The organism is Yoonia sp., from assembly GCF_017854565.1.
Lineage (GTDB): Bacteria > Pseudomonadota > Alphaproteobacteria > Rhodobacterales > Rhodobacteraceae > Yoonia.
The window spans coordinates 22,188-67,263 of the sequence record NZ_JAFMHJ010000016.1; the positions used below are offsets into that span (position 1 = coordinate 22,188).

At 60.9% G+C, this 45,076-nt stretch carries 37 protein-coding genes; 17 read left to right on the top strand and 20 right to left on the bottom strand.

Annotated features, from left to right (window positions below; translation table 11 throughout):
• Window positions 1-2,240: HYR domain-containing protein (locus QZ196_RS08660; protein ID WP_296425521.1), on the top strand; the 2,240-nt coding region annotated here is incomplete at its 5' end.
• A 95-nt stretch (window positions 2,241-2,335) separates the two neighbouring features.
• Here QZ196_RS08660 and QZ196_RS08665 read toward each other — a convergent pair.
• Entirely contained in the window at window positions 2,336-3,973 is a 1,638-nt protein-coding gene (locus QZ196_RS08665) for an AMP-binding protein (RefSeq protein ID WP_296425523.1), read from the bottom strand.
• Window positions 3,974-4,693: 720 nt separating this feature from the next.
• Between QZ196_RS08665 and QZ196_RS08670 the strand changes: the two genes are divergently transcribed.
• Genes QZ196_RS08670 through QZ196_RS08680 form a run of 3 tightly spaced genes read left to right on the top strand, consistent with a single transcriptional unit; the run spans window position 4,694 to window position 7,263 of the window.
• On the top strand, window positions 4,694-5,215 hold the full coding sequence (locus QZ196_RS08670) for a hypothetical protein (RefSeq protein ID WP_296425524.1): 522 nt from the start codon (window positions 4,694-4,696) through the stop codon (window positions 5,213-5,215).
• Between the two features lie 51 nt (window positions 5,216-5,266).
• On the top strand, window positions 5,267-5,929 hold the full coding sequence (locus QZ196_RS08675) for a response regulator transcription factor (RefSeq protein WP_296425526.1): 663 nt from the start codon (window positions 5,267-5,269) through the stop codon (window positions 5,927-5,929).
• Window positions 5,926-7,263: a HAMP domain-containing sensor histidine kinase gene (locus QZ196_RS08680; RefSeq protein WP_296425529.1), complete on the top strand. Its 1,338-nt coding sequence runs from the start codon at window positions 5,926-5,928 to the stop codon at window positions 7,261-7,263. Before QZ196_RS08675 ends, QZ196_RS08680 begins: the two co-directional genes overlap by 4 nt.
• Here the strand turns inward: QZ196_RS08680 and QZ196_RS08685 are convergent, their stop codons facing one another.
• From QZ196_RS08685 to QZ196_RS08710, 6 genes are read right to left on the bottom strand one after another with little or no spacing between them, the layout of a single operon-like run.
• A complete protein-coding gene (locus tag QZ196_RS08685) occupies window positions 7,264-8,232 on the bottom strand; it encodes a dipeptide ABC transporter ATP-binding protein (protein ID WP_296425531.1) in 969 nt (322 codons plus the stop codon).
• Window positions 8,229-9,200, bottom strand: coding sequence for an ABC transporter ATP-binding protein (locus QZ196_RS08690; RefSeq protein ID WP_296425533.1), 972 nt, complete (start codon window positions 9,198-9,200; stop codon window positions 8,229-8,231). The genes QZ196_RS08685 and QZ196_RS08690 overlap by 4 nt, the downstream gene beginning before the upstream one ends.
• Before the next feature lies 1 nt (window position 9,201).
• A complete protein-coding gene (locus QZ196_RS08695) occupies window positions 9,202-10,092 on the bottom strand; it encodes an ABC transporter permease subunit (RefSeq protein ID WP_296425535.1) in 891 nt (296 codons plus the stop codon).
• Entirely contained in the window at window positions 10,092-11,099 is a 1,008-nt protein-coding gene (locus tag QZ196_RS08700; RefSeq protein WP_296425537.1) for an ABC transporter permease subunit, read from the bottom strand. The genes QZ196_RS08695 and QZ196_RS08700 overlap by 1 nt, the downstream gene beginning before the upstream one ends.
• Window positions 11,099-12,199, bottom strand: coding sequence for a Xaa-Pro peptidase family protein (locus QZ196_RS08705; protein WP_296425538.1), 1,101 nt, complete (start codon window positions 12,197-12,199; stop codon window positions 11,099-11,101). Before QZ196_RS08705 ends, QZ196_RS08700 begins: the two co-directional genes overlap by 1 nt.
• Window positions 12,200-12,255: 56 nt before the next feature.
• Window positions 12,256-13,848 carry an ABC transporter substrate-binding protein gene (locus QZ196_RS08710; protein WP_296425539.1) on the bottom strand — a complete coding sequence of 531 codons (1,593 nt, stop codon included), beginning with the start codon at window positions 13,846-13,848 and terminating at the stop codon, window positions 12,256-12,258.
• Window positions 13,849-14,247: 399 nt separating this feature from the next.
• Between QZ196_RS08710 and QZ196_RS08715 the strand changes: the two genes are divergently transcribed.
• On the top strand, window positions 14,248-15,240 hold the full coding sequence (locus QZ196_RS08715) for a DUF2125 domain-containing protein (protein ID WP_296425540.1): 993 nt from the start codon (window positions 14,248-14,250) through the stop codon (window positions 15,238-15,240).
• Between the two features lie 71 nt (window positions 15,241-15,311).
• On the opposite strand, the gene QZ196_RS08720 is transcribed toward QZ196_RS08715, so the two are convergent.
• Together QZ196_RS08720 and QZ196_RS08725 are read right to left on the bottom strand one after the other, a co-directional pair.
• Entirely contained in the window at window positions 15,312-16,301 is a 990-nt protein-coding gene (locus QZ196_RS08720; protein ID WP_296425542.1) for a TIGR01620 family protein, read from the bottom strand.
• Window positions 16,298-17,710 (bottom strand): YcjX family protein, encoded by a 1,413-nt coding sequence (locus tag QZ196_RS08725; RefSeq protein ID WP_296425543.1) that lies wholly within the window; start codon window positions 17,708-17,710, stop codon window positions 16,298-16,300. Before QZ196_RS08725 ends, QZ196_RS08720 begins: the two co-directional genes overlap by 4 nt.
• 94 nt (window positions 17,711-17,804) lie before the next feature.
• On the opposite strand from QZ196_RS08725, the gene truA reads away from it, so the two are divergent.
• From truA to QZ196_RS08740, 3 genes are all read left to right on the top strand, one after another.
• Window positions 17,805-18,572, top strand: a complete 768-nt coding sequence (gene truA, locus QZ196_RS08730; RefSeq protein WP_296425545.1) for a tRNA pseudouridine(38-40) synthase TruA — start codon at window positions 17,805-17,807, stop codon at window positions 18,570-18,572.
• Between the two features lie 382 nt (window positions 18,573-18,954).
• The gene (locus tag QZ196_RS08735) at window positions 18,955-20,733 is read left to right on the top strand and encodes a BamA/TamA family outer membrane protein (protein WP_296425546.1); all 1,779 of its coding nucleotides are present in this window, start codon (window positions 18,955-18,957) and stop codon (window positions 20,731-20,733) included.
• Window positions 20,730-24,992 carry a translocation/assembly module TamB domain-containing protein gene (locus QZ196_RS08740; RefSeq protein ID WP_296425548.1) on the top strand — a complete coding sequence of 1,421 codons (4,263 nt, stop codon included), beginning with the start codon at window positions 20,730-20,732 and terminating at the stop codon, window positions 24,990-24,992. Before QZ196_RS08735 ends, QZ196_RS08740 begins: the two co-directional genes overlap by 4 nt.
• Before the next feature lie 57 nt (window positions 24,993-25,049).
• On the opposite strand, the gene QZ196_RS08745 is transcribed toward QZ196_RS08740, so the two are convergent.
• The 8 genes from QZ196_RS08745 to dapB all read right to left on the bottom strand — a co-directional run bounded on the left by QZ196_RS08745 (window position 25,050) and on the right by dapB (window position 33,750).
• Window positions 25,050-26,612: a phosphate ABC transporter substrate-binding/OmpA family protein gene (locus QZ196_RS08745; RefSeq protein ID WP_296425550.1), complete on the bottom strand. Its 1,563-nt coding sequence runs from the start codon at window positions 26,610-26,612 to the stop codon at window positions 25,050-25,052.
• Window positions 26,613-26,741: 129 nt separating this feature from the next.
• Window positions 26,742-27,749 (bottom strand): oligopeptide/dipeptide ABC transporter ATP-binding protein, encoded by a 1,008-nt coding sequence (locus tag QZ196_RS08750; protein WP_296425551.1) that lies wholly within the window; start codon window positions 27,747-27,749, stop codon window positions 26,742-26,744.
• Window positions 27,749-28,714: an oligopeptide/dipeptide ABC transporter ATP-binding protein gene (locus tag QZ196_RS08755; protein WP_296425552.1), complete on the bottom strand. Its 966-nt coding sequence runs from the start codon at window positions 28,712-28,714 to the stop codon at window positions 27,749-27,751. Before QZ196_RS08755 ends, QZ196_RS08750 begins: the two co-directional genes overlap by 1 nt.
• Window positions 28,715-28,716: 2 nt before the next feature.
• Complete coding sequence (locus tag QZ196_RS08760) at window positions 28,717-29,643, bottom strand: ABC transporter permease subunit (RefSeq protein WP_296425553.1); 927 nt, start codon at window positions 29,641-29,643, stop codon at window positions 28,717-28,719.
• A gap of 12 nt (window positions 29,644-29,655) precedes the next feature.
• Window positions 29,656-30,579, bottom strand: coding sequence for an oligopeptide ABC transporter permease OppB (oppB, locus tag QZ196_RS08765; RefSeq protein WP_296425554.1), 924 nt, complete (start codon window positions 30,577-30,579; stop codon window positions 29,656-29,658).
• An 89-nt stretch (window positions 30,580-30,668) separates the two neighbouring features.
• Window positions 30,669-32,303: a peptide ABC transporter substrate-binding protein gene (locus tag QZ196_RS08770; RefSeq protein WP_296425555.1), complete on the bottom strand. Its 1,635-nt coding sequence runs from the start codon at window positions 32,301-32,303 to the stop codon at window positions 30,669-30,671.
• Window positions 32,304-32,513: 210 nt separating this feature from the next.
• The gene (locus QZ196_RS08775; protein WP_296425556.1) at window positions 32,514-32,870 is read right to left on the bottom strand and encodes a dihydrodipicolinate reductase; all 357 of its coding nucleotides are present in this window, start codon (window positions 32,868-32,870) and stop codon (window positions 32,514-32,516) included.
• A 70-nt stretch (window positions 32,871-32,940) separates the two neighbouring features.
• Window positions 32,941-33,750 carry a 4-hydroxy-tetrahydrodipicolinate reductase gene (gene dapB, locus QZ196_RS08780; protein ID WP_296425558.1) on the bottom strand — a complete coding sequence of 270 codons (810 nt, stop codon included), beginning with the start codon at window positions 33,748-33,750 and terminating at the stop codon, window positions 32,941-32,943.
• 98 nt (window positions 33,751-33,848) lie between these two features.
• On the opposite strand from dapB, the gene rbfA reads away from it, so the two are divergent.
• Together rbfA and QZ196_RS08790 are read left to right on the top strand one after the other, a co-directional pair.
• A complete protein-coding gene (gene rbfA, locus QZ196_RS08785; RefSeq protein WP_296425559.1) occupies window positions 33,849-34,244 on the top strand; it encodes a 30S ribosome-binding factor RbfA in 396 nt (131 codons plus the stop codon).
• Window positions 34,244-34,960 carry a phosphodiester glycosidase family protein gene (locus QZ196_RS08790; RefSeq protein WP_296425561.1) on the top strand — a complete coding sequence of 239 codons (717 nt, stop codon included), beginning with the start codon at window positions 34,244-34,246 and terminating at the stop codon, window positions 34,958-34,960. Before rbfA ends, QZ196_RS08790 begins: the two co-directional genes overlap by 1 nt.
• Before the next feature lie 24 nt (window positions 34,961-34,984).
• Here the strand turns inward: QZ196_RS08790 and QZ196_RS08795 are convergent, their stop codons facing one another.
• Together QZ196_RS08795 and QZ196_RS08800 are read right to left on the bottom strand one after the other, a co-directional pair.
• On the bottom strand, window positions 34,985-35,386 hold the full coding sequence (locus tag QZ196_RS08795; protein ID WP_296425563.1) for an NUDIX hydrolase: 402 nt from the start codon (window positions 35,384-35,386) through the stop codon (window positions 34,985-34,987).
• Entirely contained in the window at window positions 35,386-36,024 is a 639-nt protein-coding gene (locus QZ196_RS08800) for an SGNH/GDSL hydrolase family protein (RefSeq protein ID WP_296425565.1), read from the bottom strand. Before QZ196_RS08800 ends, QZ196_RS08795 begins: the two co-directional genes overlap by 1 nt.
• Window positions 36,025-36,131: 107 nt before the next feature.
• Here QZ196_RS08800 and QZ196_RS08805 point away from each other — a divergent pair, with 107 nt between their 5' ends.
• The 4 genes from QZ196_RS08805 to QZ196_RS08820 all read left to right on the top strand — a co-directional run bounded on the left by QZ196_RS08805 (window position 36,132) and on the right by QZ196_RS08820 (window position 39,152).
• Window positions 36,132-37,043, top strand: a complete 912-nt coding sequence (locus QZ196_RS08805; protein ID WP_296425568.1) for a co-chaperone YbbN — start codon at window positions 36,132-36,134, stop codon at window positions 37,041-37,043.
• Window positions 37,044-37,070: 27 nt separating this feature from the next.
• Complete coding sequence (locus QZ196_RS08810; RefSeq protein ID WP_296425569.1) at window positions 37,071-37,712, top strand: LON peptidase substrate-binding domain-containing protein; 642 nt, start codon at window positions 37,071-37,073, stop codon at window positions 37,710-37,712.
• A complete protein-coding gene (locus QZ196_RS08815; RefSeq protein ID WP_296425572.1) occupies window positions 37,709-37,888 on the top strand; it encodes a Trm112 family protein in 180 nt (59 codons plus the stop codon). The genes QZ196_RS08810 and QZ196_RS08815 overlap by 4 nt, the downstream gene beginning before the upstream one ends.
• A 166-nt stretch (window positions 37,889-38,054) precedes the next feature.
• Window positions 38,055-39,152 (top strand): Hint domain-containing protein, encoded by a 1,098-nt coding sequence (locus QZ196_RS08820; protein ID WP_296425573.1) that lies wholly within the window; start codon window positions 38,055-38,057, stop codon window positions 39,150-39,152.
• 11 nt (window positions 39,153-39,163) lie between these two features.
• Here QZ196_RS08820 and QZ196_RS08825 read toward each other — a convergent pair whose 3' ends face one another.
• Window positions 39,164-40,411, bottom strand: a complete 1,248-nt coding sequence (locus QZ196_RS08825; protein WP_296425575.1) for a UbiH/UbiF/VisC/COQ6 family ubiquinone biosynthesis hydroxylase — start codon at window positions 40,409-40,411, stop codon at window positions 39,164-39,166.
• Between the two features lie 43 nt (window positions 40,412-40,454).
• On the opposite strand from QZ196_RS08825, the gene QZ196_RS08830 reads away from it, so the two are divergent.
• The 3 genes from QZ196_RS08830 to QZ196_RS08840 all read left to right on the top strand — a co-directional run.
• The gene (locus tag QZ196_RS08830) at window positions 40,455-41,783 is read left to right on the top strand and encodes an amidase family protein (RefSeq protein WP_296425578.1); all 1,329 of its coding nucleotides are present in this window, start codon (window positions 40,455-40,457) and stop codon (window positions 41,781-41,783) included.
• Between the two features lie 106 nt (window positions 41,784-41,889).
• The gene (locus QZ196_RS08835; protein WP_296425584.1) at window positions 41,890-43,068 is read left to right on the top strand and encodes an aminotransferase class I/II-fold pyridoxal phosphate-dependent enzyme; all 1,179 of its coding nucleotides are present in this window, start codon (window positions 41,890-41,892) and stop codon (window positions 43,066-43,068) included.
• Window positions 43,069-43,079: 11 nt separating this feature from the next.
• Window positions 43,080-45,076: DNA translocase FtsK 4TM domain-containing protein (locus QZ196_RS08840; RefSeq protein WP_296425580.1), on the top strand; the 1,997-nt coding region annotated here is incomplete at its 3' end.

Below are 45,076 nucleotides of genomic sequence, written 5' to 3' on the forward strand. Positions count from 1 at the left end.
GTAATACCGGCAGCGCCAGCTTTACCGTGACGGTCACCGATGGTGAAAACCCGGTCGTGACAGTCCCGGATGATATCAGCGTGTTTGCGGATGCGGGTCTGTCCTCTGCCACCGTGACCTATGCCGCACCAACTGCGACTGACAATGTCGGCGTGACCTCCGGGCCGTCGCTGACGGCTGGGCTTGCCTCTGGCGGGGCGTTCCCGATGGGCATAACCACAGTGACCTATCAGGCGCTGGACGCGGAAAACAACACCGGCAGCGCCAGCTTTACGGTCACCGTGACCGATGGCGAAGCGCCGGTCGTGACGGTGCCTGCGGATATCATCGTTTCGACCGATCCCGGATTGGCGACGGCTGTTGTCACCTATCCCGCCGTCACGGCGACCGACAACGTCGCTGTTACCGCCGGGCCTGATCTGACGGTCGGTCTACTATCTGGTGCGACCTTCCCGCTGGGCACGACCGTCGTGACCTATCAGGCGACAGACGGCGACACCAACATCGGCACCGCCAGCTTTAACGTCACCGTCGAGGATAACGAAGCACCGGTGATCCGTCCGATTGGCGCTGTTTCGTTCGAGGCGGACCCAAGTGGCACGCGGGAGATCACGTTCAGCGCGATCGTCGATGACAACGTCGATACGGGGATTGCGCCTGTCTTCCGGCTGGATGGCAATGTGATCACCCCCCCCTATGATTTCCCGGTCGGGCTGAACGCCATCACGATCAACGCAACCGATACAGAAGGCAATGCGGCGGTCGAAGTGATCTTCAATCTGACAATCGTCGCGGGTCAGGCCCCGGATGTGCCTGACATCACGACGTCGGTCATCAACGCCGACCGGTCCATGACTATTGGCGGCACGGCTGAAACCGACTCGACCGTGCGTGTCACCTTCCCGGACACGACTTTCCAAGAGGTCACGGCGACAGGTGGTGCGTTCATCGTCACTTCCGCGGCGCTCATGACCGGCGGTACAGTCACGGTCACGTCCACCGACGATCGCGGCTACACATCGCTGGCGGCAACGGTTGACCTGTTCCCTGACTACGACCAGCCGACAGTCGCAATCACCGGCGCACCTACGCGCGTTATTGATGAATCGCCGTTTACCGTGACGATCACCTTCTCGGAAAATGTGACCGGCTTTGTGTTGGGCGATATTGGTGTGACGGGGGCAAATGTGGCTGCCTTTGCGGGCACCGGCGCTGTCTACACCGCTGAGATCACGCCAATTGCAGGCGAGGCCGTCGTGCTGAGCGTTGCGGGCGGTGTGGCGCAGGATGACTTTGCCAACCTGAACGTAGCGTCCGATGTGATCAGTATAGAAAACGCTGCATTGACCGAAACCGAAGAGATGATCACCCAGGTCATGCAGTCGCGCAACGCCGCATTGATCGCGACACAGCCGCGCATCGGCAGGTTCTTGTTGGGTGGCCAGTTTGGTTCGTTCAATCTGAATGTCACGCAGGGCGTTGGCAACTTTGACCTCACCACCTCGTCCGAGCGGCCAGTCTGGCTTGCCGGTCAGGGCCGCTGGTCTACCGAAGGGGCGCTGGAAACATCGTACTTCAACCTGGCCGTCGGTGGGCATATCGCCATGACCGAGAATGTGTTGCTGGGTGCCATGGCACAGTTTGACAGCACTGTCAGCGATGAGGCGGTGATGACATTCGAAAGCACGGGTTGGCTGGTTGGTCCTTATGCCGTGCTGCGGATGGCGGATCAGCCGCTGGTGTTCTCTGCGTCCTATCTGATGGGTCAGACGACGAACACCTTGTCGCCCTTTGGGACCTACGAGGACGAATTCAGCAGTGATCGCAGCATTCTGACCCTAGGTGTCACCGGCAAGATGGAACTGACGTCGGTCACGCTGATCCCTCGGCTGGATCTGGCGCATGTCACCGACGAAAGCGAAGCCTATACCGATGGCGACAGCAATCTGGTGCGGGCGCAGACCGTGACGATGACGGATGCGACGATCGGTCTGGACTTTGTCATGCCGATTGACGTGGCCAATGGCGCGCTGGAGCTGATCGGCGGGATCGGCGCGACCTCGTCGCGGTTCGACAACGGCGTGGAAGAAACCGACGACACGCGCGGCCAGACCGAACTTGGCTTCCGGTACACGATGGAAAGCGGCGGTCTGGTAACGGCACGCGCAACCTATGACGGTCTGGGTCAGGACGACTACGAGGCGGTCGGTGCAGAGGTGTCGTTCGAAATCAGCTTCTGATCCACACACGACAAAGACAGGACCGACGTTGCAGTGATATGCAGCGTCGGTCTTTTTGTATCCGCAGCGCCGATGATCGGGCCATGCTGGCTGTGTTAATCGCTGGGGTCCGCAGCGGCGCGGCGGCGCAGGTCGGCGCGGATGATCTTGCCGGTTGTGGTCATCGGCATCGCGTCGATAAAGCGCACGACCCGCGGGTATTCATAGGCAGCGAGCCGGGTTTTGACGTGGTGCGCAATGTCGCGGGCCAGCGTATCCGAGGGCGCGTAGCCGCTGGCCAGCTGGATATAGGCGGCCACCACGGCACCCCGGATCGGATCAGGTTTGCCCACGACACCCGCCAGTTGCACAGCCGGATGACTGAGCAGGCAATCCTCTATCTCGGCGGGGCCGATACGGTAGCCGCCAGAGCTGATGATATCGTCATCGCGCCCGACGAATTGCAAACGTCCCGTCGGCGTTTCGCGGCCCTTGTCCCCGGTCAGCAGCCATTTTTCACCGTCTATGGCGATGAATTTGGCAGCGGTCGCCGCAGGGTCTTGCCAGTATTCAAGAAACATCACGGGGTCGGGCGCGCGCACGGCGATGCTGCCCTCGGTTCCGGTCGGGCAAAGCTGACCTGTGTCTTCGTTGATCAGGCCGACCACATGGCCGGGCACGGCAAAGCCCATGACGCCCGGCTCTGCCGGTTCCAGCGCGGCGCAGGAGGACACGATCATATTGCATTCGGTCTGGCCGTAGAATTCGTTGATCGTGGTGCCGAAAACCTGCCGGCCCCATGCGATCAGTTCCTTGCCCAGTGTCTCGCCCCCGCTGGCGACAGAGCGCATGGGCACGGCAATGTCAGGCGTATGAAGGCGCATCAGTTTCAGCGCGGTCGGCGGCAGAAATGCGTTGCGGATGTCGTGCGTGCGGATCAGGTCAAAGGCCGCCTGCGCGGTGAACTTGCGAAACCGGCAGGCCACCACCGGCACACCGTGGTGCAGCGCGGGCATCAGCACATCCAGCAGGCCGCCGATCCAGGCCCAGTCGGCGGGGGTCCATATCCGGTCGCCGGGTTGGGGAAAGAAATCATGGCTCATCTCTACGCCCGGCAGATGGCCCAACAGCACGCGGTGCGCGTGCAGCGCCCCCTTTGGCGCGCCCGTGGTCCCCGAGGTGTAGATCAGGATCGCGGGGTCATCGGCGCCGGTCTTGGCGGCGGTGAATGTGGTCGGCTGATCGGCGCGCAGGGCATGCAGGTCGCGGGCGTCTGCGCCGGGGCCGTCGATGCTGTAGATCATCTGCAAGTCAGGCAGGCCGTCTTGCAGGGTCGCCAGCGTTGCGGCCCCTTGGGCGTTTGTGATGACGGCACGCGCACCGGAATCGTGCAGCCGGTGGCGCAGGGCATCTGGCCCGAACAACGTGAACAGCGGCAGTGATATGCAGCCCATTTTAGTGATCGCGATATGGGCGGCCGCGGTTTCCATACATTGCGGCAGCAGGACCGCGATTCGGTCGCGCGGGGCCATGTCGTGCGACAGTAGATTGGCGATTTGGTTCGCGGCGTCGCGCAATTGCGCATAGCTGTGCTCTGTGACGTGGCCTGCCTGATCCACATCAATAATCGCCAGGTCGTTGGGGGTCTTGGCGGCAATACGATCGCTGATATCCACCCCGATATTATAGTCATCGGGGATGTTCCAAACAAAGGCGTCGCGGGTTGCCCCGATGGTGTGATGTGGCTGAAGCATGGCGCAGTGTCCTGTGCGGCGCAAAAATGCGCAACCGCTCAAATCACATCGCGCGAGCCACGATGATATGTCGATGATTCTAAACACGATTCGGTTTTTTGGGGCCGATCCTTCTGTCTTGGGGTTATGTCATCGGGCGGTAACCTGTCCTTTTCGCATGGCGGGCCATTGTGTGACGTTACGTCAGTTTCGTAGGTTTGCCATGCGTCAAGGGCTATGCGGACGGCTAAACCTAAGAATTATAAGTTGTTTTTGCGCTTTTTTGCGCCAGGCCAGCGTTCCTGCGGGACCCCTCTCCCGAAGGTGAACGCAAAATGAACGGGCTGTTTTTTGGCGGTTCATCGCTGCTGCCGGATGATAAGTTCACAGTTAGTTGAATTGAACCGCACCACCATCAATCTCGCATCAATCTGGCCAAGCGACCTGACAAGGATAGTAGGACATGTACGACATACAGTTTCAATCTGATGATCGCTCTGCTTCGGAAACGTGCGGGCGCATGTCACGGTATTGGGACGCAGGTACGTCTGTCGATGTCTTGGCTACGATGCGTACGGATGATAAAACAAACAAATCTACAGACCGGTTTCCGAAGATTGATGAAATTTTGGACCGGGTGAGCAGACAGACCAAGTTGGGTCACGCATGACGAAAGGAAAGCGGCGATCTGGTGATGACAATGCGACGTGCATGTCAAAGTCGGGGATGTGGCAAAAAATCATGAAATTCACTCCTCACATCATAGCAGCGCTCGTGTGCTTGACGCCCGCAATGGCGACGTCGGAAATCACAGAGCTTTCGCAGTCTGAGCTTCGCGCGGCAGTTTCGGCGCGCACGGCGATTCCAACACGCACACTGATTGCCGGTGTTGAAAGCTTTACCGGCGGTAGCGTTGTCGATATCCGCGCCTTCCTGGTTGACGGGAGCGTGACATACCGGATTTTGGTCCAGCAATCTGACGGGCAAATTGGGTCGATCATGGTAGACGCCGCTACGGGTCAGGCCGTCAGCGCATCGTCGGAAACGGGTGAGCAAGTTGTCTCGGCAGCTGCGTCCACCAATGGCAATACGCAGTCGCGCAATAACCTGAGCAGCCCTGGCCGAAGCCTTAACAACGGCGATGGCAATGGTAGCAATGGCGGCAACAACGGTGGCGGCAACAGCGGTGGCAACGGTGGCGGCAACGGTGGCGGCAACGGTGGCGGCAACGGTGGCGGCAACGGTGGCGGACGAAATAAGTAAAGACTAAGATTTGCCAAACTTATGCCACGACTGTGGCCTATAGAATCTCACATGCGTATTCTGATTGCCGAAGACGAGCAGGTGCTCGCGCAACAAATAAAGACTGTCTTGAAGGCTGAAGGTCGTGTCGTTGACATGGCCCATGACGGTAGTGAGGCCGAGTTTTTAGGTAGCACAGAGCCCTATGACCTTATTATCCTGGATATCGGTCTTCCGATCCGCGACGGGCTGACTGTCCTCAAGACATGGCGTGCGACCGGTATCGACACGCCTGTCCTGATTCTGACCGCCCGCGACGGTTGGTCTGACCGGGTTGACGGGTTGGACGCAGGGGCAGATGATTATCTGACAAAACCATTTCACATGGCAGAACTATCCGCGCGAATCCGCGCGATGATCCGGCGGAAAACAGGTCAGAGCAATCCGGTTTTTTCAAAAGATGACATCAGCTTTGATACCCGCAATAATCAGGTCACGGTGGCTGGCATTCCTAAAAGTTTGACAGCGCAAGAAAGCGCTGTCCTGTCGTATCTTTTTCACAATTGCAATCGGCTCGTGTCGCGGTCGGAACTGTCGGATCACATCTATCAATACGATGGCGACCGCGATTCAAATACGATTGCGGTATTTGTGAACCGACTGCGCAAAAAGCTTGGTGATGATTTGATCCAAACCGTTCGCGGTCGGGGCTATGTTATCAAAGCCATTGCATGAAATCGCTGCGCGCGCGTGCACTGACCGGCGGTATCATTTGGGCGACCTTGGCAATTTTGATCGGTGTTTTCGGTATGGCCTCCTTTTTGGATACGCAGACCCAGACCCGGTTTGATCAGCTTTTGCGCAACCGGCACACGCAGGCATTGGTTGCGGTCGCCAATAACTATGATTCTCCCGATAGCATTGCCCAGGGAATCGGGGACCCGGTCTATGGGAAGCCGTTTTCGGGCGAATACTGGCAGGTCCAAAAAGCGGACGGCGCGTTATTTGTGTCAAAATCGCTGGTCGATTCGCTGTTGCCACAGCCCGACGGCACGGTGGCGGGGATCACGTTGCGCAACTATGTCGATCAGACGGGCGAGCAGTTGCGCAGCATTGCGCAATGGCTGACGTTGGACGACGGCTCTCAATGGCACGTACAGGTCGCGTCATCTGTTCAAACACTCTTGGATGAACGCCGGCTTCAACGCAGTAATCTTATGCTGGCGTTCGGCATGATCGCCATTGTCGGCGTTGTCGGTACATTCTTTCAGGTTACCGCCACGTTCAAGCCACTGAACAAGTTACGCCACGATGTGCTGACGCGCTGGGATAGCGAAGATGGGTTACGGCCCGACGCCTACCCGACCGAGGTTGCCCCGTTGGTCAAAGACATCAACACCTTGCTCGAGCGGAACCGTGATATCGTGAGCAGGTCACGCAGGCAGGCTGCTGATCTGGCCCATGCGATCAAGACCCCATCCGCGATTGTCCGCAATGAGCTGGAACAGCTGCGGCACAGTAACTTTCCGGTCGCAGAATCCCTTGCGGCGCTGGACCGGTTGGATGCGCAGCTTAACCGGTCATTCGCCCGGATGCGTGCAGATCGGGGCAGTGCCGGGATGCGGACCTTTACCGATGTCGAGGAATCGCTGGGCCGGATGATCCGCGCATTCAAGGCGCTTGCGGCCAACCAAGACAAGACGCTGACTTTTGATGTCGGTGCTGACCTGCGCATTCGGATTGATCAGCAAGATTTTGAAGAAGTGATGGGTAATCTGCTGGATAACGCGCTGAAATGGTCCGGCAGCAAGATATATATTTCAGCAACCCGCATCGGTGACCTGATCAAGGTATGTATCGAAGACGACGGTCCGGGTATTCCAGAAGACGATTACGGCACCGCCACGCTGAGCGGTCAGCGGCTTGATACGGCCAAGCCGGGAACCGGTCTTGGTCTGGCGATTGCCGCCGATCTGGCCCACGCCTATGGCGGTAAGGTGACTCTGGGTGAATCGGCTGTGCTGGGCGGGCTTCAGGTGCGCGTGTTGCTGCCGATGTCCGGGATCTAGTCAGCCGTTCGCCATGTCTTCGGGAAAGAAGCAGGCGGCGGGGTGATCGGACGTATCCAGTGCGGGCCGAGTCGTGCGGCATTTGTCCTGCACCTTCCAGCAACGCGGCGCAAAGGCGCAGCCCGGCGGCACATTCAGTGGCGACGGTAATTCACCCTCGAGCTTGATCCGGGTCTTTTTCGCGGTCGGGTCCGCCTTGGGCGTCGCCGAAAGCAGCGCGCGCGTATAGGGGTGGCGCGGATTGGAAAGCACATCGTCAATCGTGCCCATTTCGACGGGTCGCCCCAGATACATCACGATGATGTCGTCGGCCATATGTTTGACCACCGACAGATCGTGGCTGATGAACAGATAGGCTAGCCCCAGCCGGTCCTGCAGATCGACAAGCAGGTTCAGGATCTGGCTTTGGATCGACAAATCCAGCGCACTGACGGGTTCGTCCAGCACCAGCACCTTGGGTTCCAGCATCAATGCACGGGCAACCGCGATCCGCTGGCGCTGTCCGCCGGAAAACATATGCGGGTAGCGGTCAAAGTGTTCCGTGCGCAGGCCCACCATTTCCAACATTTTGCGCGCTTTTGCGGTGCGTTCGGCGGCTGACATATCGGGGCGGTTGATCTTCAGCGGTTCCTCAAGGATGGCGCCGATGCGCTGGCGCGGGTTGAGCGAACCATATGGATCTTGAAAGATGATCTGCACGGATGACCGCAGTTGCGCCCAGTTGTCCGGCGTGGCGGGGGTGCCGTTGATGCTGAACGCACCTTCTGTGGGTTCTTCGATCAGCGAAATCAGGCGGGCCAGCGTTGATTTACCGCAACCCGATTCCCCTACAACGGCAAGGGTACGACCGGGATGCAGGTCAAACGTCGCCTCTGACAGGGCGCGCACGACTTGGGCTTTGCTGAACATCCCGCCCTTGACGTCATAATGGCGCGACAGGCCGCGGGCGGTGACGATGGGTTGGGTCATGCGGCGGTCCCCTTGGAAAGCGGATAGTGGCAGCGCGCCAGCCCCAGCGATGGCGATTGCGGGGCTGGTGGGATGTCACGGCATTTGGCATCGGCGAATGCGCAGCGCGGCGAAAACAGGCACCCGGCGGGCCGGTCAAACTGGCCCGGTACGACGCCTTTGATTGTGGGCAGGTGACGCCCGGTGGCCCTTTCGGGCAACGCATCCAGCAGGGCGGATGTGTAGGGGTGATGCGGGGTTTGAAACAGGCCGACGACAGGCTGTTCTTCGACCTTTTGACCGGCGTATTGCACGCTGACACGTTCGGCGGTTTCGGCCACAACGCCCATGTCATGGGTGATCAGGATAAGCCCCATGCCGGTTTCGGCCTGAAGCCCGGTAAGCAGGTCCAGTATCTGCGCCTGAATGGTCACGTCCAGCGCGGTCGTGGGTTCATCTGCGATCAACAGGCGCGGTTTGCACGCGATGGCCATGGCGATCATCACCCGCTGGTTCATGCCGCCCGACAACTGATGCGGATAGACGCCCAACCGGCGTTCCGCGTCTGGGATGCCCACCTGATCAAGCAGATCAATCGCGCGTATATGGCGTTCTTTGCGGCTTAGCTTCAGGTGTTGGCGCAGCGCCTCCTTGATCTGGAAACCCACGGTGAAACAGGGATTGAGCGACGACATCGGTTCTTGAAAGATCATCGCCATGTCTTTGCCGATCAGGCTGCGGCGTTTGCGGCCCGATACGTCTTTCAGGTCGTTGCCGTCAAAGTTCAGCACGTCGGCAGTGACGGTCGCGGTCCATGGCAACAGGCCCATCATTGCCAGCATCGACACTGATTTGCCCGACCCGCTTTCGCCGACGATGGCCAGAATTTCGGCATTATCGACCGTTACATCAACCCCGTCCACAGCCCGGAATTGCCCGGATGCGGTCGAGAAATCGACACAGAGGTTGCGTATTTCCAGAAGCGGCATATCAGCTTCTCTTCAGTTTGGGGTCAAGGGCGTCGCGCAGGCCGTCACCCATCAGGTTGATGGCCAGAACCGTGATCAGGATGGCAAGGCCGGGAAAGGTCACGACCCACCACGCGCGCAAGATAAATTCGCGCGAATCGGCAAGCATCGTGCCCCATTCAGGCGTGGGTGGCTGCGCGCCCATCCCCAGAAAACCAAGCGCGGCAGCGTCCAGAATGGCCGATGAAAACGACAGCGCCGCCTGCACGATGATCGGCGCAAGGCAGTTGGGCAGGACCGTGATGAACATCCGCCGGAATATCCCCGCGCCGGCCACGCGGGCCGAGGTGACGTAGTCTTTGGACAGCTCACCCAAGACCGACGCGCGCGCCAGCCGGACATAGTGTGGTTGCTGCACAATCGCGATGGCGATCATCGCATTGATCAGCGAAGGACCCAGGATCGCGACCAGCACCAGCGCCAGCAGAAGCGATGGAAACGCAAGGATGATATCCATGATCCGCATGATGATCGTATCAAGCCATTTCGGCGCAAAGCCCGCCACAAGCCCCAGCAAGATACCGACAGAGGCGGCAATCCCCACGACAACGACACCGACGAACAGCGAATAGCGCGCGCCATGCAGCAGACGGGACAGCATGTCGCGGCCAACCGCATCGGTGCCCAGCAGAAACTGGGTGGTGCCACCTTCCTGCCAGAACGGCGGGACCAGCGTGTTTTGCCGGAACTGTTCGGTCGGCCCGTAGGGGGCAAGGATCGGCGCGCCCAATGCCATGACGACGATCGCGGCAAAGACATACAGCCCGATCACAGCCCCGCGGTTTTCCCGGAAATAGTACCAGAATTCTGCAAGGCGACCGGGCCGGTCGGTGGGATTTACGGCAGTGGTCATCAGCGTTTCCGAATTTTGGGGTTAATGAAGCCATACAGCACGTCAACGATCAGGTTCACGATCATCACCATGACGGCGATCAGCAGCAGACCACCCTGCACCACGGGATAGTCGCGGCGCGAAATGCTATCGACCATCCACTTGCCGATGCCCGGCCAGCTAAAGATCGTTTCGGTCAGGATAGCACCGGCAAGCAGGGTGCCGATGGACAGACCGATCACCGTGATCACCGGGATCAGGGCATTGCGCAGCGCATGCACCCCGTTGATCCGGGCGGGCGACAGACCCTTGGCGCGGGCGGTACGGATGTAATCCTCGCTCAGTACTTCGAGCATGGCAGACCGGGTTTGCCGCGCGATGACGGCCAGCGGGATCGTTCCCAGCACAATGGTCGGCAAAATCAGGTGCCGCACGGCAGAGCCGAACGCACCTTTTTGCCCTGACAGGATACTGTCGATCAGCATAAAGCCGGTCGTGTTGTCAAAGTAATACAACAGGTCGATCCGCCCCGATACCGGCGTCCAGGCAAGGTTGCCGCTGAATACGATGATCAGCAGCAGCGCCCACCAGAAGATCGGCATCGAATACCCCACCAATGCGGTAGACATCAGCGCCCGGTCAAAGAACTTGCCCCGGTTCACCGCCGCGATCACCCCCGCAGGCAGGCCAAGGGCGATGGCAAGGATCATCGCGCAGATCGACAGTTCCAGCGTGGCGGGGAACAGCGCGAAAAATTCGTCCCAAACCGGGCGCTTGGTGACAAAGCTTTGGCCCAGATCACCCTGCACAATGCCGCCCAGATAGTGCCAGTATTGTTCCAATACCGGGCGGTCGAAACCCAGCTCTTCGACCAGCGATTGATAGCGTTCCTCGGTCATGCCGCGTTCGCCAGCCATGACGATGATCGGATCACCCGGCAGAACGCGGATGAAGGCGAATGAAATCAGGGTCACGCCGATGAATGTCGGGACGAACGTCACCAGACGGGCAAGAATGTAGCGCAGCATCAGGCGGCCCCCACGATCATCAGGTCTTTTGGGAACGACGTGAGTGAACGGCAGCCGGCATCCGTGATCAGCACGTCATCTTCGATCCGCACGCCAAAATTGCCGATATCGTAAAGGCCGGGTTCGTTGGTCCAGACCATGCCGGTTTGCATCACCTCGGGATTGCCGCGCATGATATAAGGCGCCTCGTGAACCTCGCGGCCAAGGCCGTGTCCGGTTTTCGTGCGAATCCGCGCGGCAAAGGGTGACGCCTCGAGCACGCGGGTCACTGCGTCGTCAATGTCGTGTGCGGTGACACCGGGCCGCGCGATGGCATGACCGGCCAGATTGGCGCGCAGCACGGTATCATAGACGGCGCGGCCTTCGTCGGTCGCATGTCCGATAAACACGGTGCGGGTGATATCGGCGGCAAACCCATGTTTGCGCGCGCCGAAGTCCAAAAGCAGCGCATCGCCTTCTTTTACCGCATAATCAGCGCGGGCGTGGGCGTGGGGCATGGCGGAATTATCGCCAGCGGCGACAATGGGCGGAAATGACAGCGCGTCGGCACCATGCGCAAACAGCGCCTGCACCAGCATCTGTTCGATTTGGGTTTCAGATTGGCCGACGCGGACCTGATCAAGGGTCTGTCGCAGCGCCGCCTCAGAAATATCAATGGCGGCTTGCAAGGCGCGGATGTCGGCATCTGTCTTGATCGCACGCAGGCCAGAAATGGCCTTTTCGCCGTCGATGATCTTCAAATCGGGCATGGCGGCCAGCAGGGCATGATGTGTAAAGACGCGCATTACCTGACCTTCGACCGCAAGCGACGTCAGTTTCAGATGATCCCCCAGCGCATCGAACGCGGGCTGATAGCCGTCCTGATCGCGCCAGTCGAACACGCGGCCTTCAAAGCCAACCTGCGCCCATGATCCCAGTTCGAGATTGGGGACGAGGGCGGCATCGGGGCCTTGGGCGCCGATGATGAGAACAAACGGGCGTTCGTGGCTGCCAAAGGCCTGACCAACTGCGCGCGTGAAATTTGGGCCGGGGACCAGTGCAACGGCGTCAACACCAAGGGCGGACGCGACAAGGCGCAGGTCTGAAAAACGATCTGTCATGGAAAACTCCGGCGGGGGGTGTCCGGGGCCAGACATGTGGCCCCGGACGTTTGGACTTATTCAGTCAGGCTTACACCGTAGAAGATGTGACCACCCAGCGGATGCACGATATAGCCTTCGACTTCGGGGCGCATCGGCATGTAAACAACCGAGTGGGCGATGGTGGCCCAAGGTGCCTGATCCTTGAAGACGACCTGCGCCTCTTCGTACAGACGGGTCCGTTCAGCCTGATCGGTTTCGATCTTGGCGGCTTGGATCAGATCCTCGAACGGCTGATGGCACCATTGCGCCCGGTTCGAGTTGGTTACACCGTCACAACCCAGCAGCACGGCCAGGAAGTTGTCTGGATCACCGTTGTCACCCGTCCAACCCAGCAGAACGGCGCCGTCGCGGTCAATATCGGACGACCGGGACAGATACTCGCCCCATTCGTAGGACACAATTTCAACCGTGACGCCGATCTTGGCAAAGTCTTCCTGCATCAGCTCGGCCATGCGGCGGGCGTTGGGGTTATAGGGGCGCTGAACCGGCATTGCCCAGATTTTCAACGTCAGGTCCGTCACGCCAGCCGCTTCCAATGCGGCTTTGGCGGCTTCTGGATCATAGGGGTCGTCAACGACAGCGTCGTTGTAGGACCACATGGTTGGCGGGATCGGGTTCTTGGCGATCTGACCGGAGCCCTGAAATACCACGTCGATGATCGCTTGCTTGTCGATGGCCATGTTCAGGGCCTTGCGCACATCGGGGTTGTCAAATGGCGCCATCTGCGTGTTGTAGGCCAGATAGCCCACGTTCAGACCTTCCTGTTCCAACACGTTGACACCGTCATCGGCCTTCATCGCTTCGACATCGGCGGGGTTGGGGTATGGCATGACGTGGCATTCACCCGCCTGCAGCTTTTGATAACGCACGGATGCGTCGGGCGTGATCGCAAAGATCAGGTTTTCCAGCTCGGACGCGCCGTTCCAGTAATCGGGGTTGGTGGTATAGCGGATTACCGCGTCTTTTTGATAGGCGACAAAGCTGAACGGGCCAGTGCCGATAGGGGCCTGATTCAGCATCTCCGGCGTGCCGGCGGCCATCATCGCATCGGCATATTCAGCCGACAGGATAGACGCGAAATCCATCGCCATATTGGCGATAAACGGAGCCTCGCGGCGGGTCAGCACGAATTTAACGGTATAATCGTCGATTTTTTCAACAGAGGCGACCAGATCGGGCATCGACATGCCTTCAAAGTATTCCCATGTGCCGCCCGACACGCCGTTGTACGGGTGGTCAGCAAGCCGCTGACGCTCAAAGCTGAAGATCACGTCGTCGGCGTTGAAGTCGCGCGTCGGTGTGAACATTTCGTTGGCGTGGAATGCCACGCCCTGACGCAGTTTGAAGGTGTATTCCAGACCGTCTGCGGATGCTTCCCAGCTTTCGGCCAGACCCGGGATGACGTTCGTGGTCCCGGTGTCAAACTCGGTCAAGCGGTTGTAGATCGGGTGCGACGACGCATCGAACGTGGTGCCCGAGGTATAAAGCGCGGGGTCAAAGCCTTCGGGTGAGCCTTCGGAGCAATACACCAGCGTCTGTGCCGCCAGTGTTGTCGCACTGAGCGCGCTGAGCAGCAGGCCAGAGGCGATATTTCGTTTCAGTGACATGTCAATTTTCTCCTGTTGAAGATCATGTTCTTGGATTGTCGGATGGCCGGGCGACCCGGCCACGACTTTTACGCTGTTCTTGCGACAGCACTTTGGGCTGCAAACTTTTTTCCTACCCCCGGATTTGCCGGGATTGCCTGCAACGCAATCGCTTCTACCTGATCTCGCATAGGCACAGTCCTTACGTCGGGGCATCGTCGGCTGGCCCAAAACGCGTTCACCACTATCGGCATGACAATGGTGCTGCGCAATGAAGCAAACATAAACCTCATGCTGAGACAAAAACAAATTTTGATCAACTGGAAAATTTTTTCTTTGACTGGCACAGGTTATCACGGGACTGGCGATGCGGCCCGGCAGTCGCTAAACCAGCGCCGTGGTCTGGTGCAGGAGAACCAAATGCGGCGGCTGACATTTCTGGTGGGATTGCTTGCCGCGCTTTACAGCGGGTATTGGGTTCTGGGCGCTTTCGCGGTCAAGCAGGGTGCCGCGACGCAGATCAGCGCGGCGCAGCGGGACGGCTGGGGGGTCGCGTATCGCGATTTGCAACTGCGCGGCTTTCCGTCGCGCTTTGACACAACGGCCAGTGATCTGGTGCTGACATCCCCTGACGGGCTGTGGTCATGGGCGGCCCCGTTCGTACAGGTCTTCGCGCTGAGCTATCGGCCCAACCGGGTCATCGTGGCCTTTCCCAACGACCAGACACTGCGGTTTGGTGACCAGAATATGCGCATCACCGGCGACAGGTTGCGCGCCAGCGCAGGTGTTGCGGCGAACACCGATCTTTCGTTTGATGCCGTCACGTTGGATGCCGCCGCGACGACGGTCGTTTCCGATTTCGGTTGGACGGCTGGTCTGGACCGCGCGATTGCCGCGATGCGTGCCAAGCCGGGTGCGGGCAACAGCTATGACATCTACGTTGATGCGGACCAACTGACATTGCCCGCGACCGCACTGCACCGGATCGACCCACAGGCGCGGTTGCCGCAGACGATTACGCGGATTGCCTTGGACAGCACCGTCACGCTGGATCGTGCGCTTGACCGGCATGCCTTTGACGGCCAAAATTCACTGCCGGTGGCGCAGCGGGTCGTGCTGAATAGCTTTGTTCTTGATTGGGGGGATCTCGGGGTGCGCGCGGATGGCGCTGTGGATATTGACGCGCTGGGCGTCTTGAACGGGCGCGTCACCGTTCGAACGGCGCAGTGGCGCGAAATCATTGCGCTGTTGGTCAGTGCAGGCGCCATTGATCCCGGTGTTGCGCCGACTGTGGTGAATGTGGTGGCCACAATGGCGCCGGATGGCCAGATGCTTGAGTTGCCGATCATGTTCCGCGACGGCTTTGTCTGGGTTGGCCCGCTGCCCGTCGGTCCCGCGCCGCGCCTGCGCTAAGCATCGCAAGATCAAATGCCCGGAAATTCGGTCGGCACCCCGGACGGTGGTTTTCCGGCGTTCGAAATGCGTTACGCCCGCCCAAAAAGCCCGGTCAGCGCCCGCCGGACAAGGGCTGTCACAGAGGGCCGTCTTGCGGCATGAAATGGCAGGGGCCGGCAGACCTCTATCGCGGCGACGCCAACGCGCGCGGTCAGTGCGCCGTTGATCACACCCTCGCCAAAGCGCCGCGAAACTTTGGACAACACCCCACCGCCCGCGATTGATCCGATCAGATCATCGCCCACGGCCACCGCACCGGTTGCGACCAGATGGGTCAGCACGGTCCGGGTCAGCCGCCAACTGCCGAATGTGCCCGCCCGCCCGCCGTAGACTTCGGCGATCCGGCGGATCATCCGCAGGTTCGCGGTCAGGGCTGTGAACAGGTCGGCCAGCGCGATGGGAACAATCGCCGTGACGGTGGCGACTTGTCGTGCGGCTGCTTCGACCTCGCGGGTGGCGCGGGCATCAAGCGGGGCAAGCAGGGTGGTTTCGGCAAGGCCCAGCAGGCCATCGGCGTCCAACACATCGCTGTGCCGTTCCTGCATCTCGGCCCGGCCCCACGCGGTGTCAGCGCGGTTTGCATATAGCCGGTCCAATGCCCCCACCACATCACGCGCCGCCATCAAATCATGGCTATCGAGCGCGTCGCGCGCCATGCGCTGAATCTGATCCAGACGGCGCAACCGGCCAAAGGCCGCAAGTTCACGCAGCGCCATGACCCCTAAAACCACCACCAGAAGGCTGATCAGGATCGTTGCAATACCGCCAAGCAACGGGGACCGGTCCAGCAATGTGTTCACGTAATCCCAAGCCGCCAATGACACGATAAAGCCGGTCAGGGAAAACGCCAGTGACCAAAACCACCGCGCCAGACGCGACGGGCGGCGGGCGGCCAATGCGGCCACCTGCTGCATCGCAGCGCGCTGCGGGTCGTCCACGCCGTCGGGCACTGCAGGGGCCGCATCGGGCTGCGCCACATTTGCATCGTCCAGATCAATCAGAACCGGGCCTGTCTTCATAACTTGTCTCCGATCAGGAACTGCGCGGCCTTGTCCAACCGGATGTGCGGGGGCCCATCGCCGGGGCGCAGTGTCAGCCGGGCGGGCGCAAAGTTCATCACGCTATAGTCAGCATCAAGCCAGTGCGCGGCGCCTTCACGGGCCGGGGCAAGCAGATGCGCGGGGTCCGTGGGCAGTTTGCCGGGATAGAACGCCGCCTGTTTCCCACTGTCGAGCAGTCGCCCCCGCACCACATCCAGTGGGCCGTCCTTATGGTCAATCGTTTCCTCGACCGTTGTGCGCAGGGCCGCAATGGACATGGCGGCGGTCTTGGCGCCTGCGAAATCGGCGCGGTCGCGCGCCTCGCGCAGCAGCGCCTCGGTGATGGCGCTCAGCTGGGGGTGCTGGCTGTGATGCAGGTGGTCGGCCTTGGTCGCCGCGAACAGGATTTTTTCCACCCGGCGCCCGTTGAAAATCCGGGTCAGGAACGCATTGCGCCCGGGCTTGAATGCCCCGAGGATACGGGCCATCGCGCTGCGCAGATCATCAAGTGCCGCCGGCCCGGCGTGGATCGCGCCCAGCACATCCACCAGCACGATCTGGCGGTCGATCTTGGCAAAGTGATCGCGAAAGAACGGCCGCACGATATTGCGCTTGTAGCTTTCAAACCGCCGCTCGAACTCGCGGCCAAGCGAGTGGCGCGCGAACGGCCCGCCGGGCAGTGGGGCAAAGGTCAGTACGGGCGACCCGGCAAGGTCACCGGGCAGCAAGAAACGCCCGGGCGTGCAGTCGGAAAAACCCGCCGCACGGCTTTGGTTCAGATGCGCGGTAAAACAGGCGGCAAGCCCCAGCGCTTGTGGTTCATCCAGCGCGACGTTTGCATCGCAGCCGTTCAGCATCTGCAAATAGGCATCGCCGCCGGGCCGCCCTGTGGCGCGGACAAGCGCGGCCTTGGACCATGCGGCATAGGTCTGATCCAGCAGCCCTAGGTCCAGTAGCCATTCGCCGGGATAATCGACGATATCAATGTGGACGGTGCGGGGGCCAGAAAACCCCGACAGCAAGCCGCTGGGCTGCACCCGCAATGACAGGCGCAGTTCACTGATCCGCAGCGTCCCATCGGGCCAGCTGGGGTCCGGGGCCGTGAGCCGGGCCAGATGCGCCTCGTAGGCAAAGCGGGGGATGGTATCATCGGGCTGCGGCTGCAAATACGCGGCGCGGATCGCGCCATTGGTCGCCGCGGTTAGCTGCGGCATCCGGCCCCGGTCCATCAGATTGGCCACAAGGGACGTGATAAACACCGTCTTGCCCGCCCGCGACAGGCCGGTGACGCCAAGCCGGATCACCTGATCGGAAAAGGGTGCCGTCAGTGTATCCGTGACGCCTTCAATGCCGCGTGCGACATGATCGGCGAGTGCTGCGATGACCAATGACTGCCCTTTCACTACTTGGCATACAGATAGGTGAGGGCCGGGCAGATGTGTAGGGATTGATTTTGTGCAGCCGTGCGCCTACTCCGACCGGATGCCACGTTATGCCCTTCTTGTTGAATATCACGGCGCGCCCTTTTCCGGGTGGCAGCGCCAGAACGATCACCCGTCGGTGCAAGCCGCGATCGAAGCCGCGCTGGCCAAGCTGGAGCCCGGCGCGCATACGATTGCCGCCGCAGGCCGCACTGATGCCGGGGTGCATGCCACGGGGCAGGTGGCGCATTGCGATCTGGCCCGTGACTGGGACCCGTTTCGTCTGTCAGAGGCGCTCAATTTCCATCTCAAGCCCGCGCCGGTCGCCATTGTGGCCTGTGCGCAGGTCGCACAGGATTGGCACGCGCGGTTTGATGCGGTCGAGCGGCAGTATCTTTTTCGCCTGATCGCACGCCGTGCGCCGCTGACGTCAGAGGCGGGCCAGATATGGCGGGTAAACCATGAACTGGACGCGGATGCGATGCAGGCGGGCGCGGATCGGTTGATTGGGCACCATGATTTCACGACGTTCCGGTCGTCGATCTGTCAGGCCAAAAGCCCGGTGAAGACGCTGGACGAACTGCGGGTCACGGCAATTCCGCGCCGCATCGGCACCGAGTACCAGTTTTACGTGCGCGCCCGTTCGTTCCTGCACAATCAGTTGCGCAGCTTTGTCGGCACCCTCGAACGGGTCGGCGCCGGCGCTTGGACCCCTGATGATGTGACACGGGCGCTTGTGGCCAGAAACCGCGCCGCTTGCGGCCCGGTCTGCCCACCGCAGGGGCTTTATCTGGCCGGGGTGCGCTATCCGGTCGATCCCTTCGCCTAATCGTTATCGCACCGGCCCCGCACCGGCCCCGCACCGGCCCCGCACCGGCCCCGCACCGGCATCGCGCGACGTGGCGGTTCGTGTCGTGGAACATCGGCGACAATGCGCGCAATATCGTCCGCGTCGCGAAACTGGCCCCCATATGCCACAGCCGCATCGCCAAGCAGGGCGCGCGCAAGGGTGTTGGGGGGTGGGTTTGCGATGTCCTTCGTGTTAAATATGTCAGTGTGGTGTCCTGCGTCGGTCTGGCGAAAAACGACGCATAGCGGCATCGCACGGCGCACTGACCCGGAAGTGAATGGCCTTGGGTCTTCCTTGTCTGTCGGGCGTTGGACACTAGATGGCTGCACTGATTTGCTGATGGCCAAGGGGGCCTTTATCGTTGAAGAAAATTTGGTTCATCATGGCCTTTATTCTGGGCGCAAGTGGTGCGGCGGCACAAGATGTCCAGCTGGTCAGCGATACCGCGCGGGGCGCGCTGGACGAAGCATCGCTGCTGCGCGACCTTGCGGACAAGCCGGACGCGGTGCCGCAAGACTATATCGCGGCAGCCCGTGCCGATTACCGGCGCTTGCTGACGGCGCTTTACGCGGCGGGTTATTATGCGGGGACGGTGTCGATCACAATTGATGGGGTCGAAGCGGCAGCGCTTGATCCGCTGTCGGCGCCGTCGGCGATCAACGAAATCGCGATCCGTGTCATCGCGGGGCCGCGTTTCACCTTTGGTGCGGTGCGCATCGCGCCGCTGCCGCCGCAGGCCGTCTTGCCAGATGAATTTGCAACCGGCGAGATCGCGCAATCTGGCCGGATCGAGGGCGCTGTGGCGGCTGGTCTGACAAGCTGGCGCGCGCAGGGGCATGCCAAGGCGCGCGCCGCCAATCAGCAAATCATCGCCCGCCATGCCGACAATCAGCTTGATGTGGATGTTGTGCTCGCGCCCGGTCCACGGCTGCGCTTTGGTGCGCTGCAGGTGACGGGCAACAAAGCCGTCAGCACAGACCGTATTCGTCAGATCGCCGGTCTGCCCAGCGGTGCGGTATATACGCCCGACGCGATTGCAGACGCCTTGCAGCGTTTGCGCCGGACCGGCACATTTGACAGCGTGGCCCTGACCGAAGCCGACACCGTTGGGCCGGGTGACACGCTGGATATCAACGCGCAATTGGCCGAAGGCAAGCCGCGCCGGATCGGTTTCGGCATTGAACTGTCGTCGATCGAAGGGGTGACGGTGTCGTCGTTCTGGCTGCACCGCAATCTGCTGGGCGGGGCCGAACGGCTGCGCATTGACGGTGAAATCGCCGGAATCGAAGGGGAAACCGGCGGCGTCGACTATGCACTGCGCGGCAATTTCGTGCGGCCAGCGACCTTTGGCCCCGATACCGAGCTTTTCATCCGTGGTGAAATATCGCGCGAGGATGAGCCGGATTACCTGATCGACAAGATCGCAACCGAGGTCGGCTTTTCGCGCATCTTGGGCGATGGTCTGACGGTCGAAGTGGGTGTTGGCCTGCTGACCGCACGCGAGGAAACGGCGCTCAGCACCCGCGAATACACGCTGCTGACGCTGCCGTTGAAAGCCACGCTTGATCGCCGGGATAGTCCGACAAATGCAAGCACGGGGTACTACATTGATGTCCACAGCACGCCCTTTGTCGGCCTGCGGGGCGATGTGAGCGGCGCCCGCTTTTTCGCGGACGCGCGTGCCTACTACAGCTTTGGTGTAACGCGCCGCCTGACGTTCGCCGCCCGTGGCCAGCTGGGCAGCCTTGCCGGTGCCGGGATTGACGAGGCGCCTGCGGACTATCTGTTCTATTCCGGCGGTGGCGGTACCGTGCGGGGGCAACCTTACAAGTCGTTGGGTATAGACCGGATCATAGGCACCGAAACGGTGACGACCGGCGGCACGTCGTTTGCCGGTGCCCAGCTTGAGGCGCGATTTGCCCTACGCGACAAGATCGCGCTGGTTGGGTTCTATGACATCGGACATGTGGGCGATACGGCGGTGCCGCTGGAAGATGGTGATTGGCATGCAGGCGCGGGGATCGGGCTGCGCTATGACACCGGGATCGGGCCGATCCGGCTGGATATCGCGACACCGGCAAGTGGCGACAACGCAGGCGAAAGCGTGCAGGTTTATATCGGGATTGGGCAAGCGTTTTGAGACATTTCTTACTGATCTTCGCACTGCTGATCGCACCCGTCGCCGCCTTGGCCCAAAGCCAGGAGGAGCAGGACAAGGGCTATCTGGCGCAGTTGATCGAAGACAACCTGTCGGGTGCGGGCCGCCAGGTGAACATCATCGGCTTTGCGGGCGCGCTTAGCTCTGAAGCGACGATTGATAGGCTGACGATCGCCGATACGGATGGGGTTTGGCTGACGCTGGAAGGTATCGTGCTGACCTGGAGCAGGGCAGCGCTGTTGCGTGGGCAGATCGACGTGCAGGAACTCAGCGCGGCGCGCATCGTCGTGGCGCGTGCCCCGGTCACCCAAGCCAGTGCAGGGCCCGCGCCCGAGGCGCAGCCGTTTTCGCTGCCGGAACTGCCAGTGGGCATTTCGATTGATAAGCTGAACATCGACCGGATCGAATTGAGCGATGTATTTCTGGGGGAACCCATCGCGATCCGCCTGTCCGGCAGTGCCCAGCTGGCCGATGGCCAAGGCGCGGCAAATGTGCTGGCCCAGCGTTTGGATGGCAAGGCGGGTGCGTTCGAACTGATCGGTAGCTATGCCAATGAAACGCAACTTCTGGGCCTGTCGCTCAAGCTCGAGGAGGGGCCGGATGGAATCGCGGCGCGTCTGCTGGACCTGCCCGGCAGGCCAGCGGTTCGGCTTGAAATCGCAGGCACCGCGCCGACCGACAGCTATGCGGCCACTCTGGCCGTGGCGACCGACGGTCAGGACCGCCTGAATGGCACCTTCGGCATTACCACCACGGACGCCGGGCGCCGGATACAGCTTGATTTGGGCGGTGATGTGTCGCCGCTTTTTGCGCCTGAATATCAGGCCTTCTTTGGCACCAGCGCCAGCCTGACCGCCGAGGCACTGCTGGCGGACGATGGCCGGATTGATATCTCGGAACTCGAACTGCAGGCACAGCGGCTGAACCTGTCGGGCGCCATTCGTGTGGGCGCGCAGGGGTGGCCCACGCTGATCCGCCTGACCGGCGGGATCAATGCGGCCGACGGCGTATCGGTCTTGTTGCCGCTGACGGGACCCAAGACATTTGTGGATGGGGCATCGCTTGCCATCAACTACGACACCAGCCAGTCGGACGATTGGCAGGCCGATATCACGGTGCGCGGGCTGCAGCGTCCGGGCCTTGGGATTGGCACGATTACGGCCCAGGGCGGCGGTATCCTGCAACCGGGCGAAGGCGATCTGATCGGTCAGGTCACGGCCAACCTGCGCTATGGCGCCACCGGTGTGCAGCTTGATGATGCTGCCGTGTCGCGGGCCTTTGGCAATGCGGTCACAGGCGAATTCGTTGCCCGCCGCGTCGAAGGTGCCCCGATCCGGATTTCGCGGTTTACGCTGAACGGTGCTGGCCTGAACGCCCGTGCCGAGGCGACGATAGACGGGCCAAAATCCGGGCTGCGCACGCAGGCCACGGCCAATGTCACGGTCGCCGGGCTGGACCGCTTTTCGACGCTGGTCGGTCAGGATTTGGGCGGCGCGGCAGAGATCGCGATCCGCGCCGATCTGACCCCGCTGGACGGGCTGTTCAATATCGTTCTGAACGGCACGACCCGTGATTTGTCCGTCGGCATGGCGCAGGCGGATGCGGTGCTGGCGGGCGCGGGCAGGGTCACGGCCAATGCCGTGCGCGACACCGACGGCACAAGGTTGGAAACCCTGCGTATACAAACGCCAGCGGCATTGATCACCGCAACGGCGGCATTGACCAGTGCAGGCAGCGAGGCCGATTTTGACGCGCGCCTCGACGACATCGCGCTGGTGGCGCCCGGTATCACAGGCCCCGCCACGGCACGCGGTACGGTGACCCGCGACGCGACCGGCGTGATGGACTTCAAGATCGCCGGCACCGGCCCTGCCGCGACCGTTGACGCGGCCGGCACCGTCAATCCCGCAGAGGTTGGGCAGACGATCACCGCGGCAGCGACGGTCGATGTCACCGATCTCGCACGCTACGCGACGATTGCGGGCAGGCCGCTGAGTGGCGCCGCGAAACTGTATCTGCGCGGCGCGTTGGTGACCGACGGTCTGCGCTTTGATGTGAATGTCGACGCACAAACGACGGACCTGACGACGGGCGTCGCCCGGGTTGATCCGCTGCTGGCCGGGCAGGGCCGCCTGTCCGCCGCTGTCGCCGGGTCGGCTGCGAATAGTCTCAGCGTTTCGGCGCTGCGCGTGACCACCCCGGCGCTTACGTTGTCCGGCGATGCCAGCGTGCAGCCGGGGGGCCCGACATCGGCTGATATCGCGCTGAAAATCAACGATGCAGCCGTGTTTGACCCCAGCCTGAGCGGCCCATTGACGGTATCTATCAACGCGGAACCTGCCCCCGATGATGCGGTGCTGGTCGCGATCAGTGCGGTCGGCCCCGGCGCAACGGTACGGCTGGATGCAACCGTCGCGTCGCCTGCTGATGACTACGCTGTGACGGGCGACCTCAGCGGGCAAATCGCCGATCTTGCGGCCTATCGCGCGCTGGTCGGGCAGCCTGTCGCGGGGCAAGTCGATGTTGCGGTGTCCGGCACCGTTCTGCCGGACCTTAGCGGGTTCGACGCCAAGATCACCCTGCGCAGCGAGGATTTGGCGATCGGCAACCCATCGGTCGATGTCTTGTTGCGCGGCACGGGCCGGGTCAATGCGACCGTGGGGCTGGCCGATGACATTCTGTCTGTCCGCACGCTCGAGGTGACGACGCCGCAGGTTTCGGTCGTGGGCGCCTTGAACGGCAACGCGGGCATCGGGCAGGGGCGGTTCAACGCCAGTTTGCGCGATGTCGGCGTTTTGACGGACCAGATCAGTGGCCCTGTCCGCGCCACCGGGATGGCGTCGCTGGACCAGAATGGCAATTGGGGGATCGACGCCAAGGGCACCGGCCCCGGCGGCCTGCAGGCGCAGATCACCGGCCAAATCAGCCAAACGGGTCAGCTGAACATCACTATCGACGGCAGTGCGCCGCTGGCTCTGGCCAATACCGCCATTGACCCCCGGCGGCTAAGCGGGACCGCGAATTTCGACCTTGCCGTGAATGGCCCGCCGCAGCTTTCATCGCTGAGCGGTCAGGTGACCTTTGCCAATGGGCGGCTGGCGGCCCCGACGCTGGCGCAAGCGCTTGAAGACATCGGCGGCGCGATCCGCCTGAGCGGCGGCGCGGCGCAGCTTGACCTGCGCGCGAATGTCGAAAGCGGCGGCGACATCGCGATCACCGGCCCCATCGCGTTCAACGCGCCGAACACGGCGGATGTGACATTGCGGCTGGGCGATGTGGTTTTGAAAGACCCGTCCTTGTACACCACAACGGTATCCGGCGCGATCACACTGACCGGACCGCTGCAGGGTGGCGCGCGTGTGGCGGGGCGGCTGGCGCTTGGGCAGACCGATATACAGGTGCCGTCGTCAAGCATCAGCACATTGGGTGCATTGCCCGATGTGTTGCACATTGGCGCCGATGCCGCCGTGCGGCGTACCCTGCAACGGGCCGGTGTGGTCAATGGTGGCGGTGGCGGCGCTGGCGCTGCGGCACGCCCCGGCCGGGCCTATCCGCTGGATATCGTAATTGATGCACCGTCACGCATATTCATCCGGGGGCGCGGTCTTGACGCGGAACTGGGCGGGCGCCTGACCATTGGCGGGACCACGGCCAGTGTCATTCCTGTTGGCCGATTCGACCTGTTGCGCGGGCGCATTGATATCCTGCAACAGCGCTTCAATCTGACCGAAGGCAGCGCATCGCTGCAGGGCGACTTCGTGCCCTACATCCGGTTGGTCGCGGCGACGGAAACACCGACCGGAACCACGATCAACATCGTCGTCGAAGGACCGGCCAGCGAACCTGAGGTCAGCTTTGTCTCGACGCCGGAACTGCCGCAGGACGAGGTCCTGTCGCAGCTGATCTTCGGGCGAAATCTGGACAGTATCAGCCCGTTTCAGGCGATCCAGCTTGCGTCGGCGATCAGCACGCTTGCCGGACGGGGCGGTGGTGCTTTGGACCGGTTGCGGCGCAACATCGGGCTGGATGATTTTGATGTGACCACCGACGACGAAGGTGCCACCGCAGTGCGGGTCGGAAAATACCTGTCCGAAAATATCTATACCGACGTAACGATCACCAGCGAAGGCGACACCGAGATCAACCTGAACCTGGACCTGACCGATGAAATCACCGCCAAAGGCAGCGTTGATCAAGACGGTCAAACCAGCGTGGGCGTATTTTTTGAAAGGGATTACTGACGCCGCGCCGCCCCCTTGGTGGGCAACGCGGCATCATGACTCGCGGCGGTCAGCGTGCTACCGCAGCCACAGCTCTACCCGGCGGTTGCGGCGGCGGCCGTCTTCGTCGTCATTGCATGCGACCGGCGCCAGTTCGCCAAACCCAGCCGCGCGAAAACGTGTCCTGTCCATCTGCCGGGCATCGGGGTGCGACAGCACGGCGCGCAATGTTGTGTCCGCACGGCTGCTGGACAGCGCACCGTTCAACTCGAACGCTCCGACGTCATCGCTGTAGCCTACGAAAACCACCTCGCGGGCGGCATTTTCGGGGCGTTTGAGGTATTCAACAACGCGTACAATGTCGCGCTGCGCCTTGTTGTCCAAAACGGCCGAACCAATTTCAAACCGGAATGTTGTGGAAAGCCGCTCTGCGTTCGACAAGGTCGACACCATTTCGCTCAGGTATGACAGCGCGGCAGGTTCGTCTATGAATTCCTGCGCATTCAGATCCATCGTGGTTTGGTAATTTTCCCGCACAGACACGCCCAGATCAATGAACCCGGCTTCGCGGACCAATATGTCGGCAGAGGGCGATATGGAAAAATCGAGAAGATTTTGCGTTCTGGGTTTTGGATTGTTGTCCGTGAAAAGCCGCAGGCGGCGTTCAAGTGGATATTCTTCCGTCTTTGCCGCAAATTCGGTTGCGACCATTTTGATCCCGCAGCTTGCAATCAGGTTCACGCTTTTGGCGTCGCCCAAACTGGCAAAGCCGACATAGCCAATGCCACCAATATCCGCAACGACCTGCTGGGCCATTTGCTCGTTCCCGCCGACAACAACTGCGGTGGCGGACATGTCAACGCCTGCGGGCGCGAGAATCTGCGAGGTAAAGACGCCACGTGTGCCCGATTCCGCATCGCGGGTGTAGACCGTTATCGGCAAATCAGGTCCACCAACATCGGCCCAGTTCCGAACGCGGCCCGAAAAGATGTCGGACATTTGGCCGACTGTCAGGTCTGAAACCGGGTTGTTTGGCGATACGATTGCCAGAATACTGTCAACGGCCACGATATATTCTTGCGACAAATCCAACAGGTCCCCACGCCCCTGCTGTGCGATTGCGGCAATCTCTTCGGGGGTCACGGGGCGCGACGACATGCCGATATCGGCGGTGCCATCAATCAGCGACCGCAACCCGGTGGACGAACCCGCCGCCTGAACCTCAACCGTGAGAACCCGGTTGCCGAACCCGCCTGCGTCATAGACCTGCAGCTCTGTGCGGGTGTCGCCAAGGTCTTCTGTATTGGTGACGGTCGCATTCAGGGCCTCGGCATAGCCTTGGACCAGAAGCGGAAACAGCTTATCGCCGATGGTATCAGAGCCATGCACAATCACATCTGCGGGCTGTCGCACAATCACGGGACAGGCCGCACCCAGACATTCGACGTCGCTTTTGCTGATCCGCATGATGCCAACGGCTGTCTCGATCACAAACACGTCCGCTTCGCCCGGCAACAACACGCCTTGCATGCTGGATTGGCCATCGACCGTCCGCAGGGTCACTTGCTGTGCAAACGCCATCTGGGTGGTGTTCATCATCAATGCGCTTACTAGAAAAGCGCCGGTTAGTTTCTTGTTCACGGACCCACCAGTCATTACATATTACAACACCTACCTGTTAGGCGTTCCCGGCAAATTTATGAAGGGACAATGTCATTATTATGTTTCGACTATGGGTGCTGTCGCCAAAGGTGGCGCGAATCATCCGCGCTATCCGGTGACCGCCAAAACCTGTTGCGCGGCATGGAACGGACAGGCGACCTGATGCCCCTGCGCAATATCTTGCAGCGCGGGCCGGGTCCCTGCACATGATGGCTGGACCTTTGGACAGCGGGTGCGAAAGACACAGCCTGACGGTGGCGCCAGCGGCGATGGCAGCTCGCCCTCCAAGATCGGACGCGGGCGCGCACGTTCCAGCACCGGGTCGGGGATCGGCACCGACGCGATCAGTGCTTGACTATAGGGGTGTTCGGGCGCGGTGGTCAGGATGTCACTGGCGGCCGTTTCCATCACGCGGCCCAGATACATCACCACGATGCGGTCGCTGATATGCCGCACCACGCTAAGGTCATGCGCGATAAAGATCATCGACAGGCCCATGTCGCGCTGCAATTCCATCAAAAGGTTGACCACCTGCGCCTGCACGGACACATCCAACGCCGAAACGGGTTCGTCGCAGATGATCAATTTCGGTTTGAGGATCAGCGCACGCGCAATCCCGATCCGTTGGCATTGTCCGCCGGAAAATTCGTGCGGATAACGGTTTACCAGATTGGGCAACAAACCGACCCGCTCCATCAATGCGCGTACGCGGGACGTGACCTGTTTGCGGGGCGTCTTGGGTTCATGAGTGATCAGCGGCTCTGCGATGATTTCGCCCACGGTCATGCGTGGGTTCAGCGCCGCCAGCGGATCTTGAAAGATCATCTGCACATCGCGCCGATGCACCCGGCGCTGGCGTGCATCCATATTGGCCAGATCGGCGCCCTCAAAAAAGATGTTGCCGCCCGACGATGGCACGGTGCCGACAATCGCGCGCGCAAGCGTGGACTTGCCGGACCCGCTTTCGCCGACGACGCCCAGACATTCGCCGGGGGCCAGATCGAACGACACCTCGGATACGGCATGCAGTTTGCGCGCGGGCGTCCATGGCCAGGAACCGGGGCGGCGGACATCAAACGTGACCGACAGATCGCGCACAGACAGGATCGGGGACATCACGCGACCTCCTTGATGGGCAGATGGCAGGCCCGGCGGCGGTTGCCCCGCGTCGCAAGCACGGGGCGTTCCGCGCGGCAGTTGTCCAGCACCTGCGCGCAGCGGGGCGAAAAGGGGCAACCGGCAGGCAGGCGCGACATATCCGGCGGTTCGCCCGCAATGGTGGCCAGCGTGGCATCGGCCCGGTCAAGGCGCGGTACAGCCTTCAAAAGGCCGCTGGTATAAGGATGCACCGGGCTGGCAAAGACATCATCGGTCGGGCCTTCTTCCATGATTTGCCCGCCATACATCACCAGCGTCCGGTCGCAAAACCCCGCTACCACGCCAAGATCATGCGTGATCAAGATCACGGCGGTGCCAAAATCGCGGCGAATATCGCCCAGCACCTGCATGATCTGGGCCTGCACAGTCACATCAAGCGCGGTCGTCGGCTCGTCTGCGATCAGCAGTCTGGGTTGGCACAGCAGGGCCATCGCAATCATGATCCGCTGGCGCATGCCGCCCGAAAATTCATGCGGGAACATCGTGATCCGGGCGCGGGCGTCGGGAATGCGGACCGCGTCCAGCATCTTGGTCGCCTCGTTTATGGCCGCCGCCTTGCCCATCCCTTTGTGCAGCATCAGCACCTCGGCCATCTGGTCGCTGATCCGCATATAGGGGTTCAGGGATGTCATTGGGTCCTGAAAGATCATCGCCATTTCGCGGGCTCGGATTTGGTTCAGGTCACGGTTGCTCATGGTTAGCAGGTCTTTGCCATCAAACCGCGCCGCCCCCGCCGCCCGCCCGTTCTTGGCCAAAAGCCCCATCATGGCAAAGGCGGTCTGGCTTTTGCCCGACCCGCTTTCACCGACGATGGCCAGCGTCTCGCCTTGGTTGATGTCAAAGCTGACACCGTTGACGGCGTTCACATCACCGTCTGCGGTGCTGAATGTGACACGCAGGTTGTCGATTTCCAAAAGAGGCATGTTCAGCGGTCCTTGGGGTCAAGCGCATCACGCAAACCGTCGCCAACGAAGAACAAGGCAAAGATCGTCATGACAAAGAAAAAGAGAGGAAAGAAAAGCTGCCATAAAACGCCATTGCCCATGTTGCGCGCGCCTTCCCCGATCAGCGCGCCAAGCGATGTGTCCGGCTCTTGCACGCCAAGGCCAAGATAACTGATGAAGCTTTCGAAAATGATCATGTTGGGGATCAGCAGCGTCGCATAGACAATCACGATCCCCAGCAGGTTCGGCACGATATGGCGCAGGATAATCTTGGCCGGATGCACGCCAATCGCATGGGCGGCTTCGACAAATTCCTTGTTCTTGATGGTCATCGTCTGCCCGCGCGCGATCCGGGCCATATCCAGCCACGAAATCAGACCGATTCCCAGAAACAGCATAAAGATAGAGCGGCCAAAGATGACCAGCATCAAGATCAGCACGAACATGAATGGAATCGACATCAAGATATCGACGATCCGCATCATCGCGCCATCAATCCGGCCACCAAAGTATCCCGCCGTCGCGCCATAAAGCGTGCCCACCGTGACCGCGACCAATGCCCCAACGGCCCCGACCATCAGCGATATGCCGGTCCCCTGAACCGTGCGTGCATAAAGGTCGCGACCGTCCGCGTCCGTGCCGAAATAATGCCCGGTCTCAAACGATGGCACGCCCAGATAGGCGTATCGCCCGGTCAGGCTGAAATCAATAAAGTCGCGCTCATGTGTCGTCAGGTACGATCCGAAAACCGCGAATGCGCCAATCAGGATCAGCAGGACCAATGAAACGACCGCAGCCTTATTGCGCGAAAACCGCGTCCGGGCATCAGCCCAAAGCGACCTGCCGCGTAACTCGGCCATGTCCATGGCCGCCGCGACGGATTCAACTGTTGATGGATTTGGCAACATGGCCTTGGTTCCCTAATACCTGATCTTCGGGTCGATCCACGCGTACAGGATATCGACCGCAAGGTTGAACAGGATTGTCAGGGTGCCCACCAGAATGGTGATCCCCATGATAACGGAATAGTCCCGGTTAAACGCCGAATTCACAAAAAACTGCCCGATCCCGCCGGTCGAAAAGATCACGTCGATCACGACGGACCCGGTGATCATCCCCACAAACGCAGGTCCCAGATATGACAGCACCGGCAGCATCGCGGGCTTCATCGCGTGGTGCCAGATGACCCGGCGCATCGGCAGCCCCTTGGCCTGTGCCGTGCGGATGAAATTGGTGTTCAGCACCTCCAGCATGGACGACCGGGTGATCCGCGCAATCGACGCCATATAGGACGTAGAAAGCGCCAAGACCGGCATGATCAGATATTCCCACTGACCGCCGTTCCAGCCGCCACCGGGCAGCCACCCCAGCCACAGCGTGAACACCAGCAGCAGAATTGGCGCCATCACAAAATTCGGCAGCACCTGTGCGCCGATCGAGATGCCGACGGCCAGATAATCCAGCCAGGTGTTCTGCTTGATCGCGGCAGCAACCCCCAGCGACACACCGACGGTCACAGCCACGACAAATGACCAGAAGCCATAGGTCAGCGTGACGGGAAAACCTTGGGCAATGACGTCGTTGACGGTGCGGTCCTTGTACTGAAATGACGGGCCGAAATCGAATTGGGTCACGACCCCGACGACATAGTTGACGATTTGCTTCCAGAACGGCTGATCCAGCCCGTATTTCGCCTCGATATTGCGCAGCACTTCGGGCGGCAGGGGGCGTTCGGAATTGAACGGGCCGCCCGGTGCCGCGTACATCAACACAAATGACAAGACGACCAGTATCAATAGGGTCGGGATGGCCACGGCAAGGCGGCGGGCAACAAAGATGAACATATGTCAGGGATCCACAAGTTTCTGGAATTGTGAAGAAAAAAGCGCCGCGCCCACCCCAATCGGGCGGCGCGGCTGATCACGTTGCGTGATTATTTGGCGATTTTGTACAGATCGCGCGAGTACCAGTTTTGCTGGAAGTTCTCGAACGGCCAGCCTTCCAGATTTTCGGCAAACATCTTGACCGACGCATAGTGGTAGATCGGCATGATCGGCGTATCGACGGCGATAATCTGCTCGACCGCAGTATAATCCGCCTGCGGATTGTCCGCCGTCTTGGCATCCGCCAGCAGGGCATCGACTTCTGGATTGACGTATTTACTGTCGTTGTAGCCGCTTGCGGACTGCATCAGATCAAGGAACGTCGATGCCTCGTTATAGTCGGCACACCAGCCGCCACGAGCCACGTCGAAATCTCCGTTGCTGCGCGCCTCAAGAAAGGTCTGCCATTCTTGGTTTGCCAGCGTGGTTTCAACGCCCAATGTCTGCTTCCACATCTGGCTGATCGCCACGGCGACAGATTTGTGGGCTTCGTCAGTGTTATAGACCAGATCAATGGTCAGCGGGTTATCAGCGCCATAACCGGCCTGCGCCAGCAGGTCCTTGGCCATTTCATTGCGCGCGGCCTGCGTCATGGATGCCATCGGAATATCCGGCGTTTCAAAGCCCGCAGTCGCCCAATGCGTGAAGGTGTAGGCCGACTTTTGACCACCTGCCAGCACGTTTTCCGTGATGATATCACGGTCAATGGCAAGGCTCAGCGCTTTGCGCACGTCGGGATCTTTCAGCTCTTCGGGGCCATTGTCGCGCAGGTTGAACATGTAATAATAGGAACATGCATAGGGCACCGACATCGCCTGCGCGGGATATTCAGCAGACAGGCGCGGGAATTGTCCGGCGGGTACGTCGGTCCGGTCCAGCTCTCCGGCCAGATACCGCGTCAGAGCCACGTTTTCATCGTTGATTACCAGCGATGTGACCTTTTCGATGATGGTGTTTTCATTGTCCCAATACATCGGGTTGCGTTCACGCACCAATTTTTCCTGCGGGACATGCTGGGTCAGGACATAGGCGCCGTTGGACACCATATTGCCCGGCTTGGTCCAGTCGCTGCCAAACGCATCGACGGTCGCCTGATGGACAGGGAACGTGGTGTAATGGGTCAGCATCTGCGTAAAATACGGCAGCGGCTGGCTCAGCCGGACTTCCAGCGTGGTGTCATCAGTCGCAGAAATGCCCAGTGCCGATGGCTCCATATCGCCTGCAATCACCGCAGATGCGTTTTCGACGGACATCAATTCGATGAACCACGAATAGGGCGATGCAAGAGCGGGCGATGCGGCGCGCTTCCAGGCGTATTCAAAATCGCCGGCGGTGACCGGATCACCGTTCGACCATTTCGCATTATCGCGCAGGGTGAACGTATAGACCAGATTGTCACCGCTCACCACATATCCGGTGGCGACGCCCGGCTCCAGGTTGCCGGCGGCATCTTGGTTGAACAGGCCCTCGAACAGGTCGCGAACGATATCGCCGCCCGCGCTGTCTTCGGCCATGCCCGGATCAATCGACGGGCTTTCGTCAAGATCGCGGTAGGTGAATGTCTGATCCGAGGCGAGCGTTTCGCCCGTGACGGGGTGGGTGGCATGGCCATCCGCATAGACCGCGCCAGTGGTGGCGATCATAATTGCGGCGCTGGTTGCCAGCAGCCTTGTTTTCAATGTCATGAAAATCTCCCTGTTTTATGCACCGTTGGTCGGCGCAAGTTACGGTTGTGTCACGCGCTTTTTGCGCTGATGACGACATCCTTTGGTGAGACGGTGGAAATGGCAAGCGTAATCACCGCGTAACCCTACGGCAGGTCGCGGCAGCGTGTGCATCACACGAAAGCCGCCCTGCCGTGGCTGTCATCACTTCGGTGTGGTGATCATGGTGGGCTAGCGGATGCGGAAGGACGCGGAATTGCCAGCACCCCGGTCAACGGTAAACCGTATCCGGTCGTCGCCCCGCACCTCGACCAATTGACAATTATAACCCAAAGGATCACCGCCCCATATCAGATCACGGCAAAAATACCCGTCCTGCCAGACCCAGTTGCCCGTGATCTCCCAGCCGATCGCCGCGCCTTTGATCTGGCCATTTTCCAGCACGTTCAGCGTGATCCCGTAAAACCCGTGCCGCAGTTCTTTGCCGTTCAGCAATGACACGAACGTATCCTGATCGACTACGGGGATATAGCTTTCGGCAAAGGCAGGCGTGGCGGCAAGGCCAAGCAGCAGGGCAAGACGTTTCATAAGACACCTCTTTATCGCGCATGTGCCATTATTACGAAACAGGTCGCCGTTTGGTTCACTTTGGCGGCGGTCAAAGGCCCAGAACGTCGACCATGTCATATTCACCGGGCGATTTGTCCTGCCCCCACAAGGCAGCTTTCAGCGCGCCGCGCGCGAAAATCGCGCGGTCTGTGGCGATGTGGCGCAGCACGATCCGTTCGCCCGCTGCGGCAAACATCACGTCATGTTCCCCGACAATATCGCCGCCACGGATGGCGCTGAACCCGATATCGCCACGCTTGCGCGCGCCGGTGATCCCGTCACGCCCGCTGTCGCTGACATCGGCCAGCACGACGCCACGCCCCTCGGCGGCAGCTTCGCCCAGCATCAGCGCGGTGCCCGATGGCGCATCGACCTTTTGATTGTGGTGCGCCTCGATGATTTCGATGTCGAAATCCGCATCCAATGCGGCGGCAACCTTTTTGGTCAGTTGCACCAGCAGGTTCACACCCAGCGACATATTGCCCGCCCGCACGATCACCGCATGATGTGACGCGGCATTGATCGCCTTCAGGTCCGTGTCGGATAATCCGGTCGTGCCGATCACATGAACGGCGCGGGCCTGCGCGGCAAGGCCTGCAAAACCAACGGTCGCGGCGGGGGCGGTGAAATCAATCACCGCCTGCGCCTTGGCAAAGACCTCAAGCGCATCGTCCGTGACCATGACACCGACAGCGGTGCCCCCCATCGCCGTTCCGATATCCTGCCCGACCCAATCATGACCGGCCCGTTCCAGCACGCCCACAAGGCGGCATTTGTCCGAGGCCAGCACCGATTTGATCAGCATCTGACCCATTTTCCCCGATCCGCCGGTAATCACGATGCCTGGAGTGTTGGTCATGGGGTCTGTCCTTGTCTGTTTGTCCCGTCTTAGCGCCGGTTTGCCCGTAGCGCAAAGCCTTGCTTGGCATTGCCCGCGACAACGCTTAAATGGGGGATATGGCAAAGAACACAAATCGCGAAGGCAAGGCCCCAACGCAGCGCATGCTGCGGGTGGGCGAGCAAATCCGCCGGACCCTGTCCGAAATTCTGCAACGTGGTGACGTGCATGACCCCGATCTGGGGCGCATGTCCATCACCGTGGGCGAAGTGCGCATGTCGCCCGACCTTCGGGTCGCGACGGCGTTCATCCTGCCGCTGGGGGGGCATGGCAAGCAAGAGGCGCTTGCCGCATTGCGCCGCAACCGCCACGAAGTGCGGCATCTGGTGGTCAAAGGCGGCACCCAGAAGTTTGCACCCGAACTGCGGTTCGAAATCGACGGCACCTTTGACCAGATGGACGCCACCCGCGCCCTGCTGGCCGAGGATCATGTACGACAGGATCTTGACGACTGATGCGATGGCTGGTCGTTGCCTTCATCTGGCTTGCATCGCCGCTGCCGGCCGTGACCTGCGACAACGTCGATTACCTTGAACGTCGCTATACCACCTGCACCGTCGATGCCGCCCACGAGGCGCTGCGTCTGTTTCATAGCGACCGGAATGGCGCCGTGCTGGGCAGTTTCAGCGCGATTGATGCGACGCTGGAGACCGGAAATCTGGTCTTTGCGATGAACGCGGGGATGTATCACCCGGACCGTGCGCCGGTTGGATACTATCTGGAAAACGGCGTTCAAAAGATGCGCGTCGTGCCAAATGCCGGGCCGGGGAACTTTGGCCTGCTGCCCAACGGTGTGTTCTGCGTGACTGACAAAAACGCCCGCGTCTACGAGACATTGCAGTTCGTCGCAGCAAAACCACGCTGCCGGGATGCGACGCAATCGGGTCCGATGCTGGTGATCGGGGGGCAACTGCACCCGCGGTTCTTGCCGGGCAGCACGTCGCGCTTTATCCGCAATGGAGTCGGGACGACGGCGGACGGCAAGACCGCCGTTTTCGTGATCTCGAATAACCCGGTGTCATTCCATGAATTCGGCAGCTTTTTCCGCGACTATCTGCAGTTGCCCGATGCGTTGTATTTTGACGGCAAAGTATCGCGCCTTTATGCGCCTGCGCTGCGCCGGTCGGATCTGGGGTTTCAATTGGGGCCGATTGTCGGCGTGGTCGAATAACGGGCAGGTGGGTTAAAACCCACCTTACGACATGGCAAACGCGATCACTGACTGGACATTGGCGCTGGTTTCCAGCGTCGGGACCGTTGCGACAGGGAACCAGCGCGCATCGCTGACATCATCGGCGGCTTGCGGTGTTCCGCGTTGGTAGTGGCACAGAACCGCGGCCAGCAAAAAGTGAAATCGCAGCGCGCCGGCATCATCATGTATGATGATGTCAAGGTTCGTCAGATACCGCATGGGTGTTGCAACCACCGATGTCTCCTCGGCCAGTTCGCGTGCGGCGGCGGCAAGGGCCGTTTCGCCCGGCTCTACATGGCCACCGGGAAACCCCCACAGCCCCGCATCAGGGTCTTTCTTGCGGCGCACCAACAGGACCTGACCGTCGTGAATGACCACCGCAAGGGCCGCAAGTCTGGGCCGCATCACAGCACTGCCATTCTGGCCGCGACCGCCTGTCCAAGGGCCCGGTGGCTGTCAGCCGTAAAATGAACGCCGTCGCTGGGGCAGGGCGCAATATGCGCGCCCGCATCAAGAAACGCGACACCCCAATGCGCCGCCAAAGCCCGGTAAAGCGCGGGCAGGGCTTGTGATTTGGCTGCCGCCCCGAAAAACACATCCGAAATCGGCCCCTGTTCGATGACCGCTGGCGGGCAGATCAGCATCACGTCAAACCCGCCGTGCCGGATTTGGTAAAGGTCGGATTTCGCAATCGCCAACAGCCCGGCAACCCCCGCCACGATTCCGTCGGGGGTCAGGCCAAAGTGGGTTTTCAGGTCGTTCGTGCCCAGCATGATCGTCAGCAGGTCAATCGGTCCGTGGCTTTCCAGTGCCATCGCCAGACCTGTCTGGCCATTCATATGCGCCCCCATCACCGGATCGGGATGCGCGGTCGTGCGTCCGGGCAGCCCTTCCTCGACCAAGGTCCAGTCCGCGCCCATGGCCGCACGTGCCACCGTCGGCCACCGGCTGTCGGGGCCAAATCGAAAATACGGCCCGCGTGCCACGATGGGCGGGGTGCCATGGGTGTTGCTATCGCCGAAGGTGAGCAGTGTTTTTGTCATTTTCGCACGCTATGCACCCTTTGCGGGATCGTAAAGTGCCATTGCCCCTTGGACTTGGTCCGCGTTACCCACATATATGGGCCAAACCGCGACTGAGGAGACAGAACATGCTCGAACTGAATGCGACCCCGAAAGCAGGCGACGACCTGATCAAAGACGGCACCGACGGCACCTTTGGACCCGATGTGATCGAAGCGTCGCAGACCGTCCCGGTGATTGTTGATTTCTGGGCGAAATGGTGTGGTCCCTGCAAAACGCTTGGCCCCGCGATCGAGGCGGCGGTGACCAAGGCGGGTGGCCGGGTCAAGCTGGTCAAGATCGACGTTGATGCCAACCAGATTTACGCGGGCCAACTACAGGTGCAGTCGATCCCCACCGTCTATGCGTTTTACAAAGGGCAGCCCGTGGATGGGTTCCAAGGCGCGCTGCCGCCATCGGAAATCAATGCATTTGTTGAAAAGATCGCCGCCCTCGCTGGCGACCCCGAGGCCGAAGGTCTGACCGCCGCGATTGAGGCCGCAAATCAGATGCTGGCCGAAGGTGCCGCCAGCGATGCGGCTGAAACATTTGCCGCCATCCTGCAAGAAGAACCCAACAACGCCGCCGCTTATGCGGGTTTGGTGCGGTCTTATCTGGCGCTGGACGATGTCGATCAGGCCGAGGCGATCCTGAACGGTGCCCCCGCCGAGATTTCGACAGACCCCCTGCTCGAGGCGGTACATGCCCAGATCACCCTGCTCCGCGAGGCCGCAAATGCAGGTCCCGTTGCCGAATTGCAGGCCACCGTTGATGCCGAACCCGATAACCATCAGGCGCGTTTCGATCTGTCGGTCGCACTGCACGCCAACGGCAAGGTCGAAGAGGCGGTGAACGAACTGCTGGAACTGTTCCGCCGTGACCGGGAATGGAATGATGGTGCCGCCAAAACCCAGCTTTTCAAGATTTTCGATGCCCGCGATGCCAAGGACCCGATTGTTCTGAACGGGCGCCGCAAACTATCGTCGATGATATTTGCCTGACCTCAACTTCGGCCTAGATTGCAGCTTATGATATCAAAAACTGACCTGCCCGACACCATCCCGGTGTTCCCTCTGCCCGGTGCGCTGCTTTTGCCGCGCTCCCGGCTGCCGTTGCACCTGTTCGAACCGCGCTATCTGGCGATGCTGGACGATGTGCTGAAAACGTCGTCGCGGCTGATCGGGATGGTGCAGCCCTATGATGCCCCCGGCGCTGCGGGCAAGCTGCACAGCATCGGCTGCGCGGGCAAGGTCACCGCGTTTTCCGAAACCGAAGACGGGCGGTATATGATCACCATGTCCGGTGCGTCCCGGTTCCGTATCGTGCAAGAAGTGGAAGGGTTCACGCCCTACCGGCGCTGCAAGGTCAACTGGCAAGGTTTCGAGCGTGATCTGGGACCGGTCGAAAAAGACCCCGGCTTTGATCGTCCGAAATTCATGGATTCGCTTGGCCGGTTTTTGGTCGATCAGGGCCTTTCGACTGACTGGGAAAGCCTGGGCGATGCCGAGGACGAGCTGCTGATCAACTCCCTGTCGATGCTTTGCCCGTTCGAACCCGAAGACAAACAGGCCCTGCTCGAGGCACCGTCGCTGTCGACCCGCCGCGAAACCCTGTTGACGCTGATTGAATACGCCCTGCGCGGCGGCAATAGCGAAGAGACCATGCAATGACCGAAACCACCTTTGACCCCAAGATGCTCGAGGCGCTGGTCTGTCCCGTGACGCAGGCGACCCTGACCTACGACGCCGACAAACACGAACTGGTATCAAAATCCGCACATCTGGCCTTCCCGATCCGCAACGGCATCCCCGTGATGCTGGTCGATGAAGCGCGCAAGCTGGACTAGCCGCGGCGGGATCAACGTCCTGCGCGTTCATGGCAGCGGCCCGACCAAGCGCACCACTTGGCTGGCCGACAAAGTCCTGTAGAAAAGCTTTGGCCTTCGTCGTATGCTTCGCAGCGAAGGACCGTAATACTTTCCAAGGCTCCAATACTCAAAGGGCAATACCATAATGCCAGTCGAAACGATTTATACTCTTGCTGAGTCCAATATCTCAATTTCTGGTGGCGGCCAATTGTCAGGCATCACTCAGGGTGATGGATCGCATCTGGATGGATTGACCATTACGCTGAACAACAACGATTGGACCGCCGTCAATGTCTTTGACAGCGATGCCAATTTTCAGGACAGCGACAATTCGCAGACACTTGAAGGAGCCCAAGTATATGACGGCGTATCTTATGCGGCTGGTTTGCGGGTCGAAGCAGAGTATTCGCTGACCCTCGAAGACCCGGATGGCAACACATATACTGTTCTGGCATTCAACATCAACGAACCGGGCGTGACCTCTTACGCCACGGTCGAGGGTCTGGCATTTATCGGCGGTGTCGGAGGGTTCCCACCAATCGGCGTACCGTTGACCGTCGTAGCTTCGAGCGAGGGACCGTCAAACCCCTTTGTGGATCTTGCATCGCCGCCCTGTTTTACCCGCGGCACCAAAATCGAGACATCTTGCGGCCTGCGTCCCGTTGAGGAATTATCTTTGGGCGATTTGGTCAAGACACGATCAAATGGCTATCAAACCGTCCGGTGGATTGGATCGCAGAAATATTCGCAGATTGCGTTTCGGGCCAATCCTAAATTGATGCCCGTCCGCATTGTCGCTGGCGCGCTTGGCCACGGCCTGCCCAAGCGCGATTTGCTTGTCTCGCGCCAGCATCGTCTGATGGCATCTTCTCGTATCGTCGAACGAATGTTCAAAGTAAGAGATGTGTTGATACCCGCACATAAAATGACCGCACTTCCAGGCATATACTTGGACGACAGCATGGCAGAGGTGGAGTTTTTTCACTTCTTGTTCGATGATCACCAGATCGTTTATGCCGAAGGCGCACCAACCGAAAGTCTCTACACCGGACCGGAGGCAATGAAGGCCATTTCGACCGAAGCCCGCGATGAAATTTTCACCTTGTTTCCTCAGCTGAAGAATATGACCTATGCACATGCCCCCGCCTTGCCGATTGCCGCTGGCAAAAAGCTGACATTGTTGGTGGCCCGCCACCTCAAACACGACAAGCCGGTTCTCGAAACGTACAAGACTGCTCTATAGATATCTGCGACCTACTCCCGCATCAGCTTGGGCAGATCACCCGTCAGGCCTGCCGCCTCTCGGATAAAGTTGCGGCGCAGGCCAGGGGCTGCGTTGATCAGGCCCATCCCGATGTCGCGTGCCGCGCGCAGCAGCGGGTTGTCGTTGGAAAACAGCCGATTAAACGTATCCGTCGCAATCGCCAGCGTTGCCGTGTCAAACCGGCGCCATTGCTGATAGCGCGCCAGCGTCTGTGCCGTGCCGATGTCTTCGCCGCGTGCGCGCGCGTCGCCGAACACCTCGGCCAGGGCCGCCACATCGCGCAGCCCCGCATTCAACCCCTGTCCCGCAATCGGATGTACCCCATGCGCGGCATCCCCGATCAGCGCGATGCGATCGGCGATCAGGCTATTGGCCAGCGTCAGCCCCAGCGGATAGGCGAACCGCGCGCCGGTCAGGCTGATCTGCCCCAGAAAACTGCCGAATGCCGGGCGCAGCGCATCCAGAAAATCGGCGTCATTCATGGCCATCAGGGCGGTAGCGCGGGTTTCATCCTCGCTCCAGACAATCGAACTGCGGTTGCCCGTCAGCGGCAAGATCGCCAGCGGCCCGCCGGGCATAAAGAACTGATGTGCAATCCCGCCATGCGGCTTTTCATGCGCCACAGCACAGACCACCGCCGTTTGCCCATAGCCCCAGCCGGTGCGTTTGATCCCCGCACGTGCCGCTGTGCCGCTTTGCCGTCCGTCCGATCCGACCAGAACCTGCCCGGTGATCGCCGCGCCAGAGGCCAGTGTGACCGCCACGCGCGGTCCATGCATGTCCTGCGCCACAACGGTTTCACCTGCCAGCTGCGTGATCCGGTTGTCCGCCGCCATCGCGTCCAGAAAGGCGCGGCGCAGGTGCCGGTCTTCCACCAGATAGCCCATCGGCCCTTCTTCGATCTCGGCATGATCGAAATGCATCATCCACGGGCCGGGGCCTTCGCCCGCACGTCCGTCGGTCACCTTGATTTCCAGCATCGGCTGGGCGTCTTTCTTGATCGCGTCCCATATCCCGATCCCGCGCAACAGCCGGGTCGACGCCAGCGCCAGCGCATAACTGCGCCCGTCAAAGTCGGGCCTTTTGCGCTGGTCCACCGGCAAGCTGTCGATGATCGTGACCGCAAATCCCGCCTGTGCGGCAGCAAGGGCAAGAGCGGGTCCATTCAGGCCACCGCCAACGATGATGATATCCGTATCCATATGTCGCAATATGCCGCCCCATGCGGGATTGTCCATGCGCTGCTTGGCCGCTACCGTCGCGCAAAACAGGAGAATGACGATGCAAGACTGGCGATGGATGACTGCGGCGGATCTGGGACGTGCGATTGCCGCAGGTACAATCGACCCTATTGCCCTGACAAACGTGTATCTGGATGCGATCGACGCCCACCAGTACCGTGACCGGATCTATGCCCGCGTCACCCATGCCCGCGCCATGGCCGAGGCCACAGCCGCCGCCGCGCGGGCCAAATCAGGCATGCGGCGCGGCCCGCTGGATGGCGTGCCGGTGTCATGGAAAGACCTGTTCGACACCGCAGGCATCGGCACCGAGGCCGGAACCGCCCTGATGGCAGGCCGCGTGCCTGATCGCGACGCCGCCGTGCTGGAAACCGCAACCGCAGGCGGCTTGGTCTGCCTTGGCAAGACCCATATGTCCGAAATCGCCTTTTCCGGGCTGGGCCTGAACCCGATCACCGCGACACCCCCCTGCATCCACGACCCAGACGCCGTGCCGGGTGGGTCATCGTCGGGGGCTGCCGCGTCGGTTGCGTTCGGGCTGGCTGCGGCTGGTATCGGGTCTGACACCGGCGGATCGGTGCGTATCCCGTCAGCGTGGAACGATCTTGTCGGTTTGAAAACCACCCATGGGCGGCTGTCGTTGGACGGCACTGTGCCGCTGTGCATGACGTTCGACACCGTCGGCCCGCTGTGCCGATCTGTCGAAGACGCCAACCTGCTGCTGGCCGTTCTCGAAGGGGGCAAGGCCGCTGATCTTGGCGGCAGTACCCTGAACGGGGTCCGGCTGATGGTGCTGGATACCATCGTGCCCGACGACGTCCGCGATGCCCCCCGTGCCGGGTTCCAGAGCGCGGTCGCGCGTCTGCAAGACGCCGGTGCCACCATCGAACACCGCTATTTCGCGCAGCTTTTTGATGCGTTCAACGTGGCAGGGAACCTTTACGCCGCCGACAGCTACGGCTGGTGGCGCGATCTCGTCGAGGCGCATCCGGAAAAAATGTTCCCGCAAATCCTTGAGCGCGTGCGCGGCGGGCAGACGGTCAGCGGGCCGGACTATGTGGCGGGCTGGAACACGCTGCGCGACATCCGCAAACAATATGCCGCAGAAACCGCCCAATTTGATGCCGTGATCATGCCGACCGCGCCAATTCTGCCGCCGAACGCCGAACGGCTGCTGACCGATGACGCCTACTACAAGGCCGAAAACCTGCTCGCTCTGCGCAACACACGGGTGGCGAACCTGCTCGACGTTGCCGCGATCACGCTGCCTACGGGCGTGCCGTCCTGCGGGATCATGTTCAACGGGCGCCACGGCGGCGAGGCGGCGCTGCTGCGCCTGTGTGCTGCGGCAGAACGGGCGCTGGCCTAAAAGCCACAATATCGCAGTCTTGCGCGCCTTATTGTGGACAGGACCCGCCCGCTCGCGCTAGTTTAGTACAAAGCGGGGCGAAATGATCCCGCAAAATGAGGCAGTTATGGTATTCCCCGAGCGGTTTTCGAACCTACCGGTTGCGACTTGGCCACGTTTGCGCGCGTTACTTGACGTGCCCACACAGGCTGACGAAGTGATCAATATGACGATTGGCGAGCCGCGCCATGCGTTCCCTGCTTTTGTGGGTGACATCCTTGCGGCCAACCTGCAAGGCTTTGCAAAATATCCTGATAACAACGGCTTGCCTGATCTTTTGGCGGCGATTGGCGGGTTTCTGCATCGACGCTACGACCTGAAAATCGCACCCGATCAGATCCTTGCCCTGAACGGCACCCGCGAGGGGCTGTATAACGCCGCCATGGCGCTGTCGGCGGAAACCAAGCACGGCAAACCGCCGGTGATCCTGACGCCGAACCCTTTCTATCAGGTCTACGCCGTTGCCGCGCTTTCTGTCGGGGCCGACCCGGTTTACGTGCCTGCGACCCAAGCGACCGGACATTTGCCCGATTTTCACGCAGTGCCGGACGATATCCTTGATCGCACGACAATCGCCTATGTCTGCTCGCCCGCGAACCCGCAGGGTGCTGTGGCCGATGCCGCCTATTGGCGCGCCCTGATCACGCTGGCCGAAAAGCATGATTTCATCATCTTCGCCGATGAATGCTATTCCGAGATTTACCGCGACACGCCGCCGCCCGGCGCGCTGCAAATCGCCACCGAAATGGGCGCCCACCCAGAACGTGTCGTGATCTTTCATTCGTTGTCCAAACGTTCGAACTTGCCGGGTCTGCGGTCGGGCTTTTGCGCGGGTGGGCCGCAATCCATCGCCCGGATCAGGGCCTTGCGCGCCTATGCCGGGGCGCCGCTGCCCGAACCCCTGCAGGCGGTCGCGGCGGCGGTATGGAACGACGAAGCGCATGTGGTCGAAAACCGCGCGCTGTATCACCGCAAATACGGCATGGCCGATGATATTCTGGGCCATGTGCCCGGCTACCAGTCGCCACAGGCGGGGTTCTTTTTGTGGCTGCCTGTCGCCGACGGCGAACCGGCAGCGGTGAAACTGTGGCAAGAGACAGGCGTGCGGGTTCTGCCCGGTGCCTATCTCAGCCGCGATGTGGCCGGTGAAAACCCCGGCAAAGGTTTTATTCGGGTCGCCATGGTGGCCCCAACGCAAGAAATGCAGCGCGGTCTGACCCTGATCCGCGACTGCTTGTATGGTTGAGGAACGATCAGATGGCATCTTACCAGACACGTCAGCGCGATCCGCTTTTGGACAGCACCACCCAAGCCGCGATTGAAAAACGCAGCAAGGAACTGTTGGGTCTGGCATTGGCCTTCGTGGGTCTTGTGATTGCCGCCATGGTGGGCAGCTACACGCCCGACGATCCCAGCTGGATTTCGGCCACCGATGCGCCGGTACAAAACTGGCTGGGCCATTTCGGTGCCTCTGTTGCGGCACCGCTGATGATGATCGTGGGGCTTGGCATCTGGACGCTACCGCTGGTTCTGGTGGGCTGGGGCGCACGGTTCGTGACCCATCGCGGGGCAGAGCATGCGCTGGGCCGGGTCATCTTTGCGCCTATCGCCGTTGCCGTGGCCTCGGTCTATGCGGCGACGCTGACACCGGGCGCGGATTGGCCTGCGAATTTTGGTCTGGGCGGCCTGTTCGGGGATACTGTTCTGGGGGTGATCCTGACGATCATACCTTTCGGAACCATCCTTGGCGTCAAATTGTTTTCGCTGCTGTCGGGCATTGCCGTTTTGGCGCTGCTGGCATTCGTTCTGGGCTTTACCCGGCCCGAAGTGCGGGCGTTCGCCCGGTTTGTGCTGCTTGGTACGGTGATGCTTTATACGCTGATCCTGCGGGTGCTGGACGGTGGTGCTGCGCTGTCGGTGCAGGCGGCGCAGGGCGTGACAAATACGCTGCAAGACCGGCGCGCAATGGCTAGTCAGGCCCGTGCGGCGCGCGCGTCCGATATCGTGCCGGACGATGACCGTGGCCCGATGCCAGACTTCAAGTCCCGTGGTGCCGCTGTCGTGCGCGCAAACGCGACGATGCCGTCGGTCCAGCCGCCGATGGGCAGCCGCATGATGCCACCAGCCCCGCCGCTGTCCGCACCGCTGCGCGCGCCAGAACCCAAAAGCACCGGTCTGCTGGCAGGTCTGCTCAAGCGTGGCGACCCGATGCCGGAACCGGAACTGGTGACCCCCACGCCGCTTGACTATGCCGATCAGCCCGCCGGTGATCCCGACCGGGTCAGCGCACGTATCGCGGACGCGATCAAGAACCGCAAAATCCCGCCCGCGCCTATCGGTATCCGCATCGAACCCGCGCTGACGGCGGGACGCGGGCCAAAGCCGCTGGCATTTCAGCCGGTCGATGATATGGCCGCCGACCTTGACACAGTCCTGGAAGAGCCGGACGCGGTCACCCCGCATATTGATGAGCCCGCACCCCGGATGGCGGCCCCCGCCGTGCCTGCCCCAGAGCCACGCAAGGTCGTGCAGCACATTCTCAAACGTGCGCCGCAGCCATCCCGGCAAGCCCGGGCCGAGGCACAGCCCGATCTGGTGTTTGATGAAAAATACGCCGACTACACCCGTCCGCCGCTCAACCTGCTGACCAGCCCTGTCGAAATCCAGCGCCACCACCTCAGCGATGAGGCGCTCGAAGAAAATGCCCGCATGTTGGAAAGCGTGCTGGACGACTACGGCGTCAAAGGTGAAATTGTCGCCGTGCGCCCCGGACCCGTCGTGACCATGTACGAACTTGAACCCGCGCCGGGTTTGAAAGCGTCGCGCGTCATCGGCCTGTCCGATGATATCGCCCGGTCCATGTCGGCGTTGTCGGCGCGTGTGTCCACCGTGCCGGGCCGGTCCGTGATCGGCATTGAATTGCCAAATGAAAACCGCGAAAAAGTTGTCCTGCGCGAAATCCTGTCGCACCGCGATTTCGGCGATGGCAACCACAAGCTGCCGCTGGCGCTTGGCAAGGACATCGGGGGCGAGCCGATCATCGCCAACCTTGCCAAAATGCCCCACCTGTTGATTGCGGGTACGACCGGCTCGGGCAAATCCGTGGCCATCAACACGATGATCCTGTCGCTGCTTTACAAACTGACGCCCGAAGAATGCCGGATGATCATGATCGACCCCAAGATGCTGGAACTGTCGGTCTACGACGGCATCCCGCACCTGCTGTCCCCCGTTGTGACCGACCCGAAAAAGGC

What these genes read in the sequence shown, in the direction of transcription:
- QZ196_RS08695 (WP_296425535.1), bottom strand. Translation starts at nt 10,092, where the DNA reads ATGACCACTGCCGTAAATCCCACCGACCGGCCCGGTCGCCTTGCAGAA.
- QZ196_RS08790 (WP_296425561.1), top strand. Translation starts at nt 34,244, where the DNA reads ATGCGATGGCTGGTCGTTGCCTTCATCTGGCTTGCATCGCCGCTGCCG.
- QZ196_RS08800 (WP_296425565.1), bottom strand. Translation starts at nt 36,024, where the DNA reads ATGACAAAAACACTGCTCACCTTCGGCGATAGCAACACCCATGGCACC.
- QZ196_RS08715 (WP_296425540.1), top strand. Translation starts at nt 14,248, where the DNA reads ATGCGGCGGCTGACATTTCTGGTGGGATTGCTTGCCGCGCTTTACAGC.
- QZ196_RS08770 (WP_296425555.1), bottom strand. Translation starts at nt 32,303, where the DNA reads ATGACATTGAAAACAAGGCTGCTGGCAACCAGCGCCGCAATTATGATC.
- QZ196_RS08805 (WP_296425568.1), top strand. Translation starts at nt 36,132, where the DNA reads ATGCTCGAACTGAATGCGACCCCGAAAGCAGGCGACGACCTGATCAAA.
- oppB (WP_296425554.1), bottom strand. Translation starts at nt 30,579, where the DNA reads ATGTTCATCTTTGTTGCCCGCCGCCTTGCCGTGGCCATCCCGACCCTA.
- QZ196_RS08760 (WP_296425553.1), bottom strand. Translation starts at nt 29,643, where the DNA reads ATGTTGCCAAATCCATCAACAGTTGAATCCGTCGCGGCGGCCATGGAC.
- QZ196_RS08685 (WP_296425531.1), bottom strand. Translation starts at nt 8,232, where the DNA reads ATGACCCAACCCATCGTCACCGCCCGCGGCCTGTCGCGCCATTATGAC.
- QZ196_RS08705 (WP_296425538.1), bottom strand. Translation starts at nt 12,199, where the DNA reads ATGACAGATCGTTTTTCAGACCTGCGCCTTGTCGCGTCCGCCCTTGGT.
- QZ196_RS08670 (WP_296425524.1), top strand. Translation starts at nt 4,694, where the DNA reads ATGAAATTCACTCCTCACATCATAGCAGCGCTCGTGTGCTTGACGCCC.
- QZ196_RS08750 (WP_296425551.1), bottom strand. Translation starts at nt 27,749, where the DNA reads ATGTCCCCGATCCTGTCTGTGCGCGATCTGTCGGTCACGTTTGATGTC.
- QZ196_RS08825 (WP_296425575.1), bottom strand. Translation starts at nt 40,411, where the DNA reads ATGGACAATCCCGCATGGGGCGGCATATTGCGACATATGGATACGGAT.
- QZ196_RS08775 (WP_296425556.1), bottom strand. Translation starts at nt 32,870, where the DNA reads ATGAAACGTCTTGCCCTGCTGCTTGGCCTTGCCGCCACGCCTGCCTTT.
- QZ196_RS08755 (WP_296425552.1), bottom strand. Translation starts at nt 28,714, where the DNA reads ATGCCTCTTTTGGAAATCGACAACCTGCGTGTCACATTCAGCACCGCA.
- QZ196_RS08720 (WP_296425542.1), bottom strand. Translation starts at nt 16,301, where the DNA reads ATGAAGACAGGCCCGGTTCTGATTGATCTGGACGATGCAAATGTGGCG.
- QZ196_RS08815 (WP_296425572.1), top strand. Translation starts at nt 37,709, where the DNA reads ATGACCGAAACCACCTTTGACCCCAAGATGCTCGAGGCGCTGGTCTGT.
- QZ196_RS08680 (WP_296425529.1), top strand. Translation starts at nt 5,926, where the DNA reads ATGAAATCGCTGCGCGCGCGTGCACTGACCGGCGGTATCATTTGGGCG.
- rbfA (WP_296425559.1), top strand. Translation starts at nt 33,849, where the DNA reads ATGGCAAAGAACACAAATCGCGAAGGCAAGGCCCCAACGCAGCGCATG.
- QZ196_RS08675 (WP_296425526.1), top strand. Translation starts at nt 5,267, where the DNA reads ATGCGTATTCTGATTGCCGAAGACGAGCAGGTGCTCGCGCAACAAATA.
- QZ196_RS08810 (WP_296425569.1), top strand. Translation starts at nt 37,071, where the DNA reads ATGATATCAAAAACTGACCTGCCCGACACCATCCCGGTGTTCCCTCTG.
- dapB (WP_296425558.1), bottom strand. Translation starts at nt 33,750, where the DNA reads ATGACCAACACTCCAGGCATCGTGATTACCGGCGGATCGGGGAAAATG.
- QZ196_RS08690 (WP_296425533.1), bottom strand. Translation starts at nt 9,200, where the DNA reads ATGCCGCTTCTGGAAATACGCAACCTCTGTGTCGATTTCTCGACCGCA.
- truA (WP_296425545.1), top strand. Translation starts at nt 17,805, where the DNA reads ATGCCACGTTATGCCCTTCTTGTTGAATATCACGGCGCGCCCTTTTCC.
- QZ196_RS08700 (WP_296425537.1), bottom strand. Translation starts at nt 11,099, where the DNA reads ATGCTGCGCTACATTCTTGCCCGTCTGGTGACGTTCGTCCCGACATTC.
- QZ196_RS08820 (WP_296425573.1), top strand. Translation starts at nt 38,055, where the DNA reads ATGCCAGTCGAAACGATTTATACTCTTGCTGAGTCCAATATCTCAATT.
- QZ196_RS08665 (WP_296425523.1), bottom strand. Translation starts at nt 3,973, where the DNA reads ATGCTTCAGCCACATCACACCATCGGGGCAACCCGCGACGCCTTTGTT.
- QZ196_RS08835 (WP_296425584.1), top strand. Translation starts at nt 41,890, where the DNA reads ATGGTATTCCCCGAGCGGTTTTCGAACCTACCGGTTGCGACTTGGCCA.
- QZ196_RS08710 (WP_296425539.1), bottom strand. Translation starts at nt 13,848, where the DNA reads ATGTCACTGAAACGAAATATCGCCTCTGGCCTGCTGCTCAGCGCGCTC.
- QZ196_RS08830 (WP_296425578.1), top strand. Translation starts at nt 40,455, where the DNA reads ATGCAAGACTGGCGATGGATGACTGCGGCGGATCTGGGACGTGCGATT.
- QZ196_RS08795 (WP_296425563.1), bottom strand. Translation starts at nt 35,386, where the DNA reads ATGCGGCCCAGACTTGCGGCCCTTGCGGTGGTCATTCACGACGGTCAG.